Raw genomic sequence first — 57,671 nt, 5'->3', positions numbered from 1 at the left:
TCGGCGACGTCCCACCGGACTCCGGCCGGCTCGGTCATGACACGGAGTGGAACGGCTTCCGGGGAAGCCTCCAGCGCCGCGTTGAGCCCGTCGGGTTCACCGGTGAGACGCTGGTAGGCCCGGTGGGCCGCCCGGTTGAAGTCCTCGTTCCCGATGAGCACGTCCCCGCCGTCCCGCACCGCCGGATGGTCGGCGAGAGCGTCCGGATCGGCGAGCGCGCGCTCGTACCAGTTCCGGCCGAGCGAGATGAGGCCGTCGCGGAAGTCCATGAACCCGTCGTCGGACCACCAGCCTTCGATGAGGAACGCCGCCGCCCACAGGTCGTACCGGTAAGCATGATCACGCAGCTGCCACTGGCGCAGGGAGAACCCGACGATCTCGGCAGGCGCGCGGCCCACGAGCCGCTCCTCGCACGCGCGCTCGATCGCGTCGCGCCGATCGTCGAAGTCCGGTTCCCGCGCGTCGACCTCGGCACACGCGTCGTCTATCAGAGCCCAGAACTCCTCGGCATCCATCACGGCCCGAGTCTGCCAGGCGCGCCGATACCCCACGCCTGCGGCACAGCCGGCGCCGGACCGGCACACCGCCACGCTGTTCCGGTGTCCGGTGGCGATGCGTCGCGGCTGCCGGCCGATTTCGCCCGGGCCCGGGGTCGGAGCCCTGCCGTCCTGGCCCAGGTGTCCGACGCGCATGCCGAGGGTGTGTCAGCGTCGTCGCCCCGCGCCCCGGTGCCCCGCCGTATCAGTGCGGGCGCACCTCACCCGGCGGCCTCGGGCCGACGTGGCGTCCAAAGCGTTGCGGCGAAGGCTCGGGTCGTGGCTTCCTCGTTGTCCCTCCCCCGGCTGTGCAACGAGACTCCGCCCCGAACGCGTCGTTCCGGGTGACGGGGCGTGCGCCCCAAGTCTGGAGGACACGACATGTCCCTCGCCGTACGTGCCCGGTCCTGGGGGATCAGCGCCGCGTCCGCGCTCGTCCTCGGCGGTGTCTTACCGACCACCGCCATCGCCGACGCCGACGCGGCCGCGCCGCGTTGGGCCGCGGCCAAACTGCCCGGCGACGACGCCGTTCTGAGCGGGTCCGTCAAACCCGACGCCCATACGACATGGGCGGCCGGGTTCAAGATCGCCCAAGACGACCAGGGGACGAGGTTCCTGCCCGTCGTCTACACCCAGGACGACCGGCGCGGCCCCGCGTGGAAGGAACTGCCGACCGTTCCGGGCATCGAAGGCCGCATCAATGCGTTGGCGACGACCTCGCCGAAGGATACGTGGCTGGTCGGCGACGCCGAAGGCGCAGCCGGACCCGTCATGACGCAGCATTGGAACGGCCGTTCGTGGGACTACCGGCCGGCTCCCATGCAGGAGGACTCGCTCGGCGGCGGCCTCCTCGGCATCACCGCGCTCGCGCCGAACGACGTGTGGGCGGTGGGCTGGACGCAGGTGCTCGACGAAAGCATCCCGGATCCCGACGGTGGCCCGACCACGATCGTCGACCACCACGAGGGCCTGGTGCAGCACTGGGACGGCCGCGCCTGGCACCGCGTCACGGTGCCGCAGCCCTTCGCGAGTTGGGCACTCTCGGGGGTGTCGGCGTCCGGCCCTGACGACATCTGGGCGGTCGGGAACGGCTACGGCGACGACGACACGCCGGTCGTCATGCACTACGACGGCCGCTCGTGGACCGTACTGCCGACTCCGCCCTACGGCGGCTTGTACGGCGAGTTCAACGACGTCGTCGCCAACGGCCCGCGTGACGTGTGGGCCGTGGGGCGCACGCTCCTCGACGAGGACGACCGCGGCCACGCCTTGGTCATGCACTGGGACGGCCGGACCTGGACGCGGTTCGACACTCCCGCCGACGCGGGTCCCCTGACCGGCGTCGCCAAGACACCGGGCGGCATCGTCGCCGTCGGACAAACCCATGACCGGGAAAGCGGCTACGGCCTGCGCGTGACCGGAACCCGCGTGATACCACTGGGCATTCCGACGACGCAGGGCGGCACCGCGTACTCGCCGTGGAAGGTATCCGCCGCCGGCTCCGACGTGTTCGTCTCCGGCGCGTTCAACTACGCGAAGGCGGACTTCCCCAGGCCGATGCTCCTGACCGGTCGTCTGTAGCCGAGATTCGCTGACCGAACACCGGCACGCTGCTCGACCAGTCCTGCTGTCGCCGCTCGGTCGGCCCGCTTGGCGGCGGGCCGCCGGGTGGTGTCGTGCGACGACGCCACCCGCGACCGGCCCCGCTGCGGATGAAGGAGACCTACAGCCTGCGTTCGGTCTGGGCCCGGACGAAGAACGCGTCCTCACCGCCGGCATCGACGTCGTCGCGTCGCGCGTCGCGCCGATCTGGACCCCTCTGTACGACCTGGTACGCGACCGGCGCACGGACCTGTACGACTCCATGCTGAGCCCGCCCGCGCCGAGATGACGGCGGACGCCGACCGTCAGGGCGACATCATCCACGGATCCCGCAGGTCGAAGTACGTCACATCCTCCATCAGCGCGGTCGACGCGTCCCACACCTCGCGCAGTTCGGCGGGCACTTCCTGGCTTTCGCCGGCGCGGGCCTCCGCCTCCGAGACGAAGTAGACGGTGTCGGTGAACCCGCCGTCGCCGTGCAGTGCGGTGATTCCCCCGATGACATCCGGTCGGAAATCGCCGAACTTCTCGTCCATCTCCCGGCTCAGCGCCCGCATGCGCGGCATGTCGGTGACACGTCCTTGGATCACCTGGACGAAACCGGCGCTGTCCGAGCCGCCCGCCCGGTGCGTTTCGACCTCGGCGCAGTCGTGGAAGACCACGTCGCCGAACAGGCTCGACACGTCGTTCCACCAGGCGGCCTGTTCCGGCCGCTCGCTGTTGCGCCGCGCCGCGTCCGCGGACTCGAAGCGCACGAGGGCGATGAACTTGCCGTCGTCGGTCACCCCGCCGGTCGACCCGAGCCAGCCCGCCGCCCCGGGGGCCAGCTCGGCCTTCCACCGCTCGAGCGCGGCCTTGAGCGCCGCGGCGTCGGAAACGCCGCCCTGAATGACCTGGACGAACATGCGGTGCTCCGCTCGATGAGACGGTGACAGAAGCGCAGTCCCCGTTCCCGCCTCGTCGAGCCGAAATCCTGCCGGGCGCCCGCTTCACCCGGATGCTGGACACAGCCCACCGGCCGCCCGGGCCGGCCTGCGGGGTGTCCCTGCTCGGCCGGGCTACTCGGCGATCTCCGTGTGGTAGGCCCAGCGGAAGACCGGGAGCTCGTCACCGTCGGACGGCTTGGTCGTGCCGGTGGCTTCGTAGTGCTCGTAGCCGCCCAGGTGCCTGAGTGCCATCTTGTTCGGGTCGCTGCCCTCGTAGTGCTGCCGGTGAGCCAGTTCCGTGGGGCCGCCTTCGAGCACGACGTCGTGGTGTTGGCCGGTGTCCGTCATGGCGGGATCTCCTTGCGTGCGAGACTCAGCCTTGGTTCCAGTGTGCGCGGATCGGCTGCTCGTGCCCAGCAGTCACGGGGTGATGCCCAGCGCGTTCCCCATCAGGTCGCTGAGGCCTGTGCGCGTACCGGCCAGGAAGCCGCCGTCGACCGCGAGGGCTTGGCCGGTGACGAACGACGCGTCGTCCGACGCCAGGAAAAGCGCCGCCGCGGCGATCTCGTCAGGGCGGCCGAAGCGCCCGAGCATGTGGAGCTCGCGGTACTGCTCGCGGTAGGCGGTCATGTTGCCCGCGCCCATGACGGCGCGGAACATCGGCGTGTCGATGAAGCCGGGGCAGATCGCGTTCACGCGGATGCCCGCGCGGCCGTAGTCGATCGCCATGTTCTTGGTGAGGGTCACGACCGCGCCCTTGGACGCGTTGTACGCGCTGCCGCCCTCAGTGCCCTGGAGGCCCTCGACGCTGGCGATGTTGATGATGCTGCCGGACTGCCGGCCGATCATGACGCGCAGCGCGTGCTTGGCGACGAGGAAGGTGCCCTTGAGGTTGACGTCGATGATGCGGTCCCACTCGGCGGTTTCCAGGGCGTGCACCACTCCCCCGCCGGAGACGCCGGCGGAGTTGACGACGATGTCGAGGCGCCCGTGCTCGGCCGCGATCCGCTCGACGGCGGCCGCGACCGCTGCTTCGTCGCGCACGTCGGCCTCGATCAGCTCCGCGCCGGGGAACGCGCCGTCGGGCTTGCTCAGGTCCAGGCCGACCACGGTGGCGCCCTCGGCGGTGAAACGCTCGACGCATGCCAGGCCGAGACCGGACGCGCCCCCTGTCACCAATGCCACCCTGCTCTGCAGCCTGTTGTTCATGACGACGTCCTCCGCGGGTTCCGAAGCCGGTGGGCTGCGGAAGCTAGAGCAGGCGAGCGGCGACGGCAAGGGAGATGGCTGTGTAGGTTGCCGGGGCCTTCGGGGGCACGGCACCCCGACTCGCCGGCGGAGTCCTACCCCGGCTCGGACCTCCCTCGCGGCACCCGTCGGCCGTCGTCGCGGAGCGCGGCGAGGCGGGCGCGGGAGCGGTCGGCCCACAAGCGTGCGCCGATGCGGTCGTTGCAGGCCGCGGCTGCCTCGAAGTGCGCGGCTGCCGTGGCGGTGTCGCCGAGTGCGGCGGCGGCGATGCCGAGGAAGTGGCGGACGGAGCCGAGCGTGTCGATGCTGCCGTAGAGGGCGATCGCATCCGCGTGAGGGGCGAGCACGGCGATGCACGCCGGGAGTTCCGCGGTGCGGCCGAGGCCGGCCAGGACTTCGGTGCGGAGGCAGTCCAGGGCCAGCGACGACCACATGCCGGATGCCGTGGGGTCGGTCGCTTCGGGCACGAGTTCGGCGGCGAGCGCGCGGTCGCCCGCGGTCAGGGCGGCGCGTGCGATCACGGCGCGGAAGACGGGCTGGCGTGACCGCCGCGCGAGGTCCGCGAGAGCCGGCAGTTCGTCGGCGAGGGTTCCGGCCGCGGTCGCGGATTCGGCGCGGAGGGTGCCCTCGCATTCGTCGGGCCCGGCAACGGTCGTCTGCCGGTGCAGGCGGTTCGCCCCGGGGATGCCCGCCCGCGCGTCGGCGACGCGTCCGGCCATGATGTGCCGCATGCAGTGCCACCACGCGAGTTGGACCGCGGCGCTCGTCTGGCCTTGGCCTGCCGCGAGGTCTTCACAGCGGGCGATGTCGGCGTCGGCTTCGTCCGTCCGGCCGAGTTCGAGCAACGCGCAGGCGCGGAGGAAGCGGGCGACGAGTCCGGTGTGCGGCGAGCCGGTCGCCTGGGCAGCGGTGGCCAGTTCTTCGGCGATCGCGAGACGCTCGACGGCGGTCCCCGGCCGCCAGATGGCCAGGAATCGGCAGCTCAGCGCAAAGCCCAGGGTCTGCGGGTCGCCGCCGGCGCGGGCCTGCCGGACCGCTTCGAGCGACAGCCGGTCGGCGCGCTCGCCGTCCCACGTGTAGACGAGTTCCACGGCGAGCCCCGCGGTGACCTGCGCGTGCAGGTCACCGTCCGGGAGCGCGGCGCGGCAGTGCTCCAGGACGGCGATGACTTCGTGATCGACTTCGGCGTACTCGCGCCAGTTCCACAGCTCCGGGCCGCCGAACGCCACGGCCGCGGCGGCCATGTCCGCCGGTTCGCCGACGTCCCGAGCCAACGTCAGTGCGGCGCGCAGCACTTCGCGGGATCCTGCGAGGTCGCCGGTGCGGCGCAGCGCGACGCCGAGGCCGTGCAGGATGTCGAACCGGAGGGCCGGCGGTGTCTCGGGCGACGCCGCGACAATGTCCGCGGCGCGCCGCCAGAGGGCGCCGGCCTCGTCGTAGGCGTATTGCTCGTCGGCGTGCCGGGCCGCCGCGACGCACCTCAGGATCGCGCGCTCGGTCAGTGCCGGGTCGAGTTGGGCGCCGAGGAGCAAATGGTGGGCGATCTCGGCGGCCCGGTCGGGGGCGTCGCCGAGGCGGGCTTCCAGCGCGGTGCCGATCCTGCCGTGCAGGGCGCGCCGCCGGGCGGGGCCGAGGTCTTCGTAGACGGTTTCCCGGACGAGTGCGTGGGTGAACCGGTAGTGCCCGGGCGGGGACGGCACTTCGTCGAGGAGGCCGTGCCCGGTGGCCGTGTCGAGGGCGTCGGCGACCGCGGCGAGGTCGAGCCCGGCGACCGGGATGAGGAGGTCGGCGCCGAAGTCACGGCCGAATGCCGCGGCGGCTTGGAGGACGGTTCGGGCGTCCGTGGGCAGCGGGGCGAGCCGTCGGCGGACGACGTCGCGGACGCCGTCCGGGATCTCCCACCCGGCGCCCGGCGCGAGAGTCCTCGGTGGCCCGCACCTGTCGGTGCCGTCCGGGTCGGATGCGGGGCCGCCGGAGACGCGGTCCGTGCGGTTCGGCCCGGCGGCCGTGTGGCCGGTCATGAGCCGGGCCAGTTCGCGGGTGAAGAAAGGATTTCCCGCCACGCGCCGGTAGACGGCCGCGGCCGTCGCGTCGTCGATGTCGGCGCCGACGACGCGGCTGACGAGCGCCCGGGTGTCGGCCGGCCCCAGGCCTTCGAGGGGGAGCCGCACCGGGTGGGTGCGGGCCACGGCGGCCAGGCACGCGTCCAGCGCGGTGTTCTCGCGCCGCTCGGTGTCGCGCAGCGTCGCGACGAGCAGCACCGGCGTATGCGCCAGGGGTTCGGCGGCGTATTGCAGGAGGTGCAGGGACGAGGGGTCCGCCCAGTGCAGGTCCTCCAGCACCACGACCAACGGCTGCTCTCCGGCGACGGCCAGCAGGTGGCGGGTTGTCTCCTCGTACACGCGCAGCGGTGCCGTCGCCGGATCCAGGTCGAGGTCGAGACCCCGGGCGCGGGCTTCGCGGCCGAGCAACGACGGCCCGGAGGCGCCTGTCGGGGCCGACGACTGAACCGCGCGCAGTACCTCGGTCCACGGCCAGAACGCCGGTGCGGGATCGGCTTCGTGGCAGCGGCCCCACACGGTACGGACGCCCTTCGCGGTCGCCCGGCGCGCGAACTCGGCGACCAAGTGCGTCTTGCCGATGCCGGGTTCGCCGCTGACGATCACGACGCCGCCCCGGGCCGCCGCCGCATCGTCCAAGGCGCGGTGCAGCGCGGCCAGCTGCGCGTCGCGCCCGACGAGCGGCGGGAGCGGCGCGGCATCGCGCGCGGCGGCAGGCTCCCGGGAGTCCGGGGTCCGGGTGCGCGCCGTGGGCCGGTCGGATGGTGTGCCGTTGGGTGGAGTCTTCTCCGCGGGCACGGGCACTGCCCCCAGGGTGCGGGCAGCGGAGGATGTGCCGTTCGCGAGGTGCGTCGCGTGTTCGAGGACATCGCGTTCGAGTCTGCGCAGCGCGGGCGACGGTTCGACACCCAGCTCGTCGGCCAGACGGGCCCGTGCGGCGCGCAGCGCGGCGAGCGCGTCCGCTTGGCGGCCGCCGCGGTACAGCGACAGCACGAGCAGCTCGGTGAGCCGCTCGCGGAACGGGTGGCGGCGGACCAGGGATTCCGCGTCCGCGGCGGCCTCGCCGTGCCGCCCCAACACCGTCAGGGCGTCCAGCCGCGATTCGGCGGCCAGCAGCCGCAGTTCGTCCAAGCGGTCGGCGTCCTCGCGGAGCGCGGCCAGGTCCGGGAAGTCGGCGTACGCGTCGCCGCGCCACAGCGCCAGCGCGGCCTCCAACGCGGCGAGCGCGGCCGCCGGGTCGGTGGGCAGCAGGGCGTGGCCCTCGGCCAGCGTCCGGGCGAAGACCTGCGCGTCGAGCGCGCCGTCCGGGAGCCTCAAGGCGTAGCCGCGTTCCGTGCTCACGAGCACCGCGGCGGGTGCGCGCGGCTTGCGGCCGGGTTCCAGAACGGCGCGCAGCCGCGACACCGCGACTTGCAGCGAGGCCGCCGCGGTCGGTGGCGCGTCGTCGCCCCACAGCTCGTCGACCAGGCGCTCGGCCGCGACCGCGGCGCCGCAGCGCGCGGCCAGCAGCGCCAGCAGGCCCCGGTCCCGCCGCCCGGCGACCTCGGCCGCACGGCCGCCGACAGCCACGTGCAGCGTCCCCAGCACACCGATGCCCGGCACCGGATTTTCCCCGGCCACTCCCCCACCCCTTGCCCCCCATGCAGGCCCCGCACCCCCTGCGGGCCCTGCAGACCTTGCGTACCTCCCCCGCCGCACATGATGGCAGCCGACCACCCCTGCCGCGCGGCACCTGCCGGGGCTCGGCGGCTTGGCGGCTTGGCCGGTAAGCGCGAGGTAAGTGCGCCGTTGGCGACGGTAGGTGGGCCGGCCCTGGGCGGTAAGTGAGCGATAGGTCGGCGATAAGTGCACGGTAACCAGCCGGTAGGCACCGGGCGAGACAGTCGTGGCGTGCCGTCCGGGGGCTGCCCCCGAACGCACCGCACACCCCGTCCCGCGCCGAGCCCCAGGAGGCCGCCATGCACCCCGATACGCCCCACACCCGTCCGCAGCGGATCGCCCAGGACACCTATCTCGTCCCGCGTCTGGTGCCGGCCGGGGAACTCGGATTCGTCCCGGTGAACTCGATGGTGATCACCGGGCGTGAGCCGGTCATCGTGGACACCGGGGCGCCGCTGCACCGCGAGCAGTGGCTGGCCGACGTGTTCGGTCTGGTCGCGCCCGAGGACGTGAAATGGATCTTCGTGTCGCATGACGACACCGACCACGTCGGCAATCTGCGCGAGGTCCTGGAACGGTGCCCGTCGGCGACGCTGCTCGCGGACTTCCAGACCTGGCAGCGGCTTTCCGTCGACTTCGACATGCCGCTGCACCGCATGCGCTGGCTGAATCCAGGCGAGAGCCTCGACGCCGGCGACCGGACGCTCCATGTGGTGCTGCCGCCGCTGTTCGACTCCCCGGCGACCCGCGGCCTCGTCGACGGCACCAGCGGCGTGATGTGGGCCGCGGACGCGTTCGCGGCGCCCGCGCCGGGCCCGGTCCACGAGGCGCGCGACTTCCCGCCGGGCATGTTCGATGCGTCCTTCGTCCCGTTCAACAGCACGGCGAATCCGTGGCACGGCTGGCTCGACCCGGTGGCCTACGGCCGCCACCTCGACGCGCTGCGGCAGCTGCCGGTCGAGGTCGTGGCGTCCTGCCACGGTCCCGTACTCCGCGGCGAACTCCTCGACCATGCCTACGCCATGACCCGTGCCATGGCCGGCGCACCCGTCGTGCCGGCGCCCGGCCAGCCATTGCTGGACGCCATCCTCGCCGCCGCACTGGGCCCCGCGGCCGCAACAGCGCGCTGAACGCATCACCTGAGGGGGGACCTCCATGACCGCCGCGCGCGGCACGCTGGCCGTGGTGTGCATCACGACAGCCATGCTCATGCTCGACATCGCCGTGGTGAACACGGCGCTCTTCGCCATCGCCGACGACCTCGACACCGGCCTCACCGGAATCCAGTGGGTCGTCGACGCTTACACCCTCGCGCTGGCATCCGCCGTGCTCGGCGCCGGGTCGTTCGCCGACCGGCTCGGCCGCCGCCGGGTATTCCTCGGCGGACTGGTCCTGTTCACCGCCGCCTCCGCCGCTTGCGCCGCGGCCCCGGACATCGTGGTGCTCGACACCGCCCGTGCCGTCCAAGGCGTGGGCGCCGCCGTCCTGTTCGCGGTGTCGCTGGCCCTGCTCGCGCACGCCTTCCCGGATCCGGGCGGCCGGGCCCGGGCGCTGGCCGCCTACGGCGCGACGATCGGGGCGTCCTTCGCCCTCGGCCCGCTCGCGGGCGGCATGCTCACCGAATGGGCGCACTGGCGCTGGATCTTCCTGGTCAACGTTCCCGTCGGCCTGGCCTGCCTGGCCGGCACGCGGCGCTGGGTCGCCGAGTCCCGGGACCCGCGGCCGCGTTCCGCAGACTGGCCGGGACAGCTTCTCCTGGCCGCGGCGATGTCCGCCCTCGTCTTCGGCCTGCTGCGTGCGCCCGGGCACGGCTGGAGCAACGGCGTCACCGCCGCGGCATTCGTCGTCGCGGGTGTGTGCGGTGCGGCGTTCCTCGTCCGCGAGCGCCGGGCCCGGGAACCGATGCTGCCGCTCGGCATGCTGGCGAACCGCGCCTTCGCCGCGGCACAAGCCGCGACCTTCGCCATTTCCGCGTCGCTGTTCGCGGTCTTCCTCTACACGACGCTGTACCTGCAGACGGTGGTGGGCCTGTCGCCGCTGCGGGCGGGTCTGGTGTATCTGCCCGGCACGATCGCGATGTTCGTCGTCGCGGGTGCGACCTCGTCGCTCGGGCCGCGCCTCCGGCCGCGGTTCGCGGTCGCCGGTTCGCTGGTCCTGATCTCCCTCGGACTCGTCCTCACCGTGCGTGCGGACGCCGACGACTCGTGGACGTCCCTCGTGCCCGGCACCGTCATAGCGTTCGTCGGCGCGGGCGTCTTCAACCCGGTGATGAGCGGCATCGTCCTCGGCGAGACCCGTGCCGAGCACTTCGGCCTCGCGGCCGGCATCAACGACGCCTTCCGGCAGACCGGCATCGCCGTCGGCGTGGCTGCCCTGGGTGCGTTCCTGCCCGCGGCGGGCCCGTTCGGCACCGACCCCGCCGCCTACGTCGAGGGCCTGCACCACGCCCTCCTCGCCGCCGCAGTCATCGCCGCCGCGGGCGCCGCCGCCGCTCTCCTCCTCCCGAACCGGCCGACCGCCGCGTCGCCCCTCCCGGCGCCGCCCGAACGACAGCGCACGGGGGTGTGAGAGCCGAGGCCAACCCTCGGCTCCGGAAACCGTGTTCCCGCCAACGCGCCCGCCAAGGCGGCGCCAGGTGGGTGCGCCGGCGTCGGATCAGCTGCCGCAGCCGCCGGCGGCAGCGCTCGGCGGCGTAGGAGCGTGGTGACCGGTCGACCGACAATCCCTCTCGTGTGCCGCGGAGTTGATGGAAGCCCATACAGCGTGCGGTGTGGGGGATGTGGCACGCTCCTGCGTGACAGCGATCACGTACGCAGTCTGGTGTCCGACCATGGGTCGGTTATCGCTGTGGTGCGGAATCGCCAGGCCGACGACGTACGGAGAGCTCCTTTGAGGTATCGGAACCTTGTCGCGCTCGCAGCCACGGCCTTCCTGTTGGCAGGCTGCGGAGGCGGTGGCGGGGACGACAAGTCGGAGACGAACCAGCCGACGGCCACGGGCCAGACAGCTGGTGGTGTCGGGGCCGAGGGCAGCAGCGGGCCGGAGCAGGCCCCTCCGGCGCAAGAGGCCGCGTTGCCCAAGGCCGTCTCGTTCGAGGAAGTCGCCGCGCTGCTCAAGCCCTCGCTCGGCCCTTGCCAACGCATGGAGACAGACGGCACCTTCGCAAAACTCACCGCGGCGGACAAAGCCCGCGGCGGCAAGCAGAAGGCTCTCTGCTGGTATCAGGAGCAGCAGTACTCCGTGGCGTTCCTTCTCGTCGACCAGGACAACACCACGCTGGAGACCTTCCACAAGGACAAGGACACCTACTCCAGCGAGCGGGTCGGCATGGGCTTCACCGTCGCTGTCGTCGGCACCGCCAACGCCCAGGTGAAAGCCGCGGCCGAGCAACAGCTCAAGGCGACCGGCCTACCCTTCTTGAACTGCGAGAAGGATTTCGCGCCGCGCGACGGGGTCCAGATCATCGCTGCGAAGACACCCGGCTGCCGTTACACGCCCACCCCGCGCATCTGACCCGCCCAGGTCTCCCCCGGCCTTCGGTGCCGAACTCAGCCGGGGGAGACGGCCGTCGACGCGCTGACCGCGTCCTTCCTCGGCCCGTCCGGCAGCCGAAGAGCGACCTGCGGCCGCACGCTGCATCGTCACGCGTAGTCGTACGTCAAGCCGATGCCGAGGGTGCTCTGCGACGGGAGGAGTCCGGCGCCGACGATGTCGAGCACCGGCGGCACGAGCAGTTCGGCCAGCCGGGCCGCTTCGTGGGGCGTGAGGGCGTCCCACGGGGCGGATGCGAGTTCGTCGGTGAGCTTTTCGACTGCGGTGCGGACCCGGAGCCCCTCGCGGGTGGCCGTGCCGTCGGGTTCCACCAGGCCGCGGGCGGCCAGGCGTGCGCGGGCGGCGGTCCACTCCGCGTCGGTCCACTGCCGGCTGCCGAACACCTCTTCCGGCGCGGCGCCGACGGCGGCGTGCGAGACGAGGGATTCGGCGGGGCCGAGGCCGTGGGCCTGGAGGGCGGCGATGTGGCCGTCGCCCCGGTGCTCGCGCAGGATGGTGGCGGCCTGCCAGAGCACGAGGTGCGGCTCGGCGGGCCAGGCCAGTGCGGCGTTGGCGGCGGCCAGGGGGCGGCCTGCGGTGTCCGCGGCCTCGGCGGCGCGGCGGGCCAGGTCGGCGGCCTCGCGCAGCTCCGGCGAGCCGATCCGGTCGCCGAGGAGCGTCCGCAGCGCGCGGTCCACGGCCGCGGTCCGCGCCGCCAAGACCCGCTCGGGCGCGGCGGTCCGCCAAGCCGGTGCGGTGTAGCGCTCCACCATCTGCGGACTGAGGCTGTAGAAGAGCGCGTTCACCACCCGCGGGTCGACCGGGCCGAGTGGCGCGGCGCGGTAGGCGAAGTAGCTCGGCCAGCGTTCGTCGGTGGCGTAGCCGAGAGCCGCGGCCTCCTCGAAGGCCTCCGGTGCGTAGTAGAGCGTGGCGTGCACCGGCTCCAGCAACTGCCACATCTGCCGGACCGTGCCCAGGCTGTGCTTCATGCCGCTTCCTCCACTGCTCGGTCGCGCACCCCGCGGAACTTGACACTGACTAGATTGCGGCACCGCCCTCATCTTGTCAATGACTACTTGTCGGCGACTAGATATCGGATAGCCTGCTGCCCATGGCCGCAACACGCACGTACCACCACGGAGATCTGCGCCGAGCCATCCTGTCCGCCGCGCTCGAGGTCATCCGGAGTGACGGCGTCGCCGCGATCAGCCTCCGCGACCTCGCCCGCCGCGCCGAGGTTTCCCACGCCGCCCCCGCCCACCATTTCGGGGACAAGGCCGGGCTGCTGACCGCGATCGCCACCGAGGGTTTCGATGCGCTAGCCGTCGCTCTGACCGCGGTGCCGGCCGGCACCGCGCACCGGCTGCGCGAAATGGGCGCGCGGTACGTGGAGTTCGCCGTCGGCCATCCGGCCCACTTCGAGGTGATGTTCCAGCCCCGGCTGCTCCACGGCGACGCCCCGGAGCTGATCGCCGCCAAGGAGCGCGCCTCCCAAGCGCTGCGCTCGGGAGTGGAGGAATTCCCTGCCGCCAGGCGCGGCCCCGACGTCCGGCGCGCGGGACTGGCCGCATGGTCGCTGGCCCACGGCTTCGCGGCCCTGCAGCTCAGCGGGAGCCTCCCGCTGCCGGACGACGACCCCGCCGCGGCCTTCCGCGCCCTCTTCGACGCCCGCCCGGTCCCCGAGGCTCCGTGACAGCAGACGGCCGGCGGTGCCGGTGATGTCCGGAAGCCGGCGGAGGACCGGTTTCCGACGTCACGTCGTCGAGGCTGCGCTCCGCCGCGTGTCCCGCAATCGCACCGTGGCGTGGGGCCGGTCCTGCTCGGTCACGCGACCGCCGCGGTCATGACGTTGCGCAGGATGCGGGACGAGGCCGTGTCGTTCGCGAGCGTGCCGTTGAAGGTCACCGAGCCGGTCGAGAAGACCCAGCCGCCGTTGCCGCGGTCGAAGTGCACCATGTGTGCGCCCAGGGACTGGGTGCCGTGGGCGATGCGGGTGACGCCCGGGAGGGGCGGCCCGCCGACGTCGCTGCTGTCCTGTTCCCAGCCGCTGCCGCCGAAGTTGTAGCCGGTCTGCGCGAATTGGTCGCCGGGGCCGAGGCCGGTGCCGGCCAGGAACGGGTGGGCGGTGTCGACCTGGTAGGGCGCGAAGTCCAGGTAGGACCCGTTGTAGGCGACGCCCAGCACGTTGCGTTCCGGCAGCCCTTGGTCGCGCCACAGCCAGCGGTTGCCCGTGGAGTCGCGGTGCAGCACCGCGGTCCCGTCGGCGCTGATGTCGACCCGCTCGTACATGCAGTTGCCGCCGGTGCTGACCACGCGTCCCCCGCCGGTGAGGTACGCCTCCAGCCCGTTCCGCATGGCCGGTGTCCAGTACTCCGCGTGGGAGCCCAGCACCACCGCCTTGTAGCTGCTCAGCCAGGCGGCGTCGCGGTGCAGGTCGAGGTCCTGGTAGCAGTCGTAGGCGATGGTGTTGTCGGCCAGCCAGCGCAGGAGAAGCAGGTCGCCGTAGAACCGGATGTCGATGCGGCCGGGCGGTTCGGGGGAAGAGTCGGAGAAGGGCCGCATCATCGTGTGGGTCCGGCGGGTCGGATAGCTGTCGCAGCTGTACTGGAAGTGCCCGCCCCAGTAGTTGTAGGCGCTGTGCGTCAGGAAGGGCAGCAGCACGGCGATCCGGGCCGTGGGAGCGGCGGGCCGTACGACGAACGGGATGTACCGGCGCATGCCGTTGGCGCCGTCGAGGCGGATCGCGTAGAAGCCGGACTTCCAGGTCGGCTGGACGGTGACGGCGAAGTCCGCCGGCCAGCCGCAGCCGCTGCCGCGGTAGCCGGCAGGCAGTCGGCGCATGCGCCCCGAGTACGTCGTCGGGCCGAGCACCACCTGGGCGTTGGGATCGGACCCGGCTCCCGGCGTCAGCGGGCCGTCCAGCCGCAGCACGGTGGCGTCGTAGCGCTCGAAGGCCGTCGAGACGGAGACCGCGACCGACTCACCCGGCGCGGCCGACCACTTGTCGGTGTAGCCCTGCAGGCCCGCGGTGCGGGTGGTGGTGAACCCGGTGCCGACCAAGGCACCGTTGCCGCTGCTCCACACCGGTCGGCCGTCCTGGTGAACGGTGCGCCAGTTCACCAGGCGGTACCAGTACAGCCGGTGGTCGGAGGCGTTCGGGTCCGCGCGATCGATCCAAACGGAGTAGAACGCCCCGGCGTCGGCGAAGCGCTCGGCCGAACAGGCCCATTCCCAGCCGCCGCCGATGGTGATGGGCGCCCCGCCGTTGGCCCACGCGCCCGGGCCGTTGCTGCCGTCACCGGCCAGGTACCGGTACCAGTGCAGATTGCCGCCGTGCTCGACGGCGTAGATCACGCCGTCGGAATCGGCGAAGTGCAAGTCGTACAGGCGGCGCCCGGTGGCGATGCGTGATCCCACCCCGCCGTTGGCCCATGCGCCGGTGGCGCTGGTGCCGTCCCCGGCGAGGTACCGGAACCAGTACATGTCGCCGTTGGCGTCGATCGCGTAGATCACGCCTTGCTTGCCGCCGAAGATGTAGCTGTAGCTCCCGAATCCGCGGTGGATGATGCTGTTGGTGTTCGGGTGCCAGGCGCCTTCGCCGGTGTTCGGATTGGTCAGGGTGTACTTGCACCACACGAGCGTGCCGTCGCCGCACAGCCCGAAGAGCTGGCCGTCGTCCGCGGCCAGCACCTGGGTGTGCGCCTGCCAGCCCACACCGATGTCGCGGCTGTTGCCGGAGTTGGCCCAACTCGCCGCGCCGGTATCGCGTCCCAGATGACGGAACCACTTCAGGCGGCCGTCGGACTGCACGCTGTAGACGACCCCGTTGCCGCCCGGCACCATCAGCACCTGGCTCTGCTCCGGGTCGACCGGTCCGATCTGGCGCGGCGACGGCCCCGGTTGCGGCCCCGACCGCGGAGCGGCGACCGCGCGGGACAGGCCCGGCGGCAGCACCGAGGCTCCCGCGAGAACGGCCGCGCCGGCGAAGACGCGGCGCCGCGAGAGCCCCCTTTCCGGAGAGGCCTCGGAGAGGTCTTCGGCGGGGTCGGGGGACGCGGGGTGCGGCAGTGACGAGCCGCTTCCAGACTGTGACATCAACTGCATAAGGTACATAGCGCCACGCACCCATCCCGCCATTCGCACCCGCGTGTCGCCCGGCGCCTGCCGATTCCGCCGGCACTGCACACCGCCGGAGGCGGACATCCCGGCACCCGCGGACGGCAGCGTCTGGGTGGCCGCGGAATGCGGTGCGCTGGTCGAGATCCGCCCCGGCGGCTGACCACACGGGCGCGACCCCGGGAAAACGCGTCCGCATGCGCATGCGGACGCCCCGGCACACGATCGAAGGAGGGAATCGCACAACAGGAGGCCCTCATGAGCGTGTCCGTGTACCTGACGCCCGGCCCGAACTCCCAGACGCCGCCCCCGACGACCGACCCCCCGGTCAATTTCAACGACGTCGTGGGGTCCGAGGCGCCGGTGGAGTACAAGTACGAGATCGATCCGAGCGGGGCCCTCGTCGTCTGGCGGTGCCTCCCGGACACGGCGCCTGCCGTCGAGGCGGCGTACAGCTCCGCAGGCTGGCACAAGGTCACAGGCACGCCCGTGCGGTCCCTGCTGGAGCGCGGGAGCACGGCGTAAGCGGGCTGCCGTCCCGGACGGCGGCGGTGTTCGGGAGCTTCCCGGCCAGGAGGCAGCCGGGCCGGCTCCCCGCGGCGATGACCGGCCCGGCTGTCGCGTCCGCCGCCCAACTCGTCCGTGTCAAACGGCGCTTCCGGGGAAGCGCTCCATGATCAAGACGGCGGCGGCGCCGCGGTCGGAGACGAAAGGGGCGGTACATGAGCACCATCGGTCATTCGGCCCGGGGACACGTACGACGGGGACGCCGCGGAACCCGCCGCACCGCGAGGCGTGCGGCCGCCGCGGCGGCCGGCTCCGGCCCGCGGCCGAGTCGCGCGCCGGCGCACCCCAGCCCGCGGCTGGCCCGGCTGTACGGCCAACTCACCGTCGTCATCTGCCTCGCCGCCGGCGTTGCCGCCTTCCTGCGCGCATGGCACACCCTCCTCGGCATCGCCGCCGCGGCCGGCATCGTCGTCGTCCTCGCCGTCGGCCTGCACAGCCTGCGGGACGGGGTACGACGCGGCCTGCCCCGCCGCGCCTCCTCCCGCGGACTCGCCCGCGCGCTGGCGGTCGTCGACGCCATGGACGGCCCGGAGTTCGAACGGCACGTCGCCGCGCTGTGCGCTCGCGACGGGTGCACCGACGTACGGGTCGACGGTGGCGCGGGAGACCTGGGCGCGGACGTCACCGGGTACCTTCCGGACGGGCGCCTGTTCGTCGTCCAGTGCAAGCGCTACGCGCCGGACCGCAGCGTGGGCAGCCCGGACATGCAGCGCTTCGTCGGCACCGCACGGCCGGTCCACGGTGCCGACGCCGCGGTCTTCGTGACCACGTGCCGCTTCACCGCCCCCGCCCACGAACTGGCCCTGTCCCAGGCGATCGTCCTCGTCGACCGCGACGCCCTCCGCGCGTGGATGCGGGGAACCCCGCTGACGACCATCGTGGCCGCCGTCCCCGACCTGGCGCCCCCGCCCCTGTGACGCTCCGGCCACCCGCGCGGCGTCACCGCTCCCCGCGCGGGCCTGATCCGGCGCGGGCGCCCGGTCAGCGCCGGGTGTCCGCACCTGCGCGGTCCGGCGCCCCGGGCAGCACGGGCTTCGGCGCGGGGCGCGGCGTCGGCCTGCCGGGCAGCAGGAGCGTCAGCGGCACCGCTTGCCTCGCCTCGCCTCGCCTTGCCTTGCCGAGAAACGTCGGGAACAGGAGAGCGGGATGGCCGCGGAACGCCGCCGAGGGAAACAGCTCGAAGACGCGTTGCTCCAAGCGGCATGGGACGAGCTGGCCGAGAACGGCTACGCGCAATTCACCATCGACGCGGTCGCCCAACGCGCCGGAACCAGCCGCCCCGTCCTGTACCGCCGCTGGCCCGACCGGCACGTGCTGGTACGCGCCGCCATCGCCTACGCCGCCGCACGGAGCCCGATCGCCACACCCGACACCGGATCCCTGCGCGGCGACGTGCTCGACATGATGCGCCAGGTCAACAGCACACGCCGACAACTCGCCACGGTCATGAGCGTGCACTTGTCCGGCTACTACCAGGAGACCGGCACCAGCCCCGCGGACCTGCGCAGCACCCTGGCCGCCGGCAAGCACAGCGTGCTGGACGAGGTGTTCACCCGCGCCGCCCACCGCGGCGAAGTCGACCCGGAACGGGTGACGCCACGCATGCGCCGGCTCCCGTTCGACCTGCTCCGGCAGGAGTTCCTCATGACGTTCGAGCCGGTCCCGGAAGAAGTCCTGGTCGAAATCGTCGACATCCTGTTTCTGCCGTTGGCGACCGGAGGCTGACACCGACCAGGTCCGGTCTTTGCAGAAGCCGCCTGCCAACGCCTCTGGCCCGCGCGCCGCCACTGCGTGCGTCGCACGGGCCAGAGGACGACCCCCCGAAGACCCCCCGTCCGGCTATTTCGCGGCGCCGCGGGCCAGTTCCCGCCCCTGCGCATCGTAGGCCGCCATACGGAAGTCCGAAGACCCGTCGTACGCGAACGCGAAGTACCGGTGCCCAAGGCCGACATCCTCCGGCGTCACCCGGAACTCGCGGCCTTGGCCGACACGCACCACGATCACCGCAACGTCGTCCGACGCCACCCCCACCACGGACCCGAACGCGTCACCGAAGGGGCCGCTGGAGTAGTTGAGATGGCCGATTCCCTGCACCGGATCACCGACGAGGACCTGGGGCGGGATGCCGCAGGTGCGACCGCTTTGCCGCCCGTCGACAACCCCGCTCGTGCACTCCGACCCATCCGCCTCGCGCTTCGCCCGAACCTCCCACGTGTGGCCGTCCAGCACACCCCGGCCGACCACATCCGGATCCGCACCAGGCGGCACCGACCCGACCGACACGATCGTCGCCCCTGCGTGCTGCCCCGGCCAGGACTGCGCAGCGAGGTAGACGGACGGCCCGGCCACGATCGCGGCGGCCGCCACCACCGCCACACCGAGCCGCCGCTTCCGCACGACGCCCTTCCCCGCCCGGATCACCGCATCCGCCGTCGGCTCGGCGAACGCCACCGCCGCCAGCTCCGCGTCGAAAGCCGCCTTGAACGCACTCCCGCCGAGCGCGACCCCGTCGTTCGTCATACGCTTACGCCCTCCTGTCGATGCGTTCCCGGCCACAGCAACGCCGCGGTGTCGGGGTCGGAGCGGAGCTGGGCAAGGCCCTTGTACGCCTGACTGCGCACAGTCCCGACCGAGCAGCCCATGGCCTGCGCGGCCTCGGACTCGGACAAGTCCTCCCAGTAGCGCAGGACGACCGCAGTGCGCCGCCCGCGCGGCAGCCGCCCCAACGCCGCCACCAGGACGCTCCGAACGAGCACCCGGTCGGTCTGATCGGAGACCGGCACCTCGGGCGGACTGTGCGACAACGACTGCGGAACCCGCATGCGGCGGCTCCGCGACACCGACGCGTTGACCAGGACCCGACGCAGATACGCATCCGGATTGTCGGCACGCGCCACGCGGCGCCACGACGCGTAGACCTTGGCGAGCGCGGTCTGCGCCAAGTCCTCGGCCTCCCCCGCATCGCCGGTCAGCAAGTACGCGGTACGCACCAGACGAGCCCGCCGGGTAACCACGAAGTCGCGAAACTCGGCTTCCTCGGACGTGTTCAGTGCTGCTCACCCCCTTCGTGTGTGATGGACGACCCTCACCCGATGAGACGTGACGCGGGGGGCGAATCTATGCCTGGGGGGAGGAACACGGCGGGAATACGGGGGGCAACCGGAGTCCAGGGAGCAGCGCTCCGCGGGAAGTAGGCACGTGCGCTGCGACGGACGCGGCATGCCCGCTCCCCCGACATCCCGCAGCGCTCGGACCTGCCGCATCCACCCTCGACAAGAGGGTCGTCTGCGGGCGGGCGGCAAGGGTGGACGCGGAGCCTCAGTCCGTGGCGATGCCCAGTTCCGCTTTGGCTGCATCCATGAACGGATCGCGCTTCTCGTCGACGAAGGACCAGACGTCCGCGCCCGCGGGCAGGTGCCCGAAGGCCGCGGCCCACAGACGCTTGGTGTATTCGGTCGCCGCCTCGCTCAACCGGCGGCCTGCGACGAGTTGGAGGCATTTTCTGCGGAAGCGCATCTCGTGGATCAGCTCGGGAGAACCTTCGACGAATCTGTCTTCATTCTGGTAGCGGTGCTCGGCCGCACGTTCCACGCGTTGGCAGATATCAAGGAGGGCCAGGATTGCTTCCTTGCGTTCGACGCGAACCGCCGCCGCCGAAGCCCTCGACTCCTGCTTCTTCGTCTCGCGCATGACGATGTACTGGGCGGCGAAGGAACTTGCCGCACCCACCGCAACCCCCGCCAACGACAATGCGACTGTTACCAGTTCGGATGACAAAGCGACTCCCGGTACCGTTCGGCCGCGGCCAGGCCCGTGACGAGCCGCGCTACCAAGGACGCACACGGGCGACTCCCGGATGCGCTTCGGAATCAAGCGATGCCGAACGGCGTGACTCGGCGGGACGGGCCATGCATCCGGATGGACGGTCCCACGTGCGGTAGCGATCAGACCGATCACGCCTCGTCGCCCGCCCCGCTCCCCGCGAAACGACAGGGGCGCACGGAAACTCCCCTGCGTACTCGCGCGGACGCCATCGCCTCCCCACGGTGTGGGAAGCAGCCAACGGGCAGCCCGCGCACCGCCGAGTCTCCACACCGGGTCGCGCCCCTGCCGTACTGGGGACGTCGCGCCGGAACGGCCGTCGATGTTCCGGCAGGCTGTCGAGTGTCTAGTGGTGTGATCGGGTGGTCAGCTCTGCTTGACGGCGAAGACGTAGACGTTCCCGGAAACGACAACGAGAGCGTGGGCGGGCCCCACCGGCCGGGGCATGTCCGCGACCGCGCCTTGGAGGACGGCTTTCGTGCGCAAGTCGACTGCCACCGACGGGTTTTCGGAGTACAGGACGGTTCCGACCACGGCGGCCGGGGCCAGGCGCTTCTCGTCTTCGGCTTGCTGCCACAGCAGTTTGCCCGTGCCTGTCTCCCAGGCCGCGGTGGTTGCCACGGTGGCGACCACGAGGACGGTGCCGTCGGTGCTCGCGAGGCCGGACTTGTGCGAGCTCGCGAGTTTCGGGCCGGTCGTCAGCAGCCGGCCCGTGGCGGGATCGTTGACGGTGTACGTCACGGTGTGGGGCTGGGGCGTGCCCCAGTCGCCCTCGTGCCAGGCGACGACCAGCTTCCCGCTGTCCTGCTCGACGACCTCCGGGTCCGCGGCCGCCGTCGCACCCGCCGGCCGGGCGAGGTTCTGCGGACCCCACAGGACGGTGCCGGTGCCGGCGTCGAACCCGGTCAGGGTGTCGGGGTCCGTGGACGTGGCGCCGCCGCGCCGGTGGACGACGATGCCGGCCGCGACGGTCGCCCCCTCGTCGGCGCACGTGTAGTCCTTGCACGGGATACGCCACGCGGGTGCGTCACCGCCGGCGTCGCTGATCACCAAGGCGCCGGGGCTGTTCCCCTTCCCCTTCTCCTGGACGATCTGTCGGCCGTCGACGATCCGCGGCTCGTCGCGGCCCGGGACCTCCTTGTGGGCGATATGCCGGCCCTGTTCGTCGAAGGCGTCGATCAGCCAGGCGGTCTTCTCCGGTGAAATCCCGTCGGAGGGAGTCTTCTTCACGCTCTTGGCCACCAACGCCGGGCGGCCGTGCCACGTCGTCGCGACCGGCTCGCCGGTCACCTCGACCGTCGCATGGCCGGCTCCGGTCGCCGCGTCGCGGAACTCCACGGTGCCGCCGTCGTCGTGCGGCGTGATCAGCGCAACGCTCGATCCGACGGGTCGGGCGACCGCACCAGTGCCGGACAGCTGTGCCGACCACACCGGATCGCCGCGTACGCCCGCCGGCAGATCCCTCGGGAACGCCGCCGCGGTAGGCGTGGGCGCCGTGGACGAGCCGCCTGGCCAGGCTCCTTTCGGGCTCCCCCCACCGGAATCGGAGCATCCGGCGACGGCCACGCTCAGCACCACGCCCACGGTCAGTAACGACCCACGCTTCATGACCACACCAACTCAACTCCCCGTGGCGACAGCTTCGTCCCCGCGCAAAAGCACGAGCACCCTCGGCAATCGTGTCCGTTAAAGCACGGACGGTATCCCTCGACACACCACCGCCCAAGCCGGGAGACGAACAGCGCAGCGGTGCCGCCGATTTCGCGGAGCGGCCGAACCGGCTTGCCCTCTCGCAGACGCGGGGGGACCGCGGCGACGTGTGCGGGGCCCCCGGCACCAAGCCCATCCGGTTACGCGTTCGGGACGAGAGCGGACGCCGACTGGCTATTCGCGCATTTGGGAACCCTCTAGGGTCATCACGACTCCCACCGCGCGCGCCGTCCGCCGCTCCGTGCTGCCCTGACGGCTCAGTTTCCGACCCTCAGGGACCCACCCATCGTGACCACCACACGACCCGGTTCACCCACTTCGGCCCGCACCTTCGTGGTCATCGGCGAGACCAACCTCGCCCGCCGCGTGTGCGCGTCCTCAAAGGCCCGCAAGCACACCGTCCACCACCTCAAGGAGCCGCGCGACAGCGAGTTGCGCGCCGCGCTCCGCGACGCGCCGGACGGGGTGGCCATCCTCCTGCACGACGATGTCGCCGCCCTGCGCTACGCCCTTGCCGTGGCCCACATATCGCCGCAGGCCGCCATCACCGTCACGGTCTTCGACCGTACTGTCGCCGACGAACTCCGGCGCCTGCTTCCGCAATGCGACGTCACCTCCCCCGCCGACCTCGCCGCCCCCGCCCTCGCCGGCCCCTGCATCGACCCGGCCAACGCCGCCGTCCACCACGAGTCCGCGCTCGGCACACGCGCCGTCACCGTGCGGGACACCGGCCCGCACACGGGGCCCTGGCAACCCCACCCCACCCGGCTGCGCCGGCGCCTGGGCCATTTCGCCGGCCAGCTGCGTCCCCACGACGGCGGCACCCGCCTGCTGGTCATCGGCCTCCTGGGCATCCTCGGCGTACTCCTCGGCGACTGGACGTGGCTCGTCGGCCACGGCCACCACCCCGCCGAAGCGCTCTTCCACGCCACCCGCGTCGTCGCCGCAGTCGGCCCCGCCACCGCGCCCGACGGCGCGCACGGCTACCAACTGGCGGCGAGCGCGGCGATGCTGGCCACCCTCGTGTTCAGCGCGCTGTTCACCGCGGGGGTCATCGAACGCATGCTCGGGCCGCGGCTCATCGGCCTGATCGGACCGCGCACCCTGCCGCGCAGCGGCCACGTCATCGTCGTGGGCATGGGGCAGGTCGGGATGCGGCTCTGCGCCGAACTCCGGCGCCACGGTGTCCCCGTCGTCGGCGTCGAACGCGACCCGCACGCCGCCACCGCACGCCTCGCCCGCTCCCTCGGCATCCCGGTCATGACCGGCCACGGCGGCGACCGGGCGGTCCTCGAACACCTCCGCCTCGGCAAAGCCCGGGCCCTCGCCGCCGTCGGCTCGGACGACCTCGACAACATCGCGGTCGCCATCGCCGCCCACGGCGTGGCGCCGGCGACCCCCGTCGTCATCCGCGCCGGCGACCACGAGGCCATCGCCGAAACCCGCTCCCTCCTCCCGATGGGAACCGTCCGCGACGTCACCGGCCTCGCGGCCGCCTACGTCCTCGCCCGGCTCCTCGACGAGCCCGCCCGCGGAGTCATCGCCCACCGCCACGAGATCTACCTGCAGCGCCCGGACGCGACCTTCACCCACTGGCCCCTCACCACCCGCGACCTCTGCCCGCATCTCCAGCCGGGCACCCCCACCGGGATCACCGACAGCGCAGGCGCTGCGTGATCAGGTCGTCTGCGTGTCGGCACCAGAGCGTGGCAGGGTTCCGCCGCCTTCCGAATATCCGTGGGCGGGGTGGCCGCCGGGTGGTGGCGGTCCGGCACGCGGCCGCGGGGCTCCGGCGGCATCACATTCCAGGCGCTTGACCAGCTCGTACTTGCTGTCGACGTTCCCGGCGCGCATCGCCTTGTCGGCGACCGTGCCCGTTCCGGGCATTCCGGGCATTCCGAGCGGACCTCGGACGTCGACGCGCGTCCTGTCTACGCCTGGTCCCGGTCCCCGGGCACGACGACCAGCGGGCATTCGGCGTGGTGGACGAGTCCGCCGCCCACGGAACCCAGGAGCATGCCGCGGAAGCCCTCGAGGCCGCGCGTCCCGACGACGAGGCAGAGCGCATCGCCGGAGACGTCCGCGAGCACGCGCACCGGGTGGCCGAATCCGGCCTCGCCGCGCGCCATGACGTCGGGGTATTTCTCGGCCCATCGCGCGAGTTCGTGCTCCAGGGCGGCGAGCGCGTCCCGCATGGCCGCCTCGGCGGCGACGGCCCCGGCCACCGTCATCGGCATGTGGCACACACGCACCACGAGCACCTCGGCACCGTGTGCGACCGCGGCTTCGAACGCATACGCCATGGCCCGCTCCGAGCCCGGCGACCCGTCGGACCCGACCACGACGGGCCCGGCCCCGTTCCTGTCGGGTCCGGACCGCCGGACGACGGCGACGGGGCACCGCGCATGGGCGATGACCGGGACGGCGACGCCGCCGCCCGTGGTCAGCGCTTCCTGCAACGACGACAGCCGCCGCGAACCGAGCACCACCAGGGCGGCGCCGGCGGTGGCCTTCGTCAGCACCGTCTTCGGCTTCCCGTCGACGAGGGCGCCGGTCACGGCCAGGCCCGGCTCGGCGGCCGAGGCGAGTTCGCGTGCCCCGTCCAGGAGCCGCCGGCCGTCGTCCCGGAACCGGGCGCGCCATTCCTCCCAGGGCGTGGCATGCGCCGGGTCGGGGTCGACGACCGGCGGCCAGTCGAGGGCGTGCACGATGTGGAGGGGTCTGCCGCGCAGCGCGGCTTCGTGGGCGGCCCACCGGACCGCACGGCGTCCGGCCTCACCGTCGTCGTCGAGGCCGACCACCACCGGCGCGTTGCCTGGGACTTCACTCATGACCGTCTCCCACACGTCACGGAGTGCCCGGGAAGTGCCACATCACGGAGTACCCGGGAAGTGCCACGTCACGGAGTACTCGGGACGAACACCACCGGGACGCTGCTGTTCCGCAGGCAGTAAAGGCCGATGCCGCCGGGAATCTCCGGCGAGCTGATGCCCGTGGTGCCGAGGACCAGGAGCGCCGCCTCCCGGGCGCGCTCCACGAGCTGCAGGCCGGGCGCCCCGTGCAGCGGGGCGGTGATCACCTGCTTCGGGAGGTCCCGGCGGCGCAGCACGTGCTCCAACGCGCGGTCGAGCCGCTCGCGCGCGACGGCCAGGTGTCCGTCCCCGGCCTCGCCGGCGAGGTCCTCCCAGACCGCCACGACGTCCAGCACCAGGCCGCGCTCCCGGGCTTCCCGGATTGCCCAGCGCAACGCCGCTTCGGCGCCGAACGAACCGTCCACGCCCACCACGATCCGGGCGTGCCGGTGCGCGGCCAGGTGTTCGGAGGGGACTTCCCGGACCTTCGGGTCTTCGTCGCTGTCCATGGCCGCTCCTCGGCGATCCGCGGCGGGGCGTCCGGGCGGGCGCCTGCGACCGCCCGCCCCTTTCCCACCCTGCTTTCCCACCCTGCGATGCGAGCCCCGGGGCCGCCACCGGGGAGCCGGGCGGCCGCGGAACCCACCGCCCCCATCATCCGAACCGGCCGCCGCCGGCGCAGGAGCCGTTCGGCCCTGTCGCGGAGCGGGGCCGGGGATCACCGCCGGGGGTGACCGCGGGGGTCACCGGGGCGGGGGCGTAGGGATGGTCGGCGGTATGATCGACCGGATTTACTTGTCATGGTCATATAAATGGCGCGGCCGTCGAAGGGCTCGTGCCGCAGCAAGGGAGCACGTCGATGGCTGGACCGGCCGACAACGGGGCCACGGTGTTCGCCGCGGCGTTCGAGCGGTTTGCCGAGGGCGGTATTCCCGAGGTCGCGGACGTTCCGGACGCCTCGCTGGATCTGGTCGAGCGGATCCGGGACCTGGTCGAGGCGACGGTGCGCACCGATGTCGGACCGGAGGTACGGGCCGAGGCCGCGGAGTTGGTGAGCCGGGCCGCGGAGCTGCTCCGAGCCGCGACGCACGACCAGGTCGTGCGGTTCGCCCGCACCTCCGAAGGCCGCATCGACCAGCTGACGCAGGCCGGGTCCGGGCTGCTCAACCCGCAGGCGCCGCGGCTGGTCTTCCGGGAGACCCCCGAGATGGCGACGCAGGCGTTCGACGACTCGGTCGAGCCGCGGTCCGTGGAGGTCGTGGCGGACTGCCGCCTGACCGCCGCGCACAGCGGCCCGCCCGGACGGGCGCACGGCGGTGTGGTGGCCACGCTCCTCGACCACGTACTCGGCCTGGCGACGTCGGCCGCGGGAGTCCCCGGCTTCACCGCCGGACTCGACGTGCGCTACCGGGCCGCCACGCCGTACGACGTGCCCCTGGAGATCCGGGCCCGCTGGACGCACTGCGAGGGCCGCAAGAGCTTCGCCACCGGCGAGATCCTGGCCGACGGCAAGGTCACCGCCGAGGCGACGGCCGTGTTCATCGCCCCGCCCGAGATGCGCAGCCTGTGGAGCCGGAACCCCCGGTCCGCGGCCGCCGAGGACACCGTGCGGGCCTGATGACGGCGGTCGGCCGGCACTGCGGCCGCGCATTCGGGACGCCCTGTACCTACGAGCACGCGTGAGTGTGCTGCTCAACCTCGCCCGGTGCGCGGCCCGTCGGCACGGACGCGTTCCGCTCGACGCGCCGGCGGTCGACAGCCTGCCGAAGAGGCGGGCGGTTCGCCGTACCGCAGCTTGCCCGATGGGCGGAATTGGCGGGCCACGTCCCGCGCATGTTCACACCGCGGGCATTCGGCGCCCGCGAGGTTGCGCATCCGGTCGACGGCCTCATGGCGCATCCGGAGTGGAAACAGGCCGGTCTGATGCCCGGTTTCCCCCAGATCCTGCGTGCGCAGGTCGTCGAGCGCGGTGTCCTGACTCCGAAAGCGGTTCTCAGCCCGTCCGAAGCGCTCCTCACACCGGGGCGTTCCCATGCGGCGGCGCGGCAAGCGGTCGGCCGGGGTGGGCCAGGGCGTCGTGGACGGTGGGATGGACCGTGAGCACGGTGTCCAGGCCGGTGCGGCTCAGCAGTTCGCGGAGCTGGATCGGGACGGCAGCCAGCACGAGAGAGCCGCCGGCTTCCAGGGCGTGGCGCCGGATGCCGATCAGGGCGCTGAGGCTGCACGCGTCGCAGAAGGTGACCGCGGACAGGTCGACGACCAGATTCCGGTGGCCGTGGGCGACCAGGCCGCACGCGTCCGCGCGCAGCACGGCCGATGCCGCTTCGTCGAGTTCCCCGGTGGGGGTGAGCACCGCACGGCCTTGCGGGCCGGAGCCGATCCAGGGCCGGTTCGTGTGGGTGAGCTGCCTGGTGTCCATCAGACCTTCCTCGACTCGGCGAGGGAGCGACCCGCGGTCGGCCGCAGGACGCATGTCCGCGGCCCGGCCGCGCCGCGGCCTGGCTCCCGATTCCCGATGCCCGCTCCGGCAGCGGACATGCATCGGCGCGCTCGGGTCGTGTCACCGCGATCCCGCGGGCATGCGGCGCGCGCCCGGTCATGCCCGCTTGGGTACCAAATGGCGGCCGAGCCATTCACCCACCGCGCGGTGGTACCGGGCGCGGTTTCCGGCGCGGAGGAACTCGTGGCCCTCGTCGCGCAGGACGAGCAGTTCCGCGGGGATGCCGCGTCCGCGGGCCGCCTGCACGGCCTGGAGGGACTCCCCCGGCGGCACATTGGTGTCGTGCTCCCCGTGCACCGCGAGGAAGGGGACCCGCAAGGCGTCCATGCGGGTCATGGGTGACAGGCGGCGCAGAAGGTCGCGGTCGGCTTCGGGGTGGCCGTACTTGGCGGCCGCGGACTCCGCGATCCAGGACTCCGTGCCGGCGAAGAACGTGGCGAAGTCGGAGATGCCGCACACCGCGACGCCGGTGCGGAACAGGTCGGGGTGCCAGACCAGCGACGCCAGCGCGAGGTAGCCGCCGTACGACCGTCCCATCACGGCCACGCGGTTCGGGTCGGCCATGCCGTGCAGAATCAGGTACGACGTGCAGTCCGCGACGTCGGTGATGGCCGCGAACCGCCCCTCCCCGTGGTCCGCTTCGACAAACGAGCGGCCGAACCCGGAGGAGCCGCGCACGTTGGGGGCGAACACGCCGATGCCGAGCTGCGTCAAGGCCTGGTACATCGGATTGAGCACCGGGCGCTCCTGCCACTCCGGGCCGCCGTGCAGGTGCACGACGCACGGCCCCGGCTGCTCCGCGCCGGGCGGCCGGTAGTACCAGCCGTCGAGCGGCAGCCCGTCCCGCGCCGGGAAGCGGAGGTGTTCGGGACGGACCGGCGAATGGCCGCCCGGCGAGGCGGCCGGATCCCGGGACGACCAGGGCGTCATCGCCGCCGTGCCGCCGCTCGGCGGGTACGCGCAGACGCCGGACCGGCCGGCGGAACCGGACACGGCGAGCAACCGGCCGCCCTCGGTGGGATCGGTGACCTTCGTGACGACCTCGTGCGGGATCGCGACCGGGCTCCGCACGCCCACGGTGGACGTGCCCAGGGCCACGGTTTCGACCTCGCTGCGCCCGTCGACGTTCCACACCAGGACGCCGTTCCGCCCGTCGTCGTCGACGTACAGCAACTCGAGGTCCGTGCCGTCGCGTTCGGCCGCGACCGCGACATACGCGCAGTCGCCTTCGTCGGTGAGCCGGGCCGCGTGCAGCGCCGCGAACTCGCGGTCGGCGTCGCTGCGGAGCCACACCGTCCTGCCGTCGGCGGAAAAACGCCCGATCCACGGGTCGCCGTCCGCGGCCGGGAGGTCCGTGGCGACGGCTCCGGTCCGGGTGTCGAGCACGGTGGCCCGGCGACGGCCGCGCGGGCCGCAGCGCAGGAGCGCGAGGTGCCCGTCCGGGCTGAAGTCGCACAGTCGGAGCGACGACGCACGGGCCTGGGTGGTGAGCAGTTCCGGGTCGGCGAACCCGGCCGGGTCCAGGACGAAGACCGCCAGGCCGCGGTACGCCGGGTCCCGCACCTGCGAGGCGGCCACCGTGACGGCCAGCGCGGATCCTTTCCGGCGCCAGGCCCCCAGGTGGGCGGTCTGGCCGGGGACCGCCCCGGCCACCGCGCGCCGTTCCGTCCCGTCGGGGCGGACGCACAGCACCCGGGTGTGCTCCCCGCCGCCGGGCGCCGTGGTGTAGGCGATCCACTCGCCGTCCGGGGACCACGACACCTCGGTCACCGGATCCGGGCTTGCGTCCAGCAGGCGTGCCGGCCCTCCCGCGGACGCGGCCGCCCAGAGCTGGGGGACGCCGGCGCGGTCGCAGATGAACGCGACGGCGCCCCCGGTCGGGGCGGCCGCGGGCTCCAGGCACCGGTGCGCTGCCGTGGTCCGCACCGTGCCGCCGTCCGCTGCGGCGTCGGCAAGCCGCACCACGCGGGGACGGGTGTCCGCGGCCAGATCGTGCGGTTGTCGCATGTTCCTCCGTCAGTGCTCCTCTCGGGGGGCCGTCGCGTCGCTCAGTCGATTCCGTGGGCCTGGAGCCAGATTTCCAGCAGTGCGACCTGCCAGAGCGCATTGGCGCCCCGGTGTGTCCGATGCCGGTCGGGGGCGGCGAGCAACTCGTCCAGATAGGACGGGAGGAAGATGCCGCGGTTCTTCGCCGCCGGGGCCGACAGCGCGTCCCGGACCCGTTCGAGCACCGGGGCGGCCATGTGCCGGATGGCCGGGACCGGGAAGTAGCCCTTCGGACGGTCGACGACCTCGCGGGGCAGGACCTGCCGCCCGATGTCCTTGAGCACGCCTTTGCCGCCCTGGGCGAGCTTGAGTTCGGGCGGGCACGCCGCCGCGAGTTCCACGAACTCGTGGTCGAGGAAGGGGACGCGCGCTTCCAAACCCCAGTCGGAGGTCATGTTGTCGACCCGCTTGACCGGGTCGTCGACCATCATGACGTGCGTGTCCAGGCGCAGCGCGGCGTCGAGCGCCGTCCGGGCCCCGGGGGTGGCCATGTGCGTGCGGACGAGGTCGCCCGAGGCGTCGGCGGCACGCATGTGCGGTTGCAGCATGCGCGCCAGATCGCCGTGCGGGCGATCGAAGTAGGTGCGCATGTATGTCTCGGGTTCCTCGTCGCGCGGCACCGCGGCCAGCGCCGGGTACCAGTGGTAGCCCGCGAGGATCTCGTCCGCGCCTTGGCCGCTCTGCACGACCTTGACGTACTTGGAGACCTGCTCGGCGAGGAGGTGGAAGGCCACGACGTCGTGGCTGACCATCGGCTCGCTCATCGCCGACACCGCCCCCTCCAGGGCCTCCGGCAACCGGTCGGAGGGCACGAGGAGCTGCCGGTGGTCGGTGCCGAATCGGCGGGCGACCATGTCGGAGTAGACGAACTCGTCGCCCTCCTCGCCGCCTTCGGCTTCGAAGCCGACGCTGAAGGTCTGCAGCCCGTCCTGGCCGTGTTCGGCGAGCAGGGCGACGATCAGGCTGGAGTCGAGTCCGCCGGAGAGCAGCACGCCCACTTCGACGTCGGCGACGGTGCGGCGGCGCACCGCCGTCCGCAGGGCGCCCATGAGCGCGTCCCGCCAGTCGTCGGCGCCCATCCCGGCGTGCTCGGGCAGGCGCTCGTACTGCGGTTGCCAGTACAGGGTGTCGTGTTCGCGCCCGTCCGGCTCCACCACGCGGACGGTTGCGGGCGGAAGTTTGCGCACCCCGGCCAGGATGGTGTGGGGAGCGGCAACTGTGCCGTGCAGCGTGAGGTACTGGTGCAGTGCCGCCGGGTCGATCGAGGTGTCGACACCACCGCCGGCCAGCAGCGCCGGCAGGGACGAAGCGAAGCGCAGGCCCCCGCTGCTCCGGCCGGATTGGGCGGCGGTGTAGAGGGGTTTGACGCCGAGCCGGTCGCGCCCCAGCACGAGGCGCCCGGTGGCGTGTTCGGCGATGGCGAAGGCGAACATGCCGAAGAGGCGGTCGACGAACGCGAGGCCCCACTCGTGGTACGCCTTGAGCACCACCTCGGTGTCCGAGGTGGAGAAGAACCGGTGTCCTGCGGCCCCCAGTTCGGCGCGCAATTCACGGTAGTTGTAGATGCAGCCGTTGAAGACGCCGGTCAGCCCCGTATGCGCGTCCGTCATGGGTTGCGCACCGCGCTCCGAAAGGTCGATGACCTCCAGACGGCGGTGTCCGAGGGCGATGGCGCCCTGCGACCACATGCCGCGGCCGTCCGGTCCGCGCGCGGCGAGCCGGTCGGTCATGCGCTCGACGGCGGCCAGGTCCGGTCGTCCGCCGTCGAAGCGTATTTCCCCGGCTATGCCACACATGTGTTTGCCTCCGTGATCGGTGCGGATGGACGCGGCTCGTACTCGTCTTCGGCGGCGTGGGTCAGGTCGGCGAGAAGCCCGACGACCTCGCGCCACGAACTGTCGAAGGCCGCCGTGCGCAGCCGCCGCGCGGCACTGCCGGAAGCAAGGAGGGCATCGGTTGCGGCCGCGACGGAATGCCAGTCGCCGAACGCCGTCAGGGTCGGACGCAGGTGCTTCAGCATGCTGCAGACGACCCGGTGCGCGGGCGCGGGTTCCAGGGTGGTCGGGTCGAGGAGGTCGCCCTCCAGGCCGGATCGGGCGGCCCGCCAGGTGGCCGCACGCAGCCACTCATGGGTGACCGGGCGAAGCGGAGCCCGTCGGGCGACGGCTTCGCAGGCGTCGACGACCATGGCGCGGAAGAGGACGGCGACGAGGACGACGGTGTCCACGTCGGGACAGGCGTCGCAGATGCGCAGTTCCAGGGTCTTCTGGTGCGCCGAGGGCCGGACGTCGGTGTAGATCATGCCGGCGTCGGAGATGACGCCGGAGCGGATGAGGTCGTCGACGGCGGCGTCGTACTCGGCGGCGGACGCATACGTCCCGGCGGGCCCCGCGCTGGGCCAGCGCTGCCACACCATCGTGCGCCAACTGGCGAACCCGGTGTCGGCGCCCTGCCAGAACGGGGAACTGGCGGACAGCGCGAGCAGCACCGGCAGCCAGGGGGAAAGCCGCGGCATCGCGCGGACGGCGGTGTCCCGGTCGGGGACGTCGACGTGGACCTGGGCGCCGCATATCAACTGCTCGTCGGCCAGCGCCTGGTATTCGCCCGCCATTTCGGTGTAGCGGATGTCGGGGCCGAATCCCCGCGAACTCGCCGGCACGAGGGGCACGGTTCCCGCCGCCACCACAGTCAGCCCGCGTTGCGAGGCGACCTTGTCGAGGGTGCGGCGCGTGCCGACCAGATCCGCCCTCAGCGCGGCGGGAGAGTCGTGCACTCCCGATTGCGACTCGATCACGCCCAGTTGGAATTCCCCGGTAAAGCGATCGCTTGGCAGGTCGTCCAGCAGAACCGGCGCCTCCGGTACGAGGAGCCCGGTTTCCGCGTCCACTACATGGAATTCCTCTTCCACGCCCATTCTGAAGCGCACGGTTCTCTGCTCCTTGCGGATGTCACCGACTGTTCGTCGGCTGGGACGCGCCTTGCGGCCCGATGTGCCACGAAACTGCCCCGTCGCCACGCAACCATGCCTGCCGCTCATCGACAAATCGTCGGCCGACGCCGCAACACCGCAGGTCAGGGGGAAATCGGGAGGCGGGCAGGGTTTGTTTTCCTTGGTGGCGGAAAGCCGCCGGCGGCAGGTGCACGGAATGCGGAGGGAGCGAAGGGACGAGTCTCGCGCGTCATAACCGATGCGGTCGGCGCGAAACACGCGTTTTTTCGACGTGGGGAATTTCGACACGGGAATCTCGCGGTCGGTGACGACGCCGGATCCACTCGTTGCGTCGGTGCCGCCGCCAGGCCCCTACCGCCGAGGCGACGACGGCCGCCAGGGCGACGAGTCCGGCGGCGACCGCGCCGACCTCGCGGGCGGTCCGCTCGTACGCTGCCCCGCGACGTATTCCAGGAGCACGAACCCGCGCGCTTCACCTGGCGTTGGGGCCGCCGGCGTCCCCCGCGTCGTCGGTCTCCGCCGCGAGGCGCTCCGCGTGGGCGGCGGCGGCGTCGGCGGTGCGGCGGGCCTCGGCCACCTCGCGTTCGGCGTGCTCCGCCTCGTGTCGGGCCCGGCGCTCGGCGTCGGCAGCGTCGTGTCGGGCCTGTTCCGCGGCGGTGAGGTCGCGCTGCAGCTCGGCAAGGCGGTCGCGCGCCTGCTGATGGCGTCGGCCGGCTTCCTGCGCGCGGGTACGGGCGGTCTCGGCGGCGCGTTCGCGTCGCGTCACGTGCGTGGCGGCCTCGCGGGCGTCGCGGCGTGCCGCGGCGAGCCGTTCGCGGGCTTCGCGTCGCGCCCGTGCCTGGCCGAGATCGCGGACCTTGCCGGGCGCCGCAGGTTGCGCCTTCGCCGACTTCGGCCGGTCGGAGCGTCGCGGGGTGCCTTCAGGTGCGACGGCGGGAAATGCCGGGGGCGTGAGGGTGTGCGCCAGCCGCCCCGATGCCCAGGCGGTGCCGGAGTCGGGATCCGCGAGGGCGGCGGCGACGGTGTCGCGCACTTCCGCCAGGGCTTGGTCGCTCAACGTCTGCCCGGCGTCGGCAACGAGGGCTCGGGCCTGCCGGGCCAGCGCCATGGTGAGGGTGCGCTGCTGCGCGGACAGGTCACGGAGCCGCGCGCCGTCCATGTCCCGGTGTGCCGTGCGCAGCGCTTCGCCGAGTTCGAGGACGCCACGCACCTCGTCCGGCTGCGCTCGCACCAGCAGGTTGCTGGCCCACGCGGCGAGGGTCGGCCGCCGCAGCGCCCGGATGCGCTCCGCAAGCGGACGGTCGCCGTCCTTGCGGGCCTCGACAGCGTGTGCGTCGCGGGCCTTGGTGAAATCGGCGGGCGGCAGGCCGTACAGGTCGTCGGCGACCGCGTCGAAGCGGTCGTCGGCATCGGACTCGGTACGGCGTGCCATGCGCACTACCTCCCTGCCGGTTCCGTGCGTGCGGGCGACGTGGGGGCACGTGCCCGAAATCGCCGGTGCTCACGCGGCGCCGGCCCACGCGGGTTCCCCGGCGATTCACTCGATCAGGTGATCGGGTGGCGACTTTCCCGACCGGACCAAGCCGCGCGGGCCGGTGCCGCGAATGCCGTGCCGAGTGCCCGCGTTCGGCGGGTGGGACGAAGGGAGCCGCGACGGTGGGCGAATCCATCGACACCCGGCTGCTGACGGAGTTGACCGAGCAGTCCGAAGACCTGCACAGCGACGCGACGCGGGCAACCCGCGCCTCGCTGGAGGAATTCCACGAGCGCACACGGGAAGCACACAAGGGCCGACCGCGGACGCGGCGCTGGTGGCGCCCGGGGATCCTGGGCGGAGCCGCCGCGGGTGCGGTGCTGCTGGGCAGCTCGCGGGCCGCGGCGGCGACCGCGGACGACGTGATGGCGCTGCAGACCGCGGCGTCGATCGAGAACCTCGCGGTGAACGTCTACACCACCGCCGCGGGACTTCCGTTCATCAAGGGCGGCAACGCGGTCGTGGTCGCGTTCATCGACAAGACGGCCGCCCAACACCGGGCCCACGCCCAGGCGTTCAACGCCGCTGCCGGCAAGGCGGGCGGCAAGGAGCAGACCGCGCCGGACCCGAAGTACGCCGCGATCGTGCAGCAGACGCTGCCGACGATCAAGGGCCCGGCGGACGTGGTGAAGCTGGCGATCACGCTGGAGGATGTCGCCGCCCAGACCTACACGAAGAACGTCTCGCAGGTGTCCGACCCCGCGCTGCGGCAGCTGTTCGGGTCGGTGGCGCCGGTCGAGGCCCAGCACAAGGCGGTCCTGCTCGCCGTCCAGGCGCTGCTCGCCGCCGATCTCGCGGCGCAGATCAAGCTGCCGCCGGATGCCGCCGCGCTGCCCGCCGCGGCGGGGTCCGTCGGGTTCCCCGACGCGTTCTACCCGACCAAGGACGCTTCCCCGATCACCGAAGGGGCCGTGAAGTGAGCCGCAACCGCAAGCCCGAGGCGTTCCAGGGCTCCGAGGCCGAACTGCGGGCGCTCACCGCGCAGGTCGACGAAGTACACCGCGCGACGCTGCCGCACATGTACGCGGCGGCGGCCGAGCTGTCCGAGCAGATCCGTGAGCGGCCGAGGACGGCGGAGCGCCTGCCGGAGCCGGGCCTGGACCGACGCCGGTTCCTGCGCGGTGTCGGCGTGGTCGGGCTGAGCGCGTTCGCGCTCGCGGCCTGCAGCAGCGACGACGGCAAGTCCTCCGGCAAGCCTTCCTCCGCCGCGTCCGCCCCGGGGCAGGCCGCCCCCGCCGCGACGGGCTCCTACACCGGCGACTTGCTCGTCGTCGCGCTGGCGGTCGCGCTGGAGAACCAGGCCGTGGGTGCGTACCAGGCGGCGGTGCAGGCGGCCGGCGCCGGGAAGCTCGGGACGGTGCCGCCCGCGGTCGCGAACTTCGCCACGACCGCCATGGCGCAGCATGCCGACCACGCCAAGGTGTGGAACAACGTCCTCACCCAGGCCGGCAAACCGCCGGTCACCGGCGTGCCGCTCAAGAGCCAGGCGGCGGTTGCCGACGCGCTCGGCAAGGTCACCGACATCCCGGGTGTGGCGCGCCTTGCCTTGCAGTTGGAGGACCAGGCCGCACAGACGTACCTGTTCGCCGAGTTCAACGTCGCCGCCCCCGCGGGAATCGAGACGGCTGCCACGATCGCCCCCGTGGAGGCCATGCACGCCGCGACCCTGCACTACCTGCTCGGCGAATACCCGGTCCCGGCGGACTTCCTGCCCGTGGACAAGGCGGCCAAGACCGACGACCTCACCGTCTGAGCGATCCGGCGGCCCCGCCCGCCCCGGGCACCCCTCGGGCGGTCCGGGACACCGCAACGGTGTCCCGGACCGCCCGAGGGGCCGCGCAAGGTCAGTGCAGGTCGAACCGGTCGAGGTTCATCACCTTGTCCCACGCGGCCACGAAGTCGCGCACGAAGCGCGCGGCGCCGTCCTCGGACGCGTAGACCTCGGAGATCGCGCGGAGCTGGGAGTGCGCACCGAAGACGAGGTCGGCCGCGGTGGCGGTCCACGTGACGGAGTCGGTGCCGCGTTTCCGGCCCTCGTAGACGTTCTCCTCCGTGGTCGAGGGCTTCCACTCGGTGCCCATGTCGAGCAGGTTGACGAAGAAGTCGTTCGTCAACGTCCCCGGGCGGTCGGTGAACCTGCCGTGGGAGGACTGCCGGAAGCCGGTGTCCAGGACGCGCATGCCGCCGAGGAGGGCCGTCATCTCGGTCGCGGTGAGCGTCAGCAGGTTGGCGCGGTCCAGCAACAGCGTCTCCGGCGACAGTTTCTCGCCTTGCCGCAGGTAGTTGCGGAACCCGTCCGCGCGGGGTTCGAGGACGGCGAACGACTCCGTGTCCGTCTGCTCCTGCGAGGCGTCGGTACGCCCGGGCGCGAACGGGACCGCGAGGTCGTGCCCGGCGTCTTTCGCGGCCCGTTCGACGGCGGCGCACCCGGCCAGGACGATCAGGTCGGCGAGCGAGATCTTCTTGCCGCCGGACTGCGCGTCGTCGAACTCCTGCCGGATCCGGTCGAGGGCCTGTACGGTGCCGGCGATCTCGGGCAGGTCGTTGACCTCCCAGGTGCTCTGCGGGGCGAGCCGGATGCGTGCTCCGTTGGCCCCGCCGCGCTTGTCCGTGCCGCGGAAGCTCGCCGCCGACGCCCAGGCGGTCGCGACCAGGTGCGGGACCGGGATCCCGGCGTCGAGGACCCGGGCCTTGAGGGCGGCGACATCGGCGTCCCCGACCAGCTCGTGGTCGACCGCGGGGACGGGGTCCTGCCACAGTTGCGGCGCCGCGACCCAGGGGCCGAGGTAGCGCGCGAGCGGTCCCATGTCGCGGTGCAGCAGCTTGTACCAGGCCTTGGCGAAGGCCTCGGCGAGCTTGGCCGGATTCTCGTGGAAGGACTTCACGATCGGCGCGTAGACCGGGTCCAGCTTCAGGGACAGGTCCGTCGTCAGCATCATCGGCGCGTGCCGCTTCGCCGGGTCGTGGGCGTCGGGCACGGTGTCGGCGGCGGCCGGGTCCGTGGGGGTCCACTGGTGCGCGCCCGCGGGGCTCGTCGTCAGTTCCCAGTCGTAGCGGAACAGGTTGTCCAGGTAGCCGTTGTCCCACGTGGTCGGTGCGGAGGTCCAGGCGCCTTCCAGGCCGCTGGTGAGCGCGTCGACCCCGCTGCCCGTGCCGTAGGCGTTGCGCCAGCCGAGGCCCTGCTGTTCGAGCGGGGCGGCTTCGGGCTCGGGGCCGATGTACGAGGGGTCGACGGCGCCGTGGCACTTGCCGAAGGTGTGGCCGCCGATGATGAGCGCGGCCGTCTCCTCGTCGTTCATCGCCATGCGCGCGAAGGTCTCGCGGATGTCCCGCGCGGCGGCGAGCGGATCCGGGTTGCCGTTCGGCCCCTCCGGGTTGACGTAGATCAACCCCATCTGGACCGCGCCGAACGGGCCGGCGAGTTCCCGGTCGCCGCTGTAGCGCTCGTCTCCGAGCCAGGTGTCCTCGGGCCCCCAGAAGATCTCTTCCGGCTCCCACACGTCCGGACGGCCGAAGCCGAAGCCGAACGTCGTGAACCCCATCGACTCCATGGCGCAGTTCCCGGCGAAGACCAGGAGGTCGGCCCAGGAGATCTTCCGGCCGTACTTCTGCTTCACCGGCCAGAGCAGCCGGCGTGCCTTGTCCAGGCTGGCGTTGTCCGGCCAGCTGTTGAGGGGGGCGAAGCGCTGCGCGCCGGCGCCCGCGCCGCCGCGGCCGTCGGCGATCCGGTAGGTCCCCGCGGCGTGCCAGCTCATGCGGATGAAGAGCGGTCCGTAGTGGCCGTAGTCCGCGGGCCACCAGTCCTGGGACGTCGTCATCACCGCGAAGACGTCCCGCTTCAGCGCGTCGACGTCGAGGTCGGCGAACTCCTTCGCGTAGTCGAAGTCCCCGCCCGGCGGCTCCGGCTGGGGAGCATGCTGGCGGAGGACCTGGAGATCCAGCTGCTGCGGCCACCAGTCCCGGTTCGATTTGGGCCGGGTGGGCGCGGGGGTGGGTGAGGGGATCGCCGGATTTTCGCTCTCGCTGTGGGACACGTCCGCCCTTCTTCCTGTCTCGGTGCTCCCGCGGGGAGCGGCGCCCGCGCCGGCGGGGAAGTCCCGTCCGCCGCGAGGCCGACTCATGCCTCTCGGTGATCCGATGTTTGCGCACCGTTACCGGCGCGATCGGGAGGACACGCAGGGGGAGTGCGCCCAACGGAAGCTGCGCGGGAAGCTGCGCGCGCCGACGGGTGCGGTCCACCGGCTATGGTGGCCGTTCGGTCCCGGGCCCCGCGCAGCGTGCGCCGCCCCGGCGAGGATCGCGTCCCCGTACGGGAGCGCATTGCGGCGGAGGGGATGCCATGGCCCGGCAGCGCCTGCGCGGTTCTCCCGGCCGTTTCGCGGCGGTGATCGCGCTGCTGCTCGCCCTGGCGTTCTCCGTCCTCGACATCGCCGGCCCGGCGGCCCGGGCTTCGTCGGCCGACGACAGCGCCGGGGGGCCGCGGACGACCGCGGTGTCGGTCGCCGCGCTCACACCCGCCTCTGCCGCGGACGAAGCCGCCGCCTTCGCCCTCGCCGCGGACACCGCGGACGAATCCCTCGTACCGTCCCCCGCCGCGGACACCGCGGACGAAGCCGTCCGCACCCTGCCCGTCCGAGCCCCGATTCCCCCGCACGCCGGTGCGCCCCACGCCGTGGCACTCCCGGCGCCGGCGGATCCCTGGCACGTGCTCGCCGCCGGCGGCCCGCCGGGCTTCCGCACCCCCGAGCGGGCAGCCCGGCCGCTCGTGCCCACGGCCCCGCGGGCCGATCGCGCTCCTCCCGCCCCAGCAGGCATCTGACCCCGCCGCGCCGCCCCGACCGGGGGTCGCGCGGTCTTCCCCCGTTTTCCTCCCCGCTGCGCGGCCGGGTCCGTGCGGCGTGCCTGCTGGAGGCTCCATGTCTCGCGCCCTCGTCGTGCGCGCGGTGCTTGCGCTGTCCGTTGTCCTGGTCTCGCTGTATGTGGCGCTGACCCAATCGCCGCGCCTCGGCCTCGACCTGCGCGGCGGCACCCATCTCGTGCTGGAAACCCGCGACTCCCCCACCGCCAAGGCCGACTCGGCGGCGACCGATCGGACCCTCGAAGTGCTCCGTCGCCGGGTCGACGGGCTCGGGGTCGCCGAGCCCACGCTGGCGCGCTCGGGCGAGCGCCGCGTCATCGTCGAACTTCCCGATGTGCAGGACCCGCAGGAGGCGGTGGCGGTGCTGGGCCGCACCGCGCAGCTGACGTTCCACCCGGTGCTCGGGGTCGCCGCCGGCCCGGGCGAGGAAGCGCCGGGCGGACCGCCCCCGGCCGGGGAACGGGTCCTCTCCGACCCGTCCGGGGAGCGGCTGCGCCTCGGCGCTCCGGCGATGACCGGCGCGGAAGTGTCCGGCGCGAAGGCGGCGCCGGACACGCAGGGCCTCGGCGGCTGGTACGTCACGGTCGACCTGCGCGGCGAGGGCGGCAGGCAGTGGACCCGGCTCACCGGCGCGGCCGCGTGCGCCGCCCCCGGCGATCCGGCGCGGCGGGTCGCGATCGTGCTGGACGACCGCATCGTCTCGGCGCCGCAGGTCGATCCCTCGGTGGCCTGCGGGACCGGTATCACCGGCGGCAGCACGCAGATCACCGGCGGCTTCGGCCGCGGCGAGGCCCGCGAGCTGGCGCTGCTCGTCAACGGGGGTGCGCTGCCGGTTCCGGTGGAGCTGGTCGAGCAGCGGACGGTCGGCCCGACGCTGGGCCGGAAGGCGATCGAGGCGAGCGCGGCGGCGGCCGTCATCGGCATCGCTCTGACGTCGCTGTTCATCGTGTTCGTATACCGCTTGCTGGGCGCCCTCGCCGCGGTCGCGCTGGCCTGCTACGGGCTGATCTCGTACGCGGCGCTGCTGATGGTCGGTGCGACGCTGACCCTGCCGGGGCTCGCCGGGTTCGTCCTGGCGATCGGCATGGCGGTGGACGCGAACGTCCTCGTGTTCGAGCGGGCCCGCGAGGAGTACGCGGCCCGGCGCGGGCGGAGCCTGCGTGCGGCGTACGCGGCCGGGTCCCGCAACGCGTTCGGCGCGATCGTCGACGCGAACATCACCACGCTCCTCGCCGCGGGACTGCTGTTCTTCCTCGCGTCCGGACCGGTGCGCGGGTTCGGCGTGACGCTGTCGATCGGTGTCCTGGCGTCCATGGTCAGCGCCTTGGTGATCACGCGGGTGCCAGCCGAGATCGCGGTGCGGCGCCGGGCGGTGAAGGCACGGCCGAAAGTCAGCGGCATCGCGGCACCGGGCCGGTTCCGCACGTGGATCACCGGGCGCGGCCCGGACCTGATGCGGCACCGGAGCCGCCGGCTCGCGGTATCGGCGGTGATGCTGGCGGTCGCGGTGTCCGGCATCGTCGTCCGCGGGCTGAACCTGGGCATCGAGTTCACCGGCGGGCGCGTCGTCGAGTACGCGACGGCCACTCCGGTCGACGCGGAGGACGCCCGGGCGGTGCTGGCGGACGCGGGGCATGCGCGCGCGGTGGTGCAGACGTCCGGCGACGGGAACCTGTCGGTGCGCGTCGGCGAGCTGACGAACGCCGAGGAGGCGGACGTCCGTGCCGCCCTTGCCCACATCGGCGGGCCCACGGAGAAGGTCGCGGACGACATGATCGGCCCGACCCTCGGCGACGAACTGCGCCGCGACGCGCTGATCGCGCTGGGCGTGGCCGTCGCCGCACAGCTGCTGTACCTGGCGGTGCGCTTCCGGTGGACGTTCGGGGCGGCGACCGTGGTGGCGATGGCCCACGACGTGCTGATTCTGGTGGGCGTGTTCGCGTGGCTGGGCAAGCCGATCGACGGCATCTTCCTGGCGGCGCTGCTCACCGTGATCGGCTACTCCGTCAACGATTCCGTGGTCCTCTTCGACCGGGTCCGCGAGTTGTGGGCGAACGAGCCGCGGGCGCCGTTCGCGGCCGTCACCAATCGGGCGGTGCTCCAGACCCTGCCGCGCACGGTGAACACGGGCATGGGTGCGCTGTTCATCCTGGTCTCGCTGTGGCTGCTCGGCGGCGACTCGTTGGCCGACTTCGCGCTGGCGCTGATCGTCGGGATCGTGGTGGGCACGTACTCCTCGATCCTCACCGCGGCGCCGCTCGCGATCGCGCTCCAGGCCCGCAGCACCAAGGGTGCTCCGCCGCCCCGGGCGGCGTCGGCCCGGGGCGGGGCCGCGGGCCGGACCTCGGGCGGGGCCCGGGGGCGGCCGCGGGAAGGACGGCCGGACAACGGCGCACGGGTGTGAGACCCGCGGTGCCCCGGGACCGGGGCACCGCGGCACGCCGCCCCCGTCCGGGGAAGACTGGTCGTACGGTCCCCAGCCACGGGAGGAGCCACCATGGACGCCGAGCCCACCGGCCATGCCCCCACACCCGCGGCACGACTGCTCCGGCTCATGGCGGAGACCGCGGGGGTCGGCATGTACGCGGTCGACGACCGGGGCCGGATCGCCGAGGTCAACCAGCGCGGCCGGCAGCTCCTGGCCCGTTCCGCGGAGGACCTCGTCGGGCAGGACGCCCACGAGTTCCTGCACCGCGACAGCCACGGCGGGCACCTGCCCCCTTCCCAGTGCGCCATGATGCGGGCCTACCTTGCGGGGCGCGCCGCGCAGGGCGACGCGGTATGGCTCGAACGCGGCGATGGAACGTTGCTGCACGTCGCCTGGCTGGTGGCGCCCTACACGACGGCGGACGGGAGCTTCGGCGCGTTCGTCGTCTTCCACGAAGCGGCGACCGGGGTCCGGAACACCGCCGCCGTAGACGCGTCCGTGCTGGCCGAACTCGACCGCTTGGCGCTCCTCGCCGAGACCACGACCACGCTCACCAGCACGCTGGAAATCGACGAAGGCGTGCAATTGCTCGCGCGCCTGCTGGTCCCGCGGCTCGCGGACTGGGCCGTGGTCGACCTGATCACCGAAAGCGGCGAAGTCCGGCGCGACACCGTCGTCCACCACATCGACGGCGCACGGCATCGCCGCCACGACCTCGAAGGCCCGATGCCCCCGGTCCCGGAGGGCTCGCCGATGCCCCTGTCGCGGGCCCTGCGCGGAGCAGCCGCGTCCCTCGCCGGGCCCGGGCACTACCAAGGGCCGCCCGACTCGGGCATCGCGGTGGCCCAACGCGAACTCTTCGACGCCACGGGCATGCATTCCGCGGCGATCGCCCCCATCCGCGGCGCACACGAAGTACTCGGTGCTTTGACCATCGGCCGCAGCGAGCGGCCGGACGCCTTCGGACCGGACGACCTCACGCTGCTGGAGGACATCTCCCGCCGGGCCGGGCTGACGTTCTCGAATTCCCGGCTCTACCAGCGCCAGCGCGCGGTCGCCGAGACCATGCAACGCCACCTCCTGCCCCAACTGCCGCATGTCCCGGGCATGGGCATGGTCGCCCGCTACCGGCCCGCCCCCGACGCGTCGCAGGTCGGCGGCGACTGGTACGACGCCTTCCTCCTTCCCGACGGGTCCATCGCCCTCGTCATCGGCGACGTCGCCGGCCACGACCTCGATGCCGCCGCGGGCATGGCGCAGGTCCGCAACATGCTGCGCGCCTTCGCCTGGGACCACCGCGAACCCCCGAGCCTCGTCGTCCGCCGGCTCGACCAGGCGTTCCTCAACATCACCGATGCGGCCATGGCGACGATGGTCTTCGCCCGGCTCGAAGCCGCCGACGACGGCGGCTGGAACCTCACCTGGGCCAACGCCGGGCACCCTCCCCCGCTGCTGGTCACCCGCGACGGGCGGACCCGCTTCCTCGACGACGGACACGGCGTCCTCCTGGGCAGCGACCTCGACCTGCACCGGACCGACGGCAACGTCCGGCTTCCGCCGGACAGCACGCTCGTGCTGTACACGGACGGCCTCATCGAGGTCCCCAGACAGGCGATCGACATCGGGCTCGACCACCTCCGCCGCCACGCGGCCGCCCTCTGCCGGCGGCGTCTCAGCACCTTCTGCGACCTGCTCCTCGACCGGGTCCGCCCGCCCGAAAGCACCGACGACGTCGCCATCCTCGCGCTGCGCGCACCGGGCGGCGCACCGCAAGGACCGCCTGCGGCGGCCGATGCCCCGGACCGGAGTCCGTTCTAGACTCCCGGAATGCCCGAAGCCGAACCTCGCTCCGAAGCCGCACCGCGCAGCCTGGCCGAAGTCCGCGACCGTATCGACGGCATCGACGCCGAACTCGTCGCGCTGCTGACGCGCCGCCAGTCGCTCGTCCAAGCCGCCGCCGCGTTCAAGACCGACGAACAGGCGGTGCGCGCGCCCGACCGCGTGGAGAAGGTGATCGCCGCCGTCCGGGAGCGGGCCGAGGCCGCCGGGCTCGCCCCCGAGGTCGCCGAGGCGGTGTGGCGCGCGATGATCGGCGCCTTCATCGCCCTCGAACTCACCGAGCACCAGCGCCTCGGCTCCGCGGTACCCGGCAACTCGGCCTGAGGGAGGGCGCCTTCGCCCGCCGGTCGGGATGCGGCGGCACGTCGTGCGTCGGCAGGTTGGGCGGGTCGGGCTACGCGGCGCTGCTCTCAGTGCGGCAGTGTCGCCTGGCTGGTGACGAGTTCGCGGTACGGCGTGCAGCGGGCGACGAGCGTGGTGTGGTTTCCCGCGTCGACGACCGCGCCGCCGCTCATCACGATCACGTGGTCGGCGTGCCGGACCGTGGAGAGGCGGTGCGCGACCACGATCACGGCACGGGTCAGCGCGAGGTCCTCCACGATGGTGCGGAAGCGCTGCTCGTTGATCCCGTCGAGCTGGCTCGTGGGCTCGTCCAGCAGGACGATGTCCGCGTCCGACAACAGCGCCCGGGCCAGGGCCATGCGCTGGCGCTGGCCGCCGGACAGGTCGGACTCGCGGCCGAGCAGGGTGTCGAGGCCCTGCGGCAGGCGGGTGATGTCGTCGGCGAGGCCCACCACCGCCAGGGCGGCGGCGAGTTCGCTGTCGCGTGCGGGCCGGGCGCGGCCGAGCTGGAGGTTCTCGCGGGCGGTCGCCTCCAGCAGCGTGAACGCCTGGTCGACGTAGGCGATGCGGGCGCGCAGTGCGTCCAACGGCCAGTCGCGCACGTCGTGCCCCAGGACTTCGACGGATCCGGACGCGGGCCGGAGGAACCGGTCGACCAGTGCCAGCGTGGTGGTCTTTCCGGCGCCGGACGGTCCGACGATCGCGGTCAGACCGGTGCGTTCGACCGTGAAGGAGACGTCGCGCAGGGCGGCTTCGGTGGCGCCCGTGTGCGTGTACGAGACGGAGCGGAACAGCACGGCGGGTGCGTCGGGCAGCGGGGGCGGGACCGGCCGGTCCGCGTCGTCGGGATCGGCCTCGGGACGCATGAGCAGCACGTCGTTGCAGCGGTCGCGGGCCGCGAACCCCGCCTGGAGGCGGCCGAAGCCGCTCGCCAGAGCGTTCACCGAAGGGACGGTCTGCAGCAAGTAGAGGAGGAACGCGGCGAAGGCGGCGGCTTGGAGGTCGCCGCGCGCCAGCCGCGTACCCCCGGTGAGGATCACGGCGATCATGGCGAGTTGGTTGCCGAGGGTCAGCACCGCGGGGATGAGCGCGCCCAGCCGGGTGCCTTCCAGGGAGACCGCGCGCAGGCGTTCCGCGTCGGCGGCCAGGGCGCGCGAGGCCACCGGCTCGGCGCGGTAGGCCTTGATGGTGGTGAGTGCGTCCAGGTTGGCGGTGAAGCGTTGGGCGAGCTGCCCGACCGCGGTCTGCTGTCCGGCCATGCTGACCCGCATCCGGCGCAGCACCAGCAGCACCAGAACGGTCAGGACGGCCAGGGAGACGACGGTGACGACGGTCAGCAGCCAGTCGATCCACAGCATGATGCCCAGGGTCGCCGCGATCGTCAGTGCGGCGAGCGGCAGTTGCGTGGCCACGTCGACGACTTGGCGCAGCAGCATGGCGTCGGAGGTCACCCGGGCGGCGAGGTCGCCGGCACCTTCCGCGCGCACGACGGCAAGCGGAAGCCGCAGCGTGTGTTCCATGATCCGCATCCGCAGCCGGTAGGCCATGCGTTCGCCGATGCGCGCGAGTTGGAAGCCGGACAGGGCTTGCGCCAGGGCGCTGCCGACGGCCGCGACGCACATCAGGGCGACGTCGGCGCCCAGGGGCCGGTGCCGGGAGAAGTCGGTGATGATCTCGCGGACGAGCAGCGGGAGCGCGAGTGCGGCCCCGGCGGCTGCCACGGCGAGCAGGAGGGCCCAGGCGAGCCGGCCGGACTCGGCGGTCAGTTCCCGGCGGAGCCGGACCGGGCCCGGAGCGCGGCGGGCGGTGGCGGGGTGCGGTTCGGCCACGGGAAGCCTCTCTGGTGCTGCGGCGGCCAAGGGGCGTGCGCCGGGCGGGTGTGAGCGGTCGAGCGGTCGGAAGGCCGAGGTTCAGGGGCGCCAAGGCTCGACGGTCCGAGAGCACGGAACGGGCCGGGGCAGCAGTGCTGCCCCGGCCCTCACACCGACCGGGCGTCACGGCCCGGTCGGCTCCGTGGTGCGGGCCGCCTCTGGCGGCGGCAGGCTCAGAGGCAGATGAGCGTGCTGAGCGTGCTGGCGCCGCAGTTGAGGACGCTCAGCGAGCTGACGCTCGCGAGGCTGTCGTCGATCGGCGTCGCCTGGGTCTCGGGGACTTCGAGGGTCTGGAGGTCGAGGATGGCCATGGCCGTTCTCCTTCGCTACGGGCGGTGCATCACCCGGCCGGGCGGCCGGGAGTCCGGGGTGGCGCGGGACGCGCCGGTGGGGACGTGCGTGTGGTTCCGGGGGAACGTGCGTTCCGCGGTCAGCCGCGGCCGGCGGACGCGGGCGGCGATCCCGCGGGGCTGCCGGTCCAGGGCAGGAACGGAGTTCCGGCGAGTGCGGTGCCCAAGGCCAGCAGCACTCCGGCGGAGCCGGAGGCGAGGTCCGCGGACAGGCGCAGCAACTGGTCGCCCGGGAAGGCGAGATGGCCGCGGTAGGTGATCTGGTGGAGGGCGAGGAGCCGACGGTGCCGGTCGAGGACCGCGTCGGCCGTTCCGGCGGGGTCCGGCGCGGTGGGCCGGGTCACCGCCAGGTATCCGAGAAGCCCCGCCCGTCCGTTGAACAGTCCGGGCTGGATGATGAATTCGGGTTCGGCCGCGCGCCGGATGGGCGCGGTGGAGGCAGCCGCCGCGATGTCGGGCCGGTGTGCGGTGAGGGCGGCCAGCGCGAGGCCGATCCCGGCGCTGCCCGTCTCGATGTACGGGAGCACCCGCCGTCCGTCGACGACCTGCAGGGTGCCGTCCGCGACGGTCGCGCACCGGTCGAGGTCCAGTTCCAGCAGGGCTTCCGCACGGTGGAGCAGGGTGTCGTCGCCGGTGTGCTCGTACAGGCGGACCAGCGCGAGGGCGGGTCCCGCGGCGCCGGCCAGCAGACCGGCGCGTCGGCTGTTGTCCGCCGTGCCGGCCTTCTCCAGGGTGTCCGCGGCGTGCTCGGCGTGGGTGCGGGCTTCGTCGACGAACCGGTAATCGCCGGTGGCGTCGGCGAAGTGCAGCAGGGTCAGGGCGATGCCCGCGTCTCCGGTGCCCAGAGACGGGCCCGCGTCGTTCTCGGAAGCCTCGGTGGCGCGTGCGAGGAGTGCGAGCGCGGCGGCACGTTCCCCGAGCAGGTCGAGGGCGTAGGCGACACCGTGCCCGCCGAAGTACAGGCCGGGGCGGACGGGTCGGCTGCGCGCCGCACGGACGAGCCACCGCACGTGCGCGGGGTCGATCGCGGCCCCGGTGGCATGCAAGGCGTACAGGACGCCGGCCGCCCCGTGCGCGAGTCCGAGCCCGCCGTGTGTGAACTGGGCGACGTCGCCCGGGAAGAGCCGGTCGACGCGCTCGGGTGTCGCCATCGCCGCGATGCCTTCGGCCAGCGAATCGCGGATCCGCGGCCAGTCGGCGTCCGGCGCGGACAGCAGGGCCTTCGCCTCGGCGCGGCGCTGCCCCAGCTCCGGCCGCGCCATGCGGCCGTCCGTCGGTGCGGCGCCCAGCAGCGCGCGGATGTCGTCGGCGTACCCGGGCGGCACGGGGAAGCGCCGTTCGAGCGCGTCGGCGAGCTCGGCGGCCTTCCCCGGGTCGAGGGCCGGAAGCTGCGCGAGCGGGAAGAACAGCCACAGCCGCAGGGCGGCCAAGCCGTACCGGTCGACGTGTGTCCCGGTGTACCCGGGAGGTGCGGTGAATCCGGCCGCACCCAGCGCCGGACGCAGGAAGTCACTGACCGGGCTGGCGAGTTCGAAGTCGATGAAGCAGATGTCACCGTCCGGGCGGACGATCAGGTTGCGCGGATGCAGGTCCCCGAAGACCACCCCGCGGGCGTGGATGGCCTCCAAGGTCCGCTCGACGCGCTCCACGATGCCGAGGGCTTCGCGGGTGTACGCGGCGACCGCGGCTTCGTCGGCGTCCGGGTGGATCAGCGGGTAGCGCGAGGTGAGCCACTCGGTGAGCGCGCCCCCTTCGACGAACTCCTGTACCAGGAAGTGGTGTTCCCAGGCCTTCAGCAGGCCGTGCACGGCCGGGACGCCGGGCAGGCCGGCCACCTTGGACAGCATGTCGTGCTCCTGCCGCAGGCGCGTGACCGCGTCGACGCCCCGCTGGTCCAGGCCCGCGTGCGGGCGCGCCTCCTTCAGGACCACCTGGGGCCCGCCGTCGCGCCCGCGAGCCAGGTAGACCCCGCCCGCGTTCGAGAAGTGCAGGACCTGCTCGACCGTGTAGGGCAGTCCGGAGTCGCTCTGCGTAGCCCGTTCGGCGACCGCGGAGGCGATGGCCGCGGGGACCGGGGCCCAGGGCGGGACGGAGAATCCCGCGCCGCGAACGTCCGGAACGAGTCGGCCGTCCGGCTCCTCGAGGGCGAGCACCCGGTCGCCGGCCTCGTTGCGGCAGTACCGCTCGGCGAAGCCGCCGTACCGCAGGTACAGCGGGCCTTCACCCCAGCGCAGGTCGCTGAGGATGTACGGGCCGCGCCGCCCGGCAAGGCGGCGCCCGAGCACGTCGAGGCACTTCGCCAATTCCGCGTCGTCCGCCGGGTACAGCGTGCAGAACTTGCCGCTGGCACTGCGGGGCGCGTACTTGGAATTCTGCACTTGGAGGATGGGAAGACCGCGCAGGAATTTGAAGGTCATGCGCTCGTGCAGGCAGTAGTCGTAGACCTCGGCCAGCACCGCCTCGGCGTCCTCCGCGCACGACGAGACGTGGATCTTCCACCCCTGCGACGGAAGTTCGACGCCCTCGGGGCGCACCACCGCCCATATCTCCAGGTCACCCCGCTCCCAGCCGGCCGGCAGCGGCGCGCCTACGGCGGCGAATTCCTCGGGCGCGCCCCAGCGCCGCGGGGAGTCGTAGAAGAGCGGATCGGCATACGCGTAGGCCTCGTAGCGGTTGTCCACCGGAACCCTCCTCGGGAGCGAGGCGTGTGCGGGTGTGCGGGTGAAACTGCGGTGGGCCCAATAGGGCGGCCCGGCCGGCGCATTCTGACGGGTCGTCACAATGCGGCCTGCGTTCAGAAGATGGTGTGACGATATGAATTCTTGGGCGCGGCGCGATTGGCGACAACGGCGCACGGTGGTATTTCCCGCCGGCATGGCACGACAACGATGCGCCGAACCGGTTGGTGTGCGCCGTTGCCAAAGCCTTGCACGGCATGGTATTTCCGTCGAACACCCAAGCGATGCCGCGTCACATATTGACGCACCCGGGTCCGGTGAAATGACGCATTGGAATCACTGTCGGATCAAAACCGAGCCGCCCGATCGCGATCGATCCGGCAATGCGGCGCGCGGAAACGCCGCCTCGCCCGCGGCGGCTGCGTGGACGGCTCCGGACGCTCGGGGCGTGAACGACACGCGGAACGGCCGCCCATCCACAGCGCCCCTCCCGGCACGACAAGGACGGGACTGTAGCAACGCCCGCCGACGCCTCCGCTCCATCCAGAACCTCACCCACCCGAACAGGGGGCTTTACAGACAGAGCTACCGGCTCTACACGAAGCTCAACATGCCGAAACTGTTGTCCCGAAGCGCAGCGGAGGTCACCCCCACAGCCAGCCCGTCGCGACGTCGGCGAAGGCGCCTTCCTCGCTTGCTGCGTACACCGGGCGCGTCTCCTTGTGGAACCGGAGGGTTACACCGGTGACGGGTAGGGGGCGTTCTCCGGGCACGGTCATGACCGTGCCGGCAGGCATCTCGAACTTCCCAGTCCCCCAGGCACTTCCCCAGGGCGAGACCTCTGTCTCCTCGTGCCAGGCCAACTCGGCACGCAGACCCGCGAAGGTCGCGATCGGGTTCTGTCCGCCGTCGTGGAAGACCGCACGGTCACTGCCGTCGTGGATCTCCTGCCACTCCCGCTCGTCGAGAACGGCGGCGTCAAGGGGCTGGGTGAACTCCTGATGGGACAGGACGGCCACGTCGCGGCCCCAGGTGTCCGGACCGGTGGAACGAACGTGCAGGATCCGCATGTTCCGCAGGTACGCGGCTTGAACGGCACCCTCGGCCGGTTCGCGACGCGAGCACAGGAAAGCGGCGGGCCGCCCCTCGAAAGCCGTCACTCCCACGCCGGACGCCAGGCTCTCCACGCGCACGACGTCCTCGACGGTGACCGCGTCGTCAAGCGACCCCGCCTCGATGAGCGCCACCACCAGGCCGTCTTGATCGTCGGCGCGGGCCACCAACGCGGACCCGTCCGACGATGTCTCGATCTGCCAGATGTCGTCCTCCTCGATCAACGCTCCGGCCAGCGCATCGAGGAACTGCCGACGCCTTGCGTGCTCGGTTTCGGTCACGACCGGTGAGCGTAGACCCGCGGTCCCACGCATGCCGACGTACCTCGTCACGCCTTGGCGACGGAGCGTGCGCCCCACGCACCGGGAGGACTAGGCAGGTTCGGACGGCCGTGCAAGGCGTTCGAACAGGTCGGTCAGGCCTGGAGCCGTCTCCACGGGTGGCCAGCCGCCGGATGCTTCGGCGAAGACGTACACGTAGCCGTAGGTGGGCCCCGGACGGTGGTCGACGAACGCGATGCCGCGGTCGTTGTCGGCCGCAAACGGCACCCAGTAGCCGATATGGGCTTCGGCGTCGTCGGCGTCGGTCGTGTCCGGGTAAGCCGCAGGGTCCGCGGGGAAGTCCTCCTTCGCTTCCTCGGCCAGGTCGCGGATGATCCCGTCGTAGTGCCGTCGGATGCCGGCGACGTCGATGAGACGCAGTCCGAACGGGAGGAACTCCGCTCGGACGCGCCCGCCCTCCCCACCGAGCGGGTCGTGGCGGCCGTCGTACTGCCGGAGGAGCGTCCGGAGTTCGGGGTGGAGGGGGAATCCGAGACGGAGTTCGAGTGAGGCGGCTTCCGCCGCGGTGACGGGTGGCGGCAGCGCGGCCCGATCGTCCGACGAGGTTGCGGCACCGCTGTCTTCGTATCGGCTCCACGCACGGCGGAAGGCGTCGGCCAGGGCTTGCATGCGCACAGAGTAGAGGGCCACGGAGACCCACCGAGGACGCCGGTCGGCCGCCCATACCCACGCGGGTGCCCGCGTCCACACAGTCAGGACTCGCGGTCTCGCCGGCGGCTGCCGGCGCGGCTCCAAGCCGCTTCCAAGTCCCCTCCAGGGAGGCCCGTCGAAGCTTCTTCCCATGGCGCACACGAACACCGCAAAGGCGCCCCGCACGACAGCACGCCGCATGCGGACCGTACGCCGGGCCGGCTGAGTGGCGTCAGCCCCGTCCCCGCCGTCCACCCCGGCACCCCATCACCCCCGAGGAGTCCCCGACATGTCCCTGAAGCGTCTCGCCACCATCCTCTCCGTCGTCGGCGGCCTGTTCATCTTCTACGTCGGCATCAGCTACCTCCTCGCCCCGCAATCCACCGCGTCCGGCTTCGGCCTTCCGACCTGGCCCACCGACGAGGGGACAGGGTTCCTGGCCGTCAAAGGCGTCCGCGACATCGGCTCCGGACTGGTGATCTTCACCCTCCTGCTGACCGGACACCGCCGCGCACTGGCCTGGGTGATGCTTGCCACGGCCTTCGTCCCCCTGGGGGACATGACCGTCGTCCTCACCCACCACGGTTCGACCGCGACCGCACTCGGCGTCCACGGCGCAACCGCCGCCGCCGTCCTGCTCACCGCCGCGCTGCTCCTCCGCGAGCCCACGAACGCGGCAACTCCCCCGGCCGGCGAGTCGACGACGTACTCCGTTCCGATGACCGCACCGGCCCTCCGCGCGGTCGCCCACACGGACTGAAGCCCAATCCGGCCCGGCACCTCGACGCGCCGGCGGGGAGCGCACGGTGCGTCTCGTGAGCGAACTGCGCACGCGGTGGCGTCTGCTCCCGGCGGCCGACCGGAGGTGGCTCGTCGAGGCGTGGCCGCAGTGTGCTCCGGGCGGACCTGCCATCCCCGAGGTGCCGGCTCCGGAGCGACGGCGTCTCGACCTGTGGATCACCCGCGACCCGCTATTCGCTCCCGCGCACTGAACATCCGCCCCGCACCACCCAGTGCCCCTCGCCAACGCCGACGGCCTCGCCCCCGTGCACAGGCACGGGGGCGAGGCCGTCGCGGTCCCGAAGAAGGGCCGATCAATGCGTCGTGAGTGCCGCCGGCTCGGTGTCCGGCGTCGACGCCGAGGGCGTTCCGGCCGACGGGCGGTGCGTGCCGCGGGCGCGGCGGATGCCGTAGGCGGCCAAGACCACCGCGAGGCTGCCGATGCTGGTGAACAGCTGGGTCCGCTGGTCGTCGATGACGGCCATCGCGACGAGCACGCCCAGGAAGCCCAGGATGACGACCCACGTCAGGTACGGGTACAGCCACATCTTCAGCGTCAGCCGCTCGGGTGCCTCGCGTTCGAGCTTGCGGCGCATGCGCAGCTGCGAGGCGCCGATGAGCAGGTACATGAAGATGGCGATCGCCCCGGAGGAGTTGACCAGGTAGGTGAAGACCTTGTCGGGCGACAGGTAGGCCAGCAGGACGGAGATCCAGCCGACGGCGGTGCCGGCCAGGATCGCCCGCGCCGGGACGTTCCGCCGGTTGGTGGCGACCAGCCAGCGGGGGGCGTCGCCGTGCTCGGCCAGGGCGAAGACCATACGGGAGGACACGTACACCGACGAGTTGAGGACGCTCAGGACGGCGGTGAGGATCACGATGTCCATGACCGTGCCGATGCCGTCGACGCCGATGGTGTTCAGCGCGGCGACGTACGGGCTCTTGAGCACCTCGGCGCCGTCCCACGGGACGATCGTGACGACGAGGAAGATCGACCCGACGTAGAACAGGATGATCCGCCAGATGATGCCGGTGGTCGCGCGGGCCACCGAGCGCTCGGGCTCCTTGCTCTCGGCCGCGGCGATGGTGACGATTTCGGCGCCGCCGAAGGCGAAGATGACCACGACGATGGCGGAGAAGATCGACGTGAAGCCGTTGGGGGCGAAGCCGCCGTGGCTGGTCAGGTTCGAGAAGTCGAACGACGCGCCGGGCCATGCGCCGACGACGAACAGCGTGCCGACGACGAGGAACGCGATGATCGCGGCGACCTTGATGGACGAGAACCAGAACTCGAACTCGCCGAAGGACTTGACCGACAGCAGGTTGGTCGCGGTCATGACGAACATCAGGCCCATGGCCAGCAGCCACAGCGGCGCGTCGATCCACGCGTGCAGGATCGCGGCTCCGGCGACCGCTTCCACGGCCACGATGATCACGTAGTAGTACCAGTACAGCCAGCCGATGGTGAAGCCGGCCCACGGGCCTATCGCCGTCCGGGCGTAGTCGGAGAACGACCCCGACGACGGCTTCGCGACGACCATTTCGCCGAGCATCCGCATCGTGCACAGCACGAGCGCGCCGGCCAGGCAGTACGACACGATCGCGGCCGGTCCGGCGGTCTTGATCACCGAGCCGCTGCCGACGAACAGCCCTGCGCCGATGGCGCCGCCGATCGCGATCATCGACATGTGCCGGTTGCGCAGCGACCGGCTCAGTTGCGGGGTGTCCGCCTGCCCGCCGCTGCGGGGCGTCGGGGGGCTCGTCGGCGAGTGGCTCATGGGAACTCCTGGCGTGATGCGGGGCCTCGGGACCGGGCCGTAGGCGGAGACGGAGACCGCGGGGGACGCGGGGGACGCGGCACGCAACGACTCGGAGGCGTGTCGCCCCGCCTGAGCGGGCGGAGGATCCCGGGACGGCCGGCCGGTGCGACGCCGTCGGGCGGCGCGGGCGGCAAGGCCGAGTGGGACCCGACGGCCGGTCCCGGGGAGGCCGCGATGGGGTGGGTATCAGGGAGTGCGCGAGAACGCAGGCTCAGAGCACGGCTCGACGCACGGGGTCGAAGCACGGGTCAAGGCACATGCCGGCACGGGTCCGCGGGCCCGGCGAACCGGCGGTGCGTCCCCGGCGGCCAGGCGGGTGCGGGCAGCCGCCAACGGCGGACGACCAGGGCGGAACTCATGTCCATTCCGCCTCCCGGCCGCCGCCGATCACCCAGGTCAGCGCGCGGAAGTGACGCAGTGCGCTGCGCGCGTCGGGGGCGTCGAACGACACCGTCCGCGGCCCGTCGAGCCGCACGCCGGGCATCGCCGAGGCGCGGTCGGCCAGGTAGGGGCTGTCCACGTCGACCGCGACGGTCCGCGGCCCCGAGCCGACGGGACCCGACGTCGCACCCCGACCCGCTGCCTCTTCCGGCAACCCGGCGTGACCCAGGGGAAGCTCGGACAACGCCGCCTCGGCCACGGCGCGGATGTCGGCGGCGGTCGCCGCGGGCGGGCGGCAGATCGCGGCGTGGCGGCTGAGCGCGGTCTTGACCGCGACGGTCCGCGCCCCGGGTGCCCAGTCGGCCGACGCCGCGCAGGTCAGGTCGTCGCCGGTGACGAGCACGACGGGCACGCCCGCTTCCGCAGCGACGAGTGCGTTGAACCGGCCTTCGTCGGTGGGGACTCCGTCGACGCGCACGGCCAGAATGCTGTGCGAGAGGTAGGTGTGCGCGAGAACGCCCTGCTCCCCCGCGCCGGTGTGGTAGCCGACGAACGCGACGGCGTCCACGCCCAGTTCGATGCCCTGCATCATGCCGAGCGGCTTGTGCCGGCCGACGATCAGATTCGCCCGCGGGTCGAGGTCTTCGAGGAGGACGTTGTCCATCCCGCAGTGCGCGTCGTTGACCAGTACCTCGTCGGCGCCCGCGGCGGTGAAGCCGGCCACGGCGGCGTTGACGTCGCCGGTCAGCATCCGGCGGAAGCGCTCGTAGCGGGGTGTGCCGGAGGTGACGTCGGCGGGCAGCACGGTGCCCGTCGCGCCTTCCATGTCGGCCGAGATCAGGACGCGCATGCCGGGACCTCCTTCGGCGGTTCCGCACCGTCCGCGGCACGGACCGGGACGGAATCGGGCGTGGACGCGGCGGCGGCTTCCGCGGCGAGGCCGACGAGCGAATCCGCGTACTGCGCGCCGGATTCGGCCACGATCTCGGCGAGGGTCTGGGCCTCCCGCACGAGGGCGAAGCGGACCTCGCCGTCGGTGCCGTCGTCCCGGGTACGGAAGCCGTACACCGCCGGGCGCGGCAGCGAGTTGTAGGCGAAGTGCGAGGAGAAGTAGTAGGCGCCCGTGTCGTACAGGGCGACGACGTCGTCGGGGGCGAGCAGCGGCAGTTCACGGGCCTGCGCGGTCAGGTCGCCGGCGAAGCAGCACGGTCCGGCGACGTCCTGCACCACCGCGGGTCCGGACTTCGGGGCGCCGTCCGCGTCGAACACGCCGACGCGCAGCGGCCAGGACGCGGGCATGAACACGGTGCGCGACGCCACCTGCGCGCCGGCGTGGGTGATGGCGATGGGCCGACCGCCCGCGGACTTGGTGTATTCGACGCGGGTGAGGATCAGGCCGTGCTTGGCCAGCAGCGAGCGCCCGAATTCGGTGACGAGGGCGTAGCGGCCGTCGAACAGGCCCGGCACGTCCTCGCGCAGCCGCGCGACGTAGTCGCCGTACGTGGGGGACATCTCGTCGCCCGCGAAGTTGACCGGCAGGCCTCCGCCGATGTCGAGGCTGTCGATCTGCCGCCGCCCGGCCGCGGCGTTGATCCGCTCGGCCAAGTCGTAGGCGGCGCGTATCCCCGCGGCGATGAGGGGCAGCGGGCAGCCCTGGGAGCCGACGTGCGCGTGCAGGCGGGTCAGCCACGGGCGCGCCGCGAACGCCTCGACCACGGCGTCTTCGGCGCCCGGGTCGCGCAGGGCGATCCCGAACTTCGAGGTGTCGGTGGCGGTGCTCATCGCACCGATCGATCCGGCGCCGACCTGGGGGTTGACCCGTAGGCCGACGGGTCCGGCGGGGGTGCGCCGGTCGTCGGGGCGGGCGGCGAGGAGGGCGTCGACGCGCTCCAGTTCCTGCCAGTTGTCGAGGTTGACGGCGATGCCGCGGTCGAGGGCGAGGCGCAGTTCGCCGGTGGTCTTGGCCGGGCTGTCGAACACCAGCCGGTCCGGGGTGAAGCCGGCCGCGAGGGCCTGCTCGAGTTCGCCGGGGCTGGCGACCTCGCAGCCCATGCCGGCGTCGGCGAGGAGGCGCAGCACCGGGACGAGGCCGCACGCCTTCGCGGCGAACGTGTGCAAGACGGGGGCGGGTGTGTCGAAGGCGGCGTGCAGCCCGGCGACCGTGCCGCGGATGCCGTCGACGTCGAGCAGTCCGACCACCGGGGCGGGCGCGTCCAGCAGCCCGGCGCGGACCGCGCCGCGCACCGCCCGGTCGAGCACCGCGCGGCGCCCGGCGCCGGGGCCGCCGGGGGCGGCGGGATGCGGCGTCGCGGAGTGGCCGGAAATCACAGAGAACACCTCGGCTCTGTCGGCGGTCCTTCGGCGGGGGCGGCGCGCGGCCGTGCGCTGGGCACGGTGCCGGGTGCGCGGCCCGCGTGCGGGCGGGACCGGTGGCGGGTCTGCGGCGGGGGCTCTGGACCGTCCCCACTGCCGCGTACTCGAGAAGAATGGGCTCGGCGCTGCCGGTGCGTCTTCATCCGATTGCACCAAGTAGGCTGGAGCCCGTTGGCCGATCCGACAATCGACGGTCATGTGGGCCGGTCGCGGTTCCCGGGGCTGTTTCCAAGGCCCCCAGGGCCGCCCCCGGCGGCGTCGCGGGCCGCGAGGCGCAGCCCGATGTCGGCGAGCAGCCGGGCCGCCGGGTCGGACAGGTCGAGGCCGAACAGGTCGCGGATGCGGCGCAGCCGGTAGCGCAGGGTGTTGGGGTGCACGGTCAGCGCGGCGGCGGCTGTGCCGACGTCGCCGAAGGCCGCCAGGTACGCGGACAGGGTGGTGCCGAATGCGGTGCCGTGTTCGGCATCGTGCGCGAGCATGCGGTGCACCGGTCCGTCGGCGGTCTCCCGCCACACGGGTTCGACCCGGTCGAGGACCTGCAGCAGGGCGGCTTCCACCGCGACGTCGTCCTGGCCGGCGACGGCGCTCGCGGCGGGATCCGACCGTTCCGCGAGGACGCGCAGCACCAGGTCGGCGGACGCTCGCGACGCCGCGAGCCCGGCCGCCCCGGTTTCCGCACGGCCGACCGCGACGTGGACGGCTCCCGGGGGCACCGTCCGTGCGGTGGCCGCGAGTTCGCGGGCGATCGCGGCGACGGCGCGCGGCCGCTCCGGATCCGCGGGCACGACCAGGTACATGCGGCCGCCGGTCTGCGCCGACAGGGCCGGGCCCGCGTCGGCGGACGTGCGCAGTGCCGCGGCTTGCAGGGCGAGGACGTCGAGCAGCCGGTGCCAGGCCGTGCCGTCGGCGGCGGCCTCGGTGCCGGGCGGGGCGGCGACGGCCAGCACGGCGTAGTGCCGCGCGTCGTCCAGGCCGAGGGCCGGGTCGCGGTCCGCGGTTGCGGTCCGGCCGGTGAGCACACCGAGAAGGGCCTCCTCGTGGCGGCGGGCGCTGAGGCGGGTGTGGGCGCGGTGCTGGATGAGGTGCGGTACGGCGGCGCGGGCGGCGGCCCGCAGTGCGGCGCGGGCGCCCTCGGCGAGCGGCCGTCCGTCCGCCGCGGCGGCCCACAGGGAGCCGAGGACGTCGTCGCCGACCCGGACGGCGACCGCGAGGCGCTCCGCGAATTCGCCGTCGGCGGGCCGGTGGACTACGTCGTACGACGTCCACAGTTCGCGGAAGAACCCGCTCTCGCGCAATTGGGCGACCCGCCATTCGGGCACGCGCTGGCCGAGGATGGTCAGCTGCCGCAGCGGGTCCGCGCCGCTGTCGGTGCGCGAGTAGGCGAGCACCCGTGAGCGGGTGTCCTCGATGGTGATCGCGCCGCCGACGAGGTCGGCAAGGACGTTGGCGAGCGCGGGCAGGTCGCCGAGCCGGACGTGCTCCAGTCCCTGCCGGGCACCGGGGGCCTCCGCCGTCTCGGGGTCGTCGCGGCCGACCTGGTCGGCGTAGGAGACACCGGCGCGCAGCAGCGCGAGGAGTTCGGTCCAGTCGGTGCCGGGGCCGCGGGTGAGCAGGGCCGTTCCCACGCCGCGTGCGGTCTCGGTCAGGGCGCGGGTCGGGGGCAGGGCGCCGCGGCGCATGACGACGGCGGCGGCGCCGGCCCGGTCGGCGGCCAGCAGGACGTCCGGGGCGGCGGCCTCGGCGACGTCCACGCCGACCGCGAGCAGCAGCAGACCGCGCGCGGGCAGGGCCGCGGACGCGGCGTCGGGGGCGGCCTCCCAGGTCGGCTCCCCCGCGTCGTACAGCGCCACGCCGCGCACCGGCGTGCCGAGGCCGTGCGGGGCGCGCACCACGTCGAGCACACCGCCGCCGACGAGGTCGAGGACGCGGCCGAGCGTGGGAGGGCCCGGCTCGCCGGGTCCTGTGGCGTGCCGCGGGCCTCCCGGTTCCGGGCTCGGAACGGGCGTCGGCGGCGCGGCGTGCTCGGCCGGCTCCGGAGAGTCGGGCCGGCGGGGCGTCCCGGCGGACGGCTCGGGCGATGGCTGACGGGGGCGCATCACTCCATGATCGGACATCCGCGGCACGTCTCACGGCGGCAGGCGGACGGCGACCCCGCCCCGACGGCGGCCGCCGCCCGACCGCCCGGAACCGACGGCGCGGGCTTCGGCTCGC

At 72.9% G+C, this 57,671-nt stretch carries 46 protein-coding genes (1 of these 46 only partly in view); 18 read left to right on the top strand and 28 right to left on the bottom strand.

The window, feature by feature from the left end; genetic code table 11:
• Positions 1-515, bottom strand: partial view of a DUF4240 domain-containing protein gene (locus ABEA93_RS12900; protein ID WP_345675775.1) — the 5' portion only. It extends 55 nt beyond the left edge of the window; only the first 515 of its 570 coding nucleotides appear in the window; it begins with the start codon at positions 513-515; its stop codon lies off the left edge, out of view.
• Positions 516-917: 402 nt separating this feature from the next.
• Between ABEA93_RS12900 and ABEA93_RS12895 the strand changes: the two genes are divergently transcribed.
• Positions 918-2,117: a beta propeller repeat protein gene (locus tag ABEA93_RS12895; protein WP_345675604.1), complete on the top strand. Its 1,200-nt coding sequence runs from the start codon at positions 918-920 to the stop codon at positions 2,115-2,117.
• A 326-nt stretch (positions 2,118-2,443) separates the two neighbouring features.
• Here the strand turns inward: ABEA93_RS12895 and ABEA93_RS12890 are convergent, their stop codons facing one another.
• The 4 genes from ABEA93_RS12890 to ABEA93_RS12875 form a co-directional block, all read right to left on the bottom strand.
• A complete protein-coding gene (locus ABEA93_RS12890; RefSeq protein ID WP_345675603.1) occupies positions 2,444-3,043 on the bottom strand; it encodes a hypothetical protein in 600 nt (199 codons plus the stop codon).
• Positions 3,044-3,196: 153 nt separating this feature from the next.
• The gene (locus ABEA93_RS12885; RefSeq protein WP_345675601.1) at positions 3,197-3,412 is read right to left on the bottom strand and encodes a DUF5988 family protein; all 216 of its coding nucleotides are present in this window, start codon (positions 3,410-3,412) and stop codon (positions 3,197-3,199) included.
• 72 nt (positions 3,413-3,484) lie between these two features.
• Positions 3,485-4,273: an SDR family NAD(P)-dependent oxidoreductase gene (locus ABEA93_RS12880; protein ID WP_345675600.1), complete on the bottom strand. Its 789-nt coding sequence runs from the start codon at positions 4,271-4,273 to the stop codon at positions 3,485-3,487.
• Positions 4,274-4,407: 134 nt separating this feature from the next.
• Positions 4,408-7,974 carry an ATP-binding protein gene (locus ABEA93_RS12875; RefSeq protein ID WP_345675599.1) on the bottom strand — a complete coding sequence of 1,189 codons (3,567 nt, stop codon included), beginning with the start codon at positions 7,972-7,974 and terminating at the stop codon, positions 4,408-4,410.
• A 356-nt stretch (positions 7,975-8,330) separates the two neighbouring features.
• Between ABEA93_RS12875 and ABEA93_RS12870 the strand changes: the two genes are divergently transcribed.
• The 3 genes from ABEA93_RS12870 to ABEA93_RS12860 all read left to right on the top strand — a co-directional run bounded on the left by ABEA93_RS12870 (position 8,331) and on the right by ABEA93_RS12860 (position 11,544).
• Positions 8,331-9,161: an MBL fold metallo-hydrolase gene (locus ABEA93_RS12870; protein ID WP_345675598.1), complete on the top strand. Its 831-nt coding sequence runs from the start codon at positions 8,331-8,333 to the stop codon at positions 9,159-9,161.
• A 25-nt stretch (positions 9,162-9,186) separates the two neighbouring features.
• Positions 9,187-10,599 (top strand): MFS transporter, encoded by a 1,413-nt coding sequence (locus ABEA93_RS12865; protein ID WP_345675597.1) that lies wholly within the window; start codon positions 9,187-9,189, stop codon positions 10,597-10,599.
• Between the two features lie 321 nt (positions 10,600-10,920).
• The gene (locus tag ABEA93_RS12860; protein WP_345675596.1) at positions 10,921-11,544 is read left to right on the top strand and encodes a hypothetical protein; all 624 of its coding nucleotides are present in this window, start codon (positions 10,921-10,923) and stop codon (positions 11,542-11,544) included.
• Positions 11,545-11,672: 128 nt separating this feature from the next.
• Here ABEA93_RS12860 and ABEA93_RS12855 read toward each other — a convergent pair whose 3' ends face one another.
• Positions 11,673-12,551 (bottom strand): SCO6745 family protein, encoded by an 879-nt coding sequence (locus ABEA93_RS12855; protein WP_345675595.1) that lies wholly within the window; start codon positions 12,549-12,551, stop codon positions 11,673-11,675.
• Between the two features lie 122 nt (positions 12,552-12,673).
• On the opposite strand from ABEA93_RS12855, the gene ABEA93_RS12850 reads away from it, so the two are divergent.
• Entirely contained in the window at positions 12,674-13,255 is a 582-nt protein-coding gene (locus tag ABEA93_RS12850; protein ID WP_345675594.1) for a TetR/AcrR family transcriptional regulator, read from the top strand.
• A 131-nt stretch (positions 13,256-13,386) separates the two neighbouring features.
• Here ABEA93_RS12850 and ABEA93_RS12845 read toward each other — a convergent pair whose 3' ends face one another.
• On the bottom strand, positions 13,387-15,657 hold the full coding sequence (locus ABEA93_RS12845; RefSeq protein ID WP_345675593.1) for a N,N-dimethylformamidase beta subunit family domain-containing protein: 2,271 nt from the start codon (positions 15,655-15,657) through the stop codon (positions 13,387-13,389).
• Between the two features lie 279 nt (positions 15,658-15,936).
• On the opposite strand from ABEA93_RS12845, the gene ABEA93_RS12840 reads away from it, so the two are divergent.
• The 3 genes from ABEA93_RS12840 (at position 15,937) to ABEA93_RS12830 (ending at position 17,970) form a co-directional block, all read left to right on the top strand.
• Positions 15,937-16,203 carry a hypothetical protein gene (locus ABEA93_RS12840; RefSeq protein WP_345675592.1) on the top strand — a complete coding sequence of 89 codons (267 nt, stop codon included), beginning with the start codon at positions 15,937-15,939 and terminating at the stop codon, positions 16,201-16,203.
• Between the two features lie 197 nt (positions 16,204-16,400).
• Positions 16,401-17,162, top strand: a complete 762-nt coding sequence (locus tag ABEA93_RS12835; RefSeq protein WP_345675591.1) for a restriction endonuclease — start codon at positions 16,401-16,403, stop codon at positions 17,160-17,162.
• A 229-nt stretch (positions 17,163-17,391) separates the two neighbouring features.
• The gene (locus ABEA93_RS12830; RefSeq protein ID WP_345675590.1) at positions 17,392-17,970 is read left to right on the top strand and encodes a TetR/AcrR family transcriptional regulator; all 579 of its coding nucleotides are present in this window, start codon (positions 17,392-17,394) and stop codon (positions 17,968-17,970) included.
• Positions 17,971-18,084: 114 nt separating this feature from the next.
• Here the strand turns inward: ABEA93_RS12830 and ABEA93_RS12825 are convergent, their stop codons facing one another.
• From ABEA93_RS12825 to ABEA93_RS12810, 4 genes are all read right to left on the bottom strand, one after another.
• On the bottom strand, positions 18,085-18,765 hold the full coding sequence (locus ABEA93_RS12825) for a hypothetical protein (RefSeq protein ID WP_345675589.1): 681 nt from the start codon (positions 18,763-18,765) through the stop codon (positions 18,085-18,087).
• Positions 18,762-19,295: a SigE family RNA polymerase sigma factor gene (locus ABEA93_RS12820; protein WP_345675774.1), complete on the bottom strand. Its 534-nt coding sequence runs from the start codon at positions 19,293-19,295 to the stop codon at positions 18,762-18,764. The genes ABEA93_RS12825 and ABEA93_RS12820 overlap by 4 nt, the downstream gene beginning before the upstream one ends.
• A 268-nt stretch (positions 19,296-19,563) precedes the next feature.
• A complete protein-coding gene (locus ABEA93_RS12815) occupies positions 19,564-20,022 on the bottom strand; it encodes a hypothetical protein (RefSeq protein WP_345675587.1) in 459 nt (152 codons plus the stop codon).
• A 411-nt stretch (positions 20,023-20,433) separates the two neighbouring features.
• Positions 20,434-21,498 carry an outer membrane protein assembly factor BamB family protein gene (locus ABEA93_RS12810; protein ID WP_345675586.1) on the bottom strand — a complete coding sequence of 355 codons (1,065 nt, stop codon included), beginning with the start codon at positions 21,496-21,498 and terminating at the stop codon, positions 20,434-20,436.
• A 567-nt stretch (positions 21,499-22,065) separates the two neighbouring features.
• Here ABEA93_RS12810 and ABEA93_RS12805 point away from each other — a divergent pair.
• Complete coding sequence (locus tag ABEA93_RS12805; RefSeq protein ID WP_345675585.1) at positions 22,066-23,454, top strand: NAD-binding protein; 1,389 nt, start codon at positions 22,066-22,068, stop codon at positions 23,452-23,454.
• A 254-nt stretch (positions 23,455-23,708) separates the two neighbouring features.
• Here ABEA93_RS12805 and ABEA93_RS12800 read toward each other — a convergent pair whose 3' ends face one another.
• A complete protein-coding gene (locus ABEA93_RS12800) occupies positions 23,709-24,608 on the bottom strand; it encodes a universal stress protein (protein WP_345675584.1) in 900 nt (299 codons plus the stop codon).
• Between the two features lie 68 nt (positions 24,609-24,676).
• The gene (locus ABEA93_RS12795; protein WP_345675583.1) at positions 24,677-25,138 is read right to left on the bottom strand and encodes a universal stress protein; all 462 of its coding nucleotides are present in this window, start codon (positions 25,136-25,138) and stop codon (positions 24,677-24,679) included.
• A 350-nt stretch (positions 25,139-25,488) separates the two neighbouring features.
• Here ABEA93_RS12795 and ABEA93_RS12790 point away from each other — a divergent pair, with 350 nt between their 5' ends.
• A complete protein-coding gene (locus ABEA93_RS12790; protein WP_345675582.1) occupies positions 25,489-26,247 on the top strand; it encodes a PaaI family thioesterase in 759 nt (252 codons plus the stop codon).
• 396 nt (positions 26,248-26,643) lie between these two features.
• On the opposite strand, the gene ABEA93_RS12785 is transcribed toward ABEA93_RS12790, so the two are convergent.
• The 5 genes from ABEA93_RS12785 to ABEA93_RS12765 form a co-directional block, all read right to left on the bottom strand.
• On the bottom strand, positions 26,644-27,048 hold the full coding sequence (locus tag ABEA93_RS12785; protein WP_345675581.1) for an STAS domain-containing protein: 405 nt from the start codon (positions 27,046-27,048) through the stop codon (positions 26,644-26,646).
• Positions 27,049-27,225: 177 nt separating this feature from the next.
• A complete protein-coding gene (locus ABEA93_RS12780; protein WP_345675580.1) occupies positions 27,226-29,136 on the bottom strand; it encodes a prolyl oligopeptidase family serine peptidase in 1,911 nt (636 codons plus the stop codon).
• Positions 29,137-29,177: 41 nt separating this feature from the next.
• Positions 29,178-30,971 (bottom strand): N-acetylglutaminylglutamine amidotransferase, encoded by a 1,794-nt coding sequence (locus tag ABEA93_RS12775; protein ID WP_345675579.1) that lies wholly within the window; start codon positions 30,969-30,971, stop codon positions 29,178-29,180.
• Positions 30,959-32,413 carry a carboxylate-amine ligase gene (locus tag ABEA93_RS12770; protein ID WP_345675578.1) on the bottom strand — a complete coding sequence of 485 codons (1,455 nt, stop codon included), beginning with the start codon at positions 32,411-32,413 and terminating at the stop codon, positions 30,959-30,961. Before ABEA93_RS12770 ends, ABEA93_RS12775 begins: the two co-directional genes overlap by 13 nt.
• Before the next feature lie 184 nt (positions 32,414-32,597).
• Entirely contained in the window at positions 32,598-33,557 is a 960-nt protein-coding gene (locus ABEA93_RS12765; RefSeq protein WP_345675577.1) for a hypothetical protein, read from the bottom strand.
• 224 nt (positions 33,558-33,781) lie between these two features.
• Here ABEA93_RS12765 and ABEA93_RS12760 point away from each other — a divergent pair, with 224 nt between their 5' ends.
• Entirely contained in the window at positions 33,782-34,579 is a 798-nt protein-coding gene (locus ABEA93_RS12760) for a ferritin-like domain-containing protein (RefSeq protein ID WP_345675576.1), read from the top strand.
• Positions 34,576-35,412 (top strand): ferritin-like domain-containing protein, encoded by an 837-nt coding sequence (locus ABEA93_RS12755; RefSeq protein ID WP_345675575.1) that lies wholly within the window; start codon positions 34,576-34,578, stop codon positions 35,410-35,412. The genes ABEA93_RS12760 and ABEA93_RS12755 overlap by 4 nt, the downstream gene beginning before the upstream one ends.
• A gap of 91 nt (positions 35,413-35,503) precedes the next feature.
• Here the strand turns inward: ABEA93_RS12755 and katG are convergent, their stop codons facing one another.
• A complete protein-coding gene (gene katG / locus ABEA93_RS12750) occupies positions 35,504-37,693 on the bottom strand; it encodes a catalase/peroxidase HPI (RefSeq protein ID WP_345675574.1) in 2,190 nt (729 codons plus the stop codon).
• Between the two features lie 305 nt (positions 37,694-37,998).
• Between katG and ABEA93_RS12745 the strand changes: the two genes are divergently transcribed.
• The 4 genes from ABEA93_RS12745 (at position 37,999) to ABEA93_RS12730 (ending at position 43,108) form a co-directional block, all read left to right on the top strand.
• Positions 37,999-38,478, top strand: a complete 480-nt coding sequence (locus ABEA93_RS12745) for a hypothetical protein (RefSeq protein ID WP_345675573.1) — start codon at positions 37,999-38,001, stop codon at positions 38,476-38,478.
• A gap of 97 nt (positions 38,479-38,575) precedes the next feature.
• Positions 38,576-40,921, top strand: coding sequence for a protein translocase subunit SecD (gene secD, locus ABEA93_RS12740; protein ID WP_345675572.1), 2,346 nt, complete (start codon positions 38,576-38,578; stop codon positions 40,919-40,921).
• Between the two features lie 93 nt (positions 40,922-41,014).
• Positions 41,015-42,763 carry a SpoIIE family protein phosphatase gene (locus ABEA93_RS12735; protein ID WP_425584920.1) on the top strand — a complete coding sequence of 583 codons (1,749 nt, stop codon included), beginning with the start codon at positions 41,015-41,017 and terminating at the stop codon, positions 42,761-42,763.
• A 9-nt stretch (positions 42,764-42,772) separates the two neighbouring features.
• Positions 42,773-43,108 carry a chorismate mutase gene (locus ABEA93_RS12730; protein WP_345675571.1) on the top strand — a complete coding sequence of 112 codons (336 nt, stop codon included), beginning with the start codon at positions 42,773-42,775 and terminating at the stop codon, positions 43,106-43,108.
• Positions 43,109-43,194: 86 nt separating this feature from the next.
• Here ABEA93_RS12730 and ABEA93_RS12725 read toward each other — a convergent pair whose 3' ends face one another.
• The 5 genes from ABEA93_RS12725 to ABEA93_RS12705 all read right to left on the bottom strand — a co-directional run bounded on the left by ABEA93_RS12725 (position 43,195) and on the right by ABEA93_RS12705 (position 50,088).
• A complete protein-coding gene (locus ABEA93_RS12725) occupies positions 43,195-44,955 on the bottom strand; it encodes an ABC transporter ATP-binding protein (RefSeq protein ID WP_345675570.1) in 1,761 nt (586 codons plus the stop codon).
• Between the two features lie 215 nt (positions 44,956-45,170).
• Complete coding sequence (locus ABEA93_RS12720) at positions 45,171-45,308, bottom strand: SapB/AmfS family lanthipeptide (RefSeq protein ID WP_345675569.1); 138 nt, start codon at positions 45,306-45,308, stop codon at positions 45,171-45,173.
• 119 nt (positions 45,309-45,427) lie between these two features.
• Positions 45,428-48,028, bottom strand: a complete 2,601-nt coding sequence (lanKC, locus tag ABEA93_RS12715; protein ID WP_345675568.1) for a class III lanthionine synthetase LanKC — start codon at positions 48,026-48,028, stop codon at positions 45,428-45,430.
• Between the two features lie 641 nt (positions 48,029-48,669).
• Entirely contained in the window at positions 48,670-49,419 is a 750-nt protein-coding gene (locus ABEA93_RS12710; RefSeq protein WP_345675567.1) for a hypothetical protein, read from the bottom strand.
• 90 nt (positions 49,420-49,509) lie between these two features.
• Positions 49,510-50,088: an SMI1/KNR4 family protein gene (locus ABEA93_RS12705; protein ID WP_345675566.1), complete on the bottom strand. Its 579-nt coding sequence runs from the start codon at positions 50,086-50,088 to the stop codon at positions 49,510-49,512.
• A 310-nt stretch (positions 50,089-50,398) separates the two neighbouring features.
• Here ABEA93_RS12705 and ABEA93_RS12700 point away from each other — a divergent pair, with 310 nt between their 5' ends.
• Positions 50,399-50,869 (top strand): DUF4267 domain-containing protein, encoded by a 471-nt coding sequence (locus ABEA93_RS12700; protein ID WP_345675565.1) that lies wholly within the window; start codon positions 50,399-50,401, stop codon positions 50,867-50,869.
• A 55-nt stretch (positions 50,870-50,924) separates the two neighbouring features.
• Complete coding sequence (locus ABEA93_RS12695) at positions 50,925-51,101, top strand: hypothetical protein (RefSeq protein ID WP_345675564.1); 177 nt, start codon at positions 50,925-50,927, stop codon at positions 51,099-51,101.
• A gap of 102 nt (positions 51,102-51,203) precedes the next feature.
• Here the strand turns inward: ABEA93_RS12695 and ABEA93_RS12690 are convergent, their stop codons facing one another.
• The 4 genes from ABEA93_RS12690 to ABEA93_RS12675 all read right to left on the bottom strand — a co-directional run bounded on the left by ABEA93_RS12690 (position 51,204) and on the right by ABEA93_RS12675 (position 57,556).
• Positions 51,204-52,664: an amino acid permease gene (locus ABEA93_RS12690; RefSeq protein ID WP_345675563.1), complete on the bottom strand. Its 1,461-nt coding sequence runs from the start codon at positions 52,662-52,664 to the stop codon at positions 51,204-51,206.
• Positions 52,665-53,061: 397 nt separating this feature from the next.
• Positions 53,062-53,937 (bottom strand): M55 family metallopeptidase, encoded by an 876-nt coding sequence (locus ABEA93_RS12685; RefSeq protein WP_345675562.1) that lies wholly within the window; start codon positions 53,935-53,937, stop codon positions 53,062-53,064.
• On the bottom strand, positions 53,925-55,415 hold the full coding sequence (locus tag ABEA93_RS12680) for a type III PLP-dependent enzyme domain-containing protein (protein ID WP_425584934.1): 1,491 nt from the start codon (positions 55,413-55,415) through the stop codon (positions 53,925-53,927). The genes ABEA93_RS12685 and ABEA93_RS12680 overlap by 13 nt, the downstream gene beginning before the upstream one ends.
• A 239-nt stretch (positions 55,416-55,654) precedes the next feature.
• Positions 55,655-57,556: a PucR family transcriptional regulator gene (locus ABEA93_RS12675; RefSeq protein WP_345675561.1), complete on the bottom strand. Its 1,902-nt coding sequence runs from the start codon at positions 57,554-57,556 to the stop codon at positions 55,655-55,657.
• Positions 57,557-57,671: the final 115 nt, after the last annotated feature.

Source organism: Yinghuangia aomiensis, assembly GCF_039542225.1.
Lineage (GTDB): Bacteria > Actinomycetota > Actinomycetes > Streptomycetales > Streptomycetaceae > Yinghuangia > Yinghuangia aomiensis.
This window is presented reverse-complemented; position numbering and strand designations above follow the sequence as displayed.

What these genes read in the sequence shown, in the direction of transcription:
- ABEA93_RS12895 (WP_345675604.1), top strand. Translation starts at nt 918, where the DNA reads ATGTCCCTCGCCGTACGTGCCCGGTCCTGGGGGATCAGCGCCGCGTCC.
- ABEA93_RS12890 (WP_345675603.1), bottom strand. Translation starts at nt 3,043, where the DNA reads ATGTTCGTCCAGGTCATTCAGGGCGGCGTTTCCGACGCCGCGGCGCTC.
- ABEA93_RS12885 (WP_345675601.1), bottom strand. Translation starts at nt 3,412, where the DNA reads ATGACGGACACCGGCCAACACCACGACGTCGTGCTCGAAGGCGGCCCC.
- ABEA93_RS12880 (WP_345675600.1), bottom strand. Translation starts at nt 4,273, where the DNA reads ATGAACAACAGGCTGCAGAGCAGGGTGGCATTGGTGACAGGGGGCGCG.
- ABEA93_RS12870 (WP_345675598.1), top strand. Translation starts at nt 8,331, where the DNA reads ATGCACCCCGATACGCCCCACACCCGTCCGCAGCGGATCGCCCAGGAC.
- ABEA93_RS12865 (WP_345675597.1), top strand. Translation starts at nt 9,187, where the DNA reads ATGACCGCCGCGCGCGGCACGCTGGCCGTGGTGTGCATCACGACAGCC.
- ABEA93_RS12855 (WP_345675595.1), bottom strand. Translation starts at nt 12,551, where the DNA reads ATGAAGCACAGCCTGGGCACGGTCCGGCAGATGTGGCAGTTGCTGGAG.
- ABEA93_RS12850 (WP_345675594.1), top strand. Translation starts at nt 12,674, where the DNA reads ATGGCCGCAACACGCACGTACCACCACGGAGATCTGCGCCGAGCCATC.
- ABEA93_RS12845 (WP_345675593.1), bottom strand. Translation starts at nt 15,657, where the DNA reads ATGTCACAGTCTGGAAGCGGCTCGTCACTGCCGCACCCCGCGTCCCCC.
- ABEA93_RS12840 (WP_345675592.1), top strand. Translation starts at nt 15,937, where the DNA reads ATGAGCGTGTCCGTGTACCTGACGCCCGGCCCGAACTCCCAGACGCCG.
- ABEA93_RS12835 (WP_345675591.1), top strand. Translation starts at nt 16,401, where the DNA reads ATGAGCACCATCGGTCATTCGGCCCGGGGACACGTACGACGGGGACGC.
- ABEA93_RS12830 (WP_345675590.1), top strand. Translation starts at nt 17,392, where the DNA reads ATGGCCGCGGAACGCCGCCGAGGGAAACAGCTCGAAGACGCGTTGCTC.
- ABEA93_RS12825 (WP_345675589.1), bottom strand. Translation starts at nt 18,765, where the DNA reads ATGACGAACGACGGGGTCGCGCTCGGCGGGAGTGCGTTCAAGGCGGCT.
- ABEA93_RS12800 (WP_345675584.1), bottom strand. Translation starts at nt 24,608, where the DNA reads ATGAGTGAAGTCCCAGGCAACGCGCCGGTGGTGGTCGGCCTCGACGAC.
- ABEA93_RS12795 (WP_345675583.1), bottom strand. Translation starts at nt 25,138, where the DNA reads ATGGACAGCGACGAAGACCCGAAGGTCCGGGAAGTCCCCTCCGAACAC.
- ABEA93_RS12790 (WP_345675582.1), top strand. Translation starts at nt 25,489, where the DNA reads ATGGCTGGACCGGCCGACAACGGGGCCACGGTGTTCGCCGCGGCGTTC.
- ABEA93_RS12785 (WP_345675581.1), bottom strand. Translation starts at nt 27,048, where the DNA reads ATGGACACCAGGCAGCTCACCCACACGAACCGGCCCTGGATCGGCTCC.
- ABEA93_RS12780 (WP_345675580.1), bottom strand. Translation starts at nt 29,136, where the DNA reads ATGCGACAACCGCACGATCTGGCCGCGGACACCCGTCCCCGCGTGGTG.
- ABEA93_RS12775 (WP_345675579.1), bottom strand. Translation starts at nt 30,971, where the DNA reads ATGTGTGGCATAGCCGGGGAAATACGCTTCGACGGCGGACGACCGGAC.
- ABEA93_RS12765 (WP_345675577.1), bottom strand. Translation starts at nt 33,557, where the DNA reads ATGGCACGCCGTACCGAGTCCGATGCCGACGACCGCTTCGACGCGGTC.
- ABEA93_RS12745 (WP_345675573.1), top strand. Translation starts at nt 37,999, where the DNA reads ATGGCCCGGCAGCGCCTGCGCGGTTCTCCCGGCCGTTTCGCGGCGGTG.
- secD (WP_345675572.1), top strand. Translation starts at nt 38,576, where the DNA reads ATGTCTCGCGCCCTCGTCGTGCGCGCGGTGCTTGCGCTGTCCGTTGTC.
- ABEA93_RS12735 (WP_425584920.1), top strand. Translation starts at nt 41,015, where the DNA reads ATGGACGCCGAGCCCACCGGCCATGCCCCCACACCCGCGGCACGACTG.
- ABEA93_RS12730 (WP_345675571.1), top strand. Translation starts at nt 42,773, where the DNA reads ATGCCCGAAGCCGAACCTCGCTCCGAAGCCGCACCGCGCAGCCTGGCC.
- ABEA93_RS12720 (WP_345675569.1), bottom strand. Translation starts at nt 45,308, where the DNA reads ATGGCCATCCTCGACCTCCAGACCCTCGAAGTCCCCGAGACCCAGGCG.
- ABEA93_RS12705 (WP_345675566.1), bottom strand. Translation starts at nt 50,088, where the DNA reads ATGCAAGCCCTGGCCGACGCCTTCCGCCGTGCGTGGAGCCGATACGAA.
- ABEA93_RS12700 (WP_345675565.1), top strand. Translation starts at nt 50,399, where the DNA reads ATGTCCCTGAAGCGTCTCGCCACCATCCTCTCCGTCGTCGGCGGCCTG.
- ABEA93_RS12690 (WP_345675563.1), bottom strand. Translation starts at nt 52,664, where the DNA reads ATGAGCCACTCGCCGACGAGCCCCCCGACGCCCCGCAGCGGCGGGCAG.
- ABEA93_RS12685 (WP_345675562.1), bottom strand. Translation starts at nt 53,937, where the DNA reads ATGCGCGTCCTGATCTCGGCCGACATGGAAGGCGCGACGGGCACCGTG.
- ABEA93_RS12675 (WP_345675561.1), bottom strand. Translation starts at nt 57,556, where the DNA reads ATGCGCCCCCGTCAGCCATCGCCCGAGCCGTCCGCCGGGACGCCCCGC.